Below are 57,671 nucleotides of genomic sequence, written 5' to 3' on the forward strand. Positions count from 1 at the left end.
GGATGCCGGAATTCAGCGCATTGGACAGCGCGAAATCGATGATGCGAGTCTTGCCGCCGAAATAGACAGCCGGCTTGGCCCTGCGGTCGGTCAATTCCTTGAGCCGGCTGCCGCGGCCGCCGGCCAGCACATAGGCCATGGCATCGCGCGCCAGCGGCTGGGTTCTCTTCAAGTCTGCCATTTTTACCCTCCCAAATTACCAGTCTGGAGCATCGCCCGGTCCGCAACGAGTCGACGGACCTAATCCGAAACGAGTTGACGGACCTAGTCCGCAACGAGTTCAAGCATGATCGTCGACAGCGGCGGCAAAAGCATCGTTGCCGAAATGCCTCCTCCTTCCGCCCCGGCTTCGACCACACCGCCATTGCCCTTGCCCGAACCACCGTAGTCCGAAGCGTCGGTGTTGATGATTTCGCGCCATTTGCCGACCTTGGGCAATGGCACGCGATAATTGTCGCGCGGCACTGGCGTGAAGTTGGAAATGACGGCGATCGGGTTGCCGCCGGGCGCGCTGCGCAGCCAGGCGAAGACCGAATTTTCCTTGTCGTCGACGATCAGCCAGGAGAAGCCGTCCGGCTCGCAGTCGCGCGCATGCAGCGCCGGGCGCGAGCGGTAGAGATAGTTGAGGTCGCGCACCGTCTGCCAGACGCCGCGATGCGGGTGGAAGTCGAGCAGGTTCCAGTCGAGCGCGCGCGCCTCGCTCCACTCGCGGCGCTGGGCGAATTCCTGGCCCATGAACAACAGCTTCTTGCCGGGATACCCCCACATGAAGGCGTAAAAGGCGCGCAAAGTCGCGAACTTCTGCCAGTCGTCGCCGGCCATCTTGCCGAGCAGCGTGCCCTTGCCGTGCACGACCTCGTCATGGGACAGCGGCAGCACGAAATTCTCGGAGAAAGCGTAGGTCAATCCGAACGTCAGGTCGTTGTGGTGGTGCTTGCGGAAGATCGGCTCCCTGGCGAAATACTCCAGCGTGTCGTGCATGAAGCCCATGTTCCATTTGAAGCCGAAGCCAAGCCCGCCTTCATGCACCGGCGCCGAGACCTTCGGCCATGAGGTCGATTCCTCGGCGATGGTCATCACGCCGGGATGGTGGCCGTAGACCTCCTTGTTCATCTTCTGCAGGAAGGACACGGCTTCGAGGTTTTCGCGGCCGCCCTTCTCGTTGGGGATCCACTCGCCGGCCTTGCGCGAATAATCGAGGTAGAGCATCGAGGCCACCGCATCGACGCGCAAACCGTCGACATGGTATTTCTCGGCCCAGAACAGCGCATTGTTGACCAGGAACGACACCACCTCGCGGCGGCCGAAATTGTAGATCGCGGTGTTCCAGTCGGGATGAAAACCCTTGCGCGGATCGGCATGCTCGTAGAGTGCGGTGCCGTCGAAATTGGCGAGGCCATGCGCATCGACTGGGAAATGCGCCGGCACCCAGTCGAGGATGACGCCGACGCCGGCGCGGTGCGCACCGTCGACGAAACGGGCGAAGCCGTCGGGGTCGCCGAAGCGCGCCGAGGGGGCATAAAGTCCGGTTGTCTGATAACCCCATGACGGGTCATAGGGATGTTCGGAGATCGGCAGGAACTCGACGTGGGTGAAGCCGGTCTCGACAGCATAGGGGATCAGCTGGTTGGCGAGTTCGTCCCATGACAGGAAGCTGCCATCATCGTGCTGCTGCCACGAACCGGCATGGACCTCGTAGATCGATATGGCTTCGCGCCGGGGATCGGCCTTTCGCCAGTAATTGCGATGCGCCTCGTCGCCCCATTCATGCGCCGGCGGCACCGCCGTCACTGAGGCTGTGGCCGGGCGCAATTCCGACTTGAAGGCGAACGGATCGGCCTTGAGCGGCAGGCGCACGCCGTCGGGGGCAATGATCTCGTATTTGTAGGGGTGGCCGGCGCCGATATCGGGAATGAACAGCTCCCAGATGCCGGTGTCGCGGCGGTCGCGCATCGTATGGCGGCGGCCGTCCCATTCGTTGAAGTCGCCGACCACGGAGACGCGCCTTGCATTGGGCGCCCAGACGGCGAAATGGACGCCCGACGCGCCTTCATGGTCGAGGAGGTGGGCGCCGAGCTTGTCGAACAGCCTGAGGTGCGACCCTTGCGCGATATAGTAGTCGTCCATCGGGCCGAGCACCGGGCCGAAGGAATAGGGATCGGTCAGCCACCAGTCGCCGCCGGCATTTTTGGCGTGATAGCGCAGCGGCTGACGCTTCTTGATCGACAGTCTGCCTTCGAAGAAACCGGCGTCGTCGCGCCGCGTGAGTTCGCCGGCGTTCTTGCCGGCCAGCGTGTATGCGGTGACGAACTCGGCATTGGGGACGAAGCAGCGGGCAACCAGGCTCTTGCCGGCATCATGCACGCCCAGGATTGCAAAAGGATCGCCATGCGTGCCTGCAACAATTGCGGCGACATCGCCGGCTGACGCCAGCCCGTCCGACCCGCTCGTCGTCGCGGTCGCGCGCGGTTTCTTCATCAGGCGGCGTCCCTCCCTGGGAACCAGTTCTTGTGCACAAGACCCATTGTCGTGGCCTCATGCAATCATATCAGGCGGGCACGTTCCAGATTTCTTTCGCATATTGGCGGATCGTGCGATCGGAAGAGAACCAGCCGACCCGGGCAACGTTGCGGATAGCGCGCGCGTACCAATCGGGGCTGTTGCGCCAGACGGCGTCGACATCGCGCTGGGCGGCGGCATAGGCGTCGAAATCCGCCGCCACCATGAACCAGTCGCTGTTGTAGAGACCGTCGACCAGCTCGCGGTAGCGATCCGGCTGGTCGGGCGAGAACACGCCCGACGATACCGCGGCGACAGCCTGCGCCAATTCAGGGGAGCCCTCGATCACGGCGCGCGGGTTGTAGCCATTGCTGCGCCGCTCGGCGACTTCCGCCGTGCTCAGGCCGAAGATGAAGATGTTGTCGTCGCCAACGCATTCCTTGATCTCGACATTGGCGCCGTCGAGCGTACCGATGGTCAAGGCGCCGTTCAGCGCGAACTTCATGTTGCCGGTGCCCGACGCCTCCATGCCGGCAGTCGAAATCTGCTCGGACAGGTCGGCGGCCGGCATCATCACCTCGGCCAGGCTGACATTGTAGTTCGGCACGAACACCACTTTCAGCAGCCCGCGCACCGACGGGTCGCTGTTGATGACCTTGGCGACGTCGTTGGCCAGTTTGATGATCAGCTTGGCATTGTGGTAGCTGGGCGCCGCTTTGCCGCCGAAGAATTTGACGCGCGGCATCCAGTCCTGCTCGGGATGCGAGCGGATCTGGTCGTAGAGCGCGATCGCTTCCAGGATGTTGAGCAGCTGGCGCTTGTATTCGTGGATGCGCTTGACTTGGATGTCGAACAGCGCCGACGGGTCGAGCTTGATGCCGAGCCGGTCTGCGACCAGATTGGCGAGCTTGACCTTGTTGGAGCGCTTGACGGCGGCGAACTTGTCGCGGAAGGCGGCGTCGCCGGCAAAGGCTTCGAGCCCCTTGATGGCGTCGATGTCGTCGAGGAAACGGTCCCCGATCGCCGCGCGGGCGAGCGCGGTGAGGCCTGGATTGCACTGGATCAGCCAGCGCCGTGGCGTGATGCCGTTGGTCTTGTTGTTGATGCGGTCGGGATAGAGCTTGTGGAGATCGGCAAACACCGTCTCCTTCATCAGCTCGGTGTGCAACGCCGACACGCCATTGATCGAGTGCGAGCCGACAAAGGCCAGGTTACCCATGCGCACGCGGCGGTCGCCATTTTCCTGGATCAGCGAGATGCGGCTGATCTGCTCGTTTGAGAACTGGTTGGTGGCGCGCGCCTCAAGCAGCACCTGCGCATTGATGGCGTAGACGATCTGCATGTGGCGCGGCAAAAGCCGTTCGAACAGCGGCACCGGCCAGCTTTCCAGCGCTTCGGGCAGCAGCGTGTGGTTGGTGTAGCCGAAGGTGCGCTTGGTGATGTCCCAGGCCTGGTCGAAATCCAGGCCATGGACGTCCATCAGCAGGCGCATCAGCTCTGGCACGGCGATCGCCGGATGGGTGTCATTGAGGTGGATCGCCGCCTTGTCGGGCAGCGAGGCCAGATCGCCATACTGGCTGAGATGGCGCTGGACGATGTCCTGCAGCGACGCGGTGGAGAAGAAATATTCCTGCCGCAGCCGCAGTTCCTGGCCGGCCTTGTGGGAATCGGCGGGGTAAAGCACGCGCGACAAGGCATCGGCCTTGTTGCTTTCGGCCAGCGCGCCGATGTGGTCGCCGGCGTTGAACTTGTCGAGCAGGATCGGATCGACCGGCATGCCGGACCAAAGCCGCAGCGTGTTGACGCGGTTGGCGCGCCAGCCGACCACCGGCGTGTCGTAGGCGACGGCCTGGACATGCTCGGTCGGCTTCCAGACGTGACGCTCGAGCCGGCCATCCTTGGAGGTGATCGATTCCACCGAGCCGCCGAAGCCGACCTCGAAGGCACGCTCCCGCCGCTCGAACTCCCAGGGGTTGCCGTGGTCGAGCCAGGTTTCGGGCAGTTCGACCTGCCAGCCGTCATGGATCTCCTGGCGGAACATACCGTTGGCGTAGCGAATGCCGTAGCCGTGGGCCGGAATGTCGACGGTCGCCATGCTTTCCATGAAGCAGGCGGCGAGCCGGCCAAGACCGCCATTGCCGAGCGCCGCATCCGGTTCGAGCCCGGCGATGAGGTCCAGGTCGACGCCCAGCGACTTGAGCGCTTCTCGCATATTGTCCATCAGGCCGAGATTGGAGAAGGCATCGCGCATAAGCCGGCCGATGAGGAATTCGAGCGACAGGTAATAAACGCGCTTTTCCTGCTGGGCGTAGGCCTCCTGCGTCGCCTGCATCCAGTGATCGACGATGCGGTCGCGCACGACCTTGATCGAGGCGGTCAGCCAATCATATTGCGTAGCAACGGACGTGCCTTTGCCGACCCGGTATTTGAGAGCCAGCAAGACTTCGTCGGCCAGCGTCTTGGGATCGGGTATTTCGAGATCGGGGGCTTTGGCTGTCATTGTTCGCGTCATACTGCCTCTCGTGATCGTGCTGCGATCATACCGGCTTTCGCTCTCAGTCCCAGCCTATCCTAGTGCATCGCAACATACGTTCAATCGATTTAGACCAGCATGCCGCCAGTTCCCCTGCGGCAATTTATCCGTCGAGCGGATCAGGCAGCGAGTGCAGCCTCCGGCGGAACCTTCGCTCCCGTCATGAAGGCGACGGCGTCGGACATGGTATATTGCTTGGGATCGATGACGCAGAGGCGGCGGCCGAGCCGATGGATATGGATGCGGTCGGCAACCTCGAAGACATGCGGCATGTTGTGCGAGATCAGCACGATCGGCAGGCCTCGCTTCTTGACGTCGAGGATCAGTTCCAGCACGCGGCGGCTCTCCTTGACGCCGAGTGCCGCGGTCGGCTCATCCATGATCACCACACGGCTGCCGAAAGCGGCGGCGCGCGCCACCGCCACGCCCTGACGCTGGCCACCCGACAGCGTTTCCACCGCCTGGCTGATGTTCTGGATGGTCATCAGCCCAAGCTCGGTCAGCTTGTCGCGGGCGCGCTTTTCCATTGCCGGCCGGTCCAGCATGCGAAGCCAGTCGCCGAGGAAGCCGGGTTTGCGGATCTCGCGGCCGAGGAACATGTTGTCGGCGATCGACAGGGCCGGCGACAAAGCCAGGTTCTGGTAGACCGTCTCGATGCCCGCCTCGCGCGCCTCCATGGGCGATTTGAAAGCGACAGCCTTGCCTTGAAGACGGATCTCGCCTTCGTCGGGCACGGCGGCGCCGGAAATCGCCTTGATCAGCGATGATTTGCCGGCGCCATTGTCTCCGATGACGGCCAGGATTTCGCCGGGGTAGAGGTCGAAGTCGGCATTGTCGAGGGCGGTGACACGGCCATAGCGCTTGATCAGGCCGCGCGCGGTGAGGATGGGTTCCACGGTCATGCCGAAACCTTTCTGATCCATTGGTCGATCGCCACGGCGCCGATGATCAGCACACCGGTGAGCAGCACCTTCCATTGCGGATCGGCGCCCAGCATGTTGAGGCCCATCGAGACGACACCGACGATCATCGCGCCGAAAAGCGTGCCCAGAATTGAGCCGCGCCCGCCGAACAGTGAAATGCCGCCGATCACCGTCGCAGTTATCGCCTGCAGGTTGTAGTCGGTGACGGCGGCTGACGGTGAGATCGAGCCGTTGCGGCCGATGGAAACCCAGGCAGCAAAAGCTGCGATCAACCCGGCAAGGGTGTAGACCGTCATCAACACCTTCTTGGTCTGGATGCCAGACAGCTTCGCCGCCTCCTGATCATCACCAACGGCGTAGACGTGGCGGCCCCAGGCGGTGTGATTGAGCACGTACCAGAGGATCAAAACGAGCACGACCGTGGCGATGACGCCCAGTGTCAGCACCGCCGTGCCGATCTTGAAACTCAGGGCAAAGAGATGCAGCAGCGGCGCCTGGGCGTCGACGTCGGTATCGCGGATCGTCTCGTTGGCCGAATAGATGAAGTTGGTCGCCATGACGATGTTCCAGGTGCCGAGCGTGACGATGAACGGCGGCAGCTTCATGTAGGCGACCAGCAAACCGTTGAGCAGGCCGCAGGCTGCGCCGGCGGCAAGCCCGATGGGCACTGCGAGCACGGCCGGCATGCCGTAGCTGACCGCGCAATTGCCCATGATCACGGCCGAAATCACCATGATCACGCCGATCGACAGGTCGATGCCGGCGGTCAGGATGACCAGTGTCTGCGCGGCACCGAGGATGCCGACGATGGCGATCTGCTGCAGGATCAGCGTCAGCGTATAGGATGAGAAGAAACGCCCGCCAATGGCGATGCCGAAAATTACGATCGACAGGACCAGCACAATCAGCGGCACCGCCGCCGGCGTGGAGTGCAGGAAATGCTGGATGCGCTTGACGGCCGATTTGTGCTCGTCAAAGGCGGCAACGCTTGTGTCGCTGCTCGAGAGAACCTTCTCGAATTCCTGTGCTTGAGCCATGTTTTCCTCCCCTGGGCTTCAGCTCCATGCCGATACCCGCTCGCGCCTGTCCGGTCTGCTGCCGGGATTATTCGCGTGACGCATCGTCCACCCGAAGCGGCCGGGGATCAAGCCCCCGGCCGTCAGCTTGCCGCTGGCTGTCAGGCAGCCATCAGCCCCAGCACTTGGCGAGGCCTTCCTTGGTGTCGATCGACTTCACGCCATTGGCCGGCTTGTCGGTGACGAGGTTGACGCCGGTGTCGAAGAAGTTCTTGCCTTCGGTCGGCTTCGGCTTGGCGCCGTCCTTGGCGAAGGCGGCGATCGCCTCGATGCCGAGTGCCGCCATCTGCAGCGGGTATTGCTGCGAGGTGGCGCCAATGACGCCTTCGGTCACCGACTTCACGCCGGGGCAGCCGCCATCGACCGAGACGATCAGCACCTGGCTTTCGAGACCGACCGCCTTGAGCGCCTGGTAGGCGCCGACAGCGGCGGGCTCGTTGATGGTGTGGATGACGGTGATGGAGTTGTCCTTCTGCAGAAGGTTTTCCATCGCCTTGCGGCCGCCTTCTTCATTGCCGTTGGTGACGTCGTGGCCGACGATGCGGGCATCGTCCTCATCGCCGATCTTGTTGGGATCCTTCACGTCGATGCCGAAGCCCATCATGAAGCCCTGGTCGCGCAGCACATCCACGGTCGGCTGTGAGGGGGTCAGGTCGAGGAAGCCGATCTTGGCGTCCTTGGCCTTGTCGCCGAGGGTCGCGGCTGCCCAGGCGCCGATCAGCTTGCCGGCTTCCAGATTGTCCGTCGCGAAGGTCGCGTCGGCGGCATCGATCGGGTCCAGCGGGGTATCGAGCGCGATCACCAGCAGGCCGGCGTCACGCGCCTTCTTCACCGTCGGCACAATGCCCTTGGTGTCGGACGCGGTGATCAGGATGCCCTTGGCGCCGTCGGCGATGCAGCTTTCGATCGCCGCCACCTGGCTCTCGCTATCGCCGTCGATCTTGCCGGCATAGGTCTTGAGGTCGACGCCAAGTTCCTTGGCCTTGGCGGTCGCGCCCTCCTTCATCTTGACGAAGAAGGGGTTGGTGTCGGTCTTGGTGATCAGGCAGGCGCCGACGCCGGCGGCCGATGCTGTCGAAGCAAACGCCATCAGGCCGAGGCCCGCCGCGGCGAACACGGTGGACTTCAATAAAGCTTTGGTCACGATCTTCCTCCCATGGAACCATGCGGATGCCGCGCATCTCGAGCGCATCCACTGAAGTTCTCCCAGTGTGGACGCGCCCTCAAATGACACCAGCGGGAGCCGACTGTCAATAATTAAATCACTCTTATTTATTATTGACAGCTTTGCGCGGTTCACTCATTCTGCCGCAAAAGCAGTAAGAATAAACCAAGGGAAGGAACAAGGGTGGAGACCGGCATTGCGAGGCACGGTTCGCCCGAGGCGGCCGCCAGCCGTCTCCACCGTGGCACCAATCAGAGCGGCATGCGCGACCACAATGAGCGGCTGGTGCTGTCGTTGGTTCGCCAGCACGGCAGCTTGGCCAAATCAGACATTGCGCGCATGACCGGGCTTTCAGCGCAGACCGTCTCGGTCATCATGCGCGAACTGGAGGAAGACAGCCTGCTGCTGCGCCAGGCGCCGTTGCGCGGCAAGATCGGCCAGCCCTCCATCCCGATGGCGCTGAACCCCGAAGGCGCCTTCTTCATCGGCCTCAAGATCGGCCGCCGCAGCGCCGAACTGGTGCTGATCGATTTCCTCGGAACTGTGCGTTCCATGCTGCAGCACTCCTACCGCTATCCGGCGCCGCGCGAGACGGTTGAGTTCGTCACCGAAGGCATGAAGACGATGCGCGCCGAACTGACACCTGCGCAGGACAAGCGCATTGCCGGGCTCGGCATCGCCATGCCGTTCGAACTGTGGAACTGGGCCGACACCGCCGGCGCGCCGCGCGACATCATGGACGAATGGCGCCATCGCGACATCCGTGCCGACATCCAGGCGCAGTGCGAATTCCCGGTCTATCTGCAGAATGACGCCACCTCCGCCTGCGGCGCCGAACTGGTGTTCGGCCAGACCGGCGGGGCGCGCGACTTCGTCTATTTCTATATCGGCGCCTTTGCCGGCGGCGGCATCGTGCTCAACGGCCGGCTGTTCGGCGGGCCAACCGGAAATGCCGGGGCGCTGGGTTCGATGCCGGTGCCGGGACCAGACGGCAAGCCGACGCAGCTCATCGACGTCGCCTCGATCGCCATGCTGGAAAAGGCGCTTAACGCACGCGGCATTGACGGCTCCTATCTCTGGACCTCGCCGCAGGAATGGGGCGAGATCGGCGCCGATCTGGACGACTGGATTGCCACCGCCTCGCAGGCGCTTGCCTACGCCATTGTCGCGGCGTCCTCGGTGATCGATTTCGAGGCCGCGGTGATCGACGGCTGGATGCCGCTCGCTGTCCGGCGCCGGCTCGTCGATGCGATCAGGCAGGCGATCGGTACGATCGATGGCGAAGGGCTGAAGCTTCCGGTGGTGCGCGAAGGCACCGTCGGCATCCATGCCCGCGCGCTGGGCGGCGCCAGCCTGCCGCTGTCCGAACGCTTCCTCATCGGTTCGACCACGATTTCCAGGAGCATCTGAATGCTGATCGGTATTCCGTCGCTGCTCGGTCCGGAGCTTCTGGCGACATTGCGCGCCATGGGCCACGGCGACGAGATCGCGCTCGTCGACGGCAACTATCCGGCGGAAGAACAGGCAAACCGGCTGATCCGCGCCGACGGTCTTCACCTCATACCGGTGCTTGACGCCATTTTGAGCGTGCTGCCGGTGGACGACTTCGTGCCGGAAGCGCTGTTTCGTGCCTCGGTAAAAGGCGATCCCTCGGTCGCCGATCCGGTCCACCATGAAATCGAAACGATCTGCACCAGGCGCGCGCCGGGCCGCAAGGTGGTTGCGCTGGCGGGCGCCGACTTCTATGCACGCGTCCGGTCGGCATATGCGATCGTCGGGACCAGCGAACCCCGGCTCTACGCCAACATCATCATCCGCAAGGGCGTGATCTATCCGCCGGAGAACAAGAAATCATGATCCTCTGCTGCGGCGAAGCCCTGATCGACATGCTGCCGCGCACCACGACACAGGGCGAGCCGGCCTTTGCGCCCTATGTCGGCGGCGCGGTGTTCAACACGGCGATCGCGCTTGGCCGCCTCGGCGCGCCCGCCGGCTTCTTTTCCGGCCTGTCGTCGGATCTGTTCGGCGGCCAGTTCCGCGAGGCGCTCGGCGCAAGCAAGGTCAGCTCCACCTATGCGCACACCTCCCCTCGCCCGACCACGCTCGCCTTCGTGCGGCTCACCAACGGCCAGGCGACCTACACTTTCTACGACGAAAACACCGCCGGGCGCATGCTGACGACAGAGGATCTGCCGAAACTGGGCGCCGAGATCGAAGCCATGCTGTTTGGCGCCATCAGCCTGATTTCGGACCCGGCGGGTGCTGCCTACGAAGAATTCATGAAACGCGAGCACGAACGCCGCGTCATGATGCTCGACCCCAACATCCGGCCGAACTTCATCCCCGACAAAGCCAAGCACCTCCGGCGCATCCGCTCGATGATGGCGATGGCCGACATCGTGAAGCTATCGGATGAGGATCTGCACTGGTTCGGCGAGGCCGGCTCGCATGAGGACGTCATCCGCAATTGGCTGGATCGCGGCCCGAAGCTGATCGTCGTTACCCACGGCAGCGAAGGTGCCGTCGGCTACAGCAGGGAACACAAGGTCACGGTGATGCCGCATAAGGTGGAGGTGGTCGACACGGTCGGCGCCGGCGACACTTTCAATGCCGGCATTCTGGCCTCGCTGCACGAGCAAGGCCTGCTCACCAAGGCCGGGATCGGCGGCCTTTCGGAGGACGCCATCCGTCAGGCGCTGGCGCTCGGCGCCAAAGCGGCGGCGGTGACCGTGTCGCGGGCCGGCGCCAACCCGCCCTGGCGGCACGAAATCGCCTGATCCACGCTTAGTCCGCCGCCAGCCGCTGCAAGCAGCCGATCACTTTATGTTTCCGCGAGCCGGAAAGACGCACTGAATTAGCCGGATTAATAGGCGGCGAAGCCCGGATTTCCTGCATCTTGCGGCAATGCAGGGAAAGCCTGAAGTAACAGGCTGCGACACCTAGACAACCCGTCCCGCGGCCGGTCCGGCTTTCTAGACCGGCCCAACTCTGGTACCAGCGGCCCGGTTAAGTTGTTGTTTCTGTGCGTGTCATTGTCCCCGGGGCAGCCCGCACCACACCGTTTTTGAGGCCGACATGCAGTTCATCGATCTTGGCGCGCAGCGCGAACGTATCCGCGACCGGCTGAAGGCCGCGATCGACAATGTCGTCGAGGAAGGCCGCTATATCCTCGGACCGCAAGTCACCGAATTCGAAAACAAGCTCGCAGCCTATATCGGCACCAAGCATGTCGTGGCCTGCGCCAACGGCACCGACGCGCTGCTGTTGCCGCTGTTTGCCGCCGGTATCGGCCCCGGCGACGCGGTGTTCGTGCCGAGCTTCACCTTTGCCGCGACGGCGGAAGTGGTGGCGCTTGCCAAGGCCGAACCGGTTTTCGTCGATGTCGACGCCGAGACCTACAACATCGACATCGCCAGCCTCGAGGCGGCGATCGCCATGATCAAGAAGGAAGGCCGGCTGAAGCCGAAGGCGATTGTTCCCGTCGACCTGTTCGGGCTTGCCGCCGACTACGAGGCGATCATGGCGATTGCCAAGCGCGAAGGGCTGCTGGTGATCGAGGATGCGGCGCAGTCGATCGGCGGTTCGGCCGACGGCACAATGTGCGGCGCCTTCGGCCATGTCGGCTCGACCAGCTTCTATCCGGCCAAGCCGCTGGGCTGCTACGGCGATGGCGGCGCGATGTTCACCAATGACGACGCGCTGGCCGACCAGCTGCGCTCGTTTGCGTTCCACGGTAAGGGCGAGACGCAGTATGACAATGTCCGCGTCGGCATCAATTCACGCCTCGACACGATCCAGGCGGCGATCCTGATCGAGAAACTCGCCATCCTCGAAGACGAGATGGTCGCCCGCCAGGTGGTGGCCAAGCGCTACGCCGAAGGTCTCGGCGACATCGTCAAGACGTCACGCAATCTGGGCGGTGGCCGCTCGGCCTGGGCGCAATACGCCGTCGAGACGCCGAAGCGCGACGGGTTGAGGGCGCATCTCGGCGAAAAGGGCATCCCTTCGGTGATCTATTATGTGAAGCCGCTGCACGAGCAGGTCGCCTATCGCGACTATCCGCGCACGCCGACCGGGCTTGCGGTTTCGGAGGAACTGCCGAAGCGCATCCTGTGCCTGCCGATGCATCCCTATCTCAGCGAAGCCGACCAGGACCGCATCATCGAGACGATCCGCAACTACATTGGCTCGAACCGGCGCATGTAGCGGCGGCGTAAGTTACGCCGCGTCCGCCGCCTTCCCGCTCGCAATAAAATGCGGGTTGGCGAAATCCTCGTCGTCGCTCTGTTTGCGCTTGCCATAGGTGAGCGGCTCGCCGTCCAGCGTGCGCGTCATGCCGCCGGCGGCGCGCAGTACGGCGTCGCCGGCCGCCGTGTCCCATTCCATGGTGCGGCCGAAGCGCGGATAGATGTCGGCTTCGGCTGCGGCGAGCAGGCAGAATTTCAGCGATGAGCCGACCGAGACGATCTCGGCGGCGCCGAGATCCTTGATGAAGGCTTCGGTCTCCGGGGTGTTGTGCGAGCGGCTGGCAACGACCGCCAGCGGCGTGACCGCCCTCCTAACCGAAATCCGCCGGCGGCCGACGATACGGAAGTCGCCATCGACCTCGATTGCTTCGGCCCAGCCCGGCCGTCCAGAGAAGAACCGCCCGCTGCACGGTGCGAAGACGACGCCGATCTCCGGCACGCCGTGCCGGACAAGCGCGATGTTGACGGTGAAATCGGTCCGGCGGTTGACGAATTCCTTCGTTCCATCGAGCGGATCGATCAGGAAGAAGGCGCCATCCAGATCGGGCGGCACAATGCCTTCGGCGACCTCTTCCTCGGCCACGCAGGGAATATCGGGATAGGCCGCACGCAGGCCGGCGAGGATGATCGTCTCGCTCTCGCGGTCGGCTTCCGTGACCGGCGAGGAGTCCGACTTGCTGTCGACCGCGCAGCCGGCCTTGAAGACCCGCATCACCTCGCGTCCGGCTTCGAGCGCCAGGCGCTCGAACACGTCGAGCATCACTTCGTCGTCAGATGCCGCCGCCGCTGTCATATTGGTCTTCGGCAATGTCGCGCTCATTCAGCCAGTGTTCCAGAGCCTCTACCATCTCCTCGGCCGTCTTGCCGAGTGTCTTGAGATGGATTTCGGGATTTTCGGGAGCTTCATACGGGGAATCGACGCCGGTGAAGTTCTTGATCTCGCCATTCAGCGCCCGTGCGTAAAGGCCTTTCGGGTCGCGGCGGGCGCATTCCTCGAACGGCGTATCGACGAACACTTCGACGAACTCGCCGTCGGCCATCAACTCCCTGGCCATGCGCCGCTCGGCGCTGAAGGGCGAGATGAAGGAGACGATGACGATCAGCCCGGCATCGGCCATCAGCTTGGCCACCTCGGCGACCCGGCGGATGTTTTCGACCCGGTCGGCGTCGGTGAAGCCGAGATCGCGGTTGAGGCCGTGGCGGACATTGTCGCCGTCGAGAATGTAGGTGTGGCGCCCCGAAGCGAACAGCTTCTTCTCAAGCAGATTGGCGATGGTCGACTTGCCCGAACCGGAAAGGCCGGTGAACCAGAACACGGCGGGACGCTGGCTCTTCAAGTCGGAACGACCGCGCTTGCCGACATCGAGCGACTGCCAGTGGATGTTTTCGGCGCGGCGCAAGGAATGCAGGATCATGCCGGCGCCGACCGTGGCATTGGTGATGCGGTCGATCAGGATGAAGGCGCCGGTATCGCGGTTGTCGGCGAAGGTGTCGAAGGCGATCGGCGCCCGGGTCGAGATATTGCAGATGCCGACTTCGTTCATCTCGAGCGACTTCGCCGCCTCGCGAGCGAAGTCGTTGACGTTGACGCGGTATTTCAGGTCGGTGACGGTGGCGCTGGTCTGGTCGGTCTCGGTGCGCAGTATATAGGAGCGTCCCGGCAGCAGCGCTGCCTCGTCGAACCAGACGATGTTGGCGGCGAACTGGTCGGCGACCTGCGGCCGTGCCGCCGGCGACACCAGCATGTTGCCTCTGGAGACCTCGACCTCGTCATCGAGCACAAGGGTGATGGCCTGGCCGGCCACCGCCTGGGCAAGATCGCCGCCTTGCGCGACGATGCGCTTGACCCGCGAGGCCTTGCCGGATTTGGCGACCACCACCTCGTCGCCCTGCGCGACGGAGCCGGACGCGATGGTGCCGGCAAAGCCGCGGAAGTCGAGATTGGGCCGGTTGACGTACTGCACCGGAAACCGGAACGGCAGTTCGACCGCGGCCTCGTCGACCGATATGGTTTCGAGATGCTCGATCAGCGACGGGCCGGAATACCACGCCGTCTTGCCGGAGCGGCTGGTGACATTGTCGCCATAGCGGGCCGACATCGGGATCGGCACGATCGTCTGGAAGCCGAGCTCGTGCGAGAACTGCCGGTAATCCTCGACGATACGGTCGAACACCGCCTGGTCGAAATCGACGAGGTCGATCTTGTTGACGGCAAGCACGATATGGCGGATGCCGAGCAGCGAAGCGATGATCGAGTGGCGCCGGGTCTGGCGCAGCACACCCTGGCGCGCATCGATCAGCACGATGGCGAGATCGGCAGTCGATGCGCCGGTCGCCATGTTGCGGGTGTACTGTTCATGGCCGGGGGTGTCGGCGACGATGAACTTGCGCTTGGGCGTGGCGAAGAAGCGGTAGGCGACGTCGATGGTGATGCCTTGCTCGCGCTCGGCCTCGAGGCCGTCGACCAGAAGCGCGAAGTCGATGTCGTCGCCAGTGGTGCCGTGCTTGCGGGAATCGCGCTCGAGTGCGGCGAGCTGGTCCTCGAAGATCTGCTTTGTGTCGGACAGAAGACGGCCGATCAGCGTCGACTTGCCGTCGTCGACCGAGCCGCAGGTGAGGAAGCGCAGCAGCGACTTCTTCTCCTGCGCCGCCATGTATTCGCGCACGCCGTCGGTGGGAGCGAGGCTCTTGGCCAGGATATGGCGCATGCTCAGAAATATCCCTCGCGCTTCTTCTTTTCCATCGAGCCGGCTTCATCGCGGTCGATGAGGCGGCCCTGGCGCTCGGAGGTGCGCGCCGTCAGCATCTCGCCGACGATGGCTTCGAGCGTGTCGGCGTCGGATTCGATGGCGCCGGTCAGCGGATAACAGCCGAGCGTGCGGAAACGCACCAGACGGTTCTCCATCGTCTCACCGGGGCGCAATTGCATGCGATCGTCATCCTTCATGATCAGCATGCCGTCGCGTTCGACCACCGGCCGCTCCTTGGCGAAATAGAGCGGCACGATCGGGATGTTTTCCTGCAGAATGTACTGCCAGATATCGAGCTCGGTCCAGTTCGACAGCGGAAACACGCGGATCGATTCGCCCGGCGCGATGCGGGTGTTGAAGATCTTCCACATCTCCGGCCGCTGGTTCTTCGGGTCCCAGACATGCTGGGCGTTGCGGAAGGAAAAGATGCGCTCCTTGGCGCGCGACTTCTCCTCGTCGCGCCGAGCCCCGCCGAAGGCAGCGTCAAAGCCGTATTTGTCGAGCGCCTGGCGCAGCGCCACCGTCTTCATCACATGGGTGTGGGTGTTCGAGCCATGGTCAAAGGGGTTGATGCCGTCGCGCACGCCGTCTTCATTGACGTGGACCAGCAGGTCGAAGCCGAGTTTCTGCGCCATCTGGTCGCGAAAGGCGATCATCTCGCGGAACTTCCAGGTGGTGTCGACATGCAGGAAGGGGAAAGGCGGCTTGGCCGGATAGAAGGCCTTCATCGCCAGATGCATCAGCACGGAGGAATCCTTGCCGACGGAATAGAGCATCACCGGCTTGGAGAAGGAGGCTGCAACCTCACGGAAGATGTGGATGGATTCGGCCTCGAGCCGCTGCAGGTGCGTAAGCGCGATGTTCATGGACTGTGAGCGTTCTCTCGTGCAATCCAGACCTTGCATCAGATGGATCGGGCGTCCTTTTCAGGCGCCCGGTTCAAGCTTCACTGCTGGACACTATCGGTTCGTGCCGGCGTTCTAGCAGATCGCCACCTGATATAACAACGCTGGAAAGGCCGGCGGCCACACCGATCGGGAACGAATTTTCCATGAAAAGCCCAGAATCCGGAAATTCCTGCCCGACGGAGCGATAGCCTTCAAAGGCCGGGAAAAATCTTGCCTGGACCGAAAGAAACGCCGGCCCGACCTCGTCGCACTTTCGAAAACCGCACCCAGCCGCTATACCGGCTCCTGAACCTGCGCCGGGCGGCATGCCGCAAATGCCGCGCCAAACATTGTCCGGCGCCACGCGACCCAGCGCATTGTGAACCAGAGCATTGACCCCGATCTCCGCCATCAAGCAGCACATTTCGCCGTCACGGATCAACATCACCTTCTCCATTCTGTGCTTCTTTTTCCCGCCGGTGCTGGGATCGGCGGTCAGCTTTTTGTTCAATGGTGGCGGCCTGTGGTCGGTGCTTCTGCTTGCGTTGAAAAGACGGCGTTTCAACATCGACCGGCCGATGACCGCGATGACGGTGGCCATCTATGCCTATTGCGCAGCCAGCGTGCTCGCCTCCATCGTCAACAATTCGATCGCCAGGGATGCGCCGCATCTGGCAGGGCTGATCACCTTCCTGTTTTTCCCAGTCTCATACGCGACCTGGAGCATCACCGAGAAAACCACGCTGACGCGCATCGTCGTGCTGGCGAGCGCCGCCGCCTGTTTTGGCGCCGTGCTGCTGGCGGTCGTGCAATATCACGGGCTGGGCATACGGGCCGAAGGCGGCGCCGGCAATCCGATCGTGTTCGCGACCGTCTGCTGCCTCAGCATGATGATGTGCCTGGCAGGCGCCTTATCGGGTGTCGAAAAGAACAGGGCGTTGCTGGCCTGCGCGACACTGGCCGGCGCGGTCGCCATTGTCTATTCGGGGTCGCGGATCATCTGGCTGGCGATGCTGGTGGCCGGCATCGCGGTCCTGCTGATCAACCGTCGCAAGCTCAACAACAGAAACGCCATTCGGCTTTTGCTGATTGCGGGCGCGATCGGCATCGTCATCGCGGTCATTGGTCTCCCCATCATTTCCGAGCGCGCGGCCTTCCTGTTCAGCGACTGGGATGCGCTCGCCACGAAGGGCGACCACACGACCGCGCTCGGCTTGCGCGCCGCACTTTGGCAGATTGGGCTGAGCGCCTTCCACGACATGCCGATTTTCGGCCACGGCATTGCCGCAAGCCGCGAGCTGATAAAGGATGGGTTCCACAATCAGTTCAACATGCCGTCGACGGGCTTCAGCCATTTTCACAACGGCTTCCTGACCGCATTGGTGGAGGCCGGGCTGCTTGGAGCCGTAACGCTCGCGGCTGTGTTCTTCGTTGCCGCGAGAAACGCGGCCATCGTGCTGCGCACCAGCACGGACGCGGTCGAGCGGTTCGGCGCCACGATGATTGTCGTCACTGCGATCACCTACCTCATCGGCGGCCTGACCGGCATCCTGGTCGGCCACGACATCCTCGATGCCACACTGATGGTGTTCCTGGTGTCCGGGACATATCTTGCATCGGGCCGGCAACAAATGCTGCCGGAACAACAGGCACCGGCCCCGGCGCCCCAGGCAAGCCGGCCGTGAAAGTGCTGGTCACAGGCGCGACGGGTTTCATCGGCAGGCAGGTCGTCAACCAGCTGCGCGAAGCCGGGTTCGGGGTGCGCATGGCATCGCGCCACCCGGAACGGCTCGATCCCATGAGCGATGCGGTTTTGTTGCCGGACTTCGACGCACCGGCCCAGGCATACCAGGCGCTGATGCGAGATATCACCCATGTCGTCCACTGTGCGGCGCTCAACAATGACCGCAAGGCGAGCGAAGCCGACTTCATGGCAGCCAACGCGACACTGACCGCGCAGCTGGCGCGCGCGGCCGCCTCGCGGACAAGCGGGCGCTTCATCTATCTGTCGTCGATCCGGGCAGTAGCCGGTCCCGGTTTCAGCGGAACGATCAGCGAGGCGACGCTCCCTGCCCCGCAATGCGCCTACGGGCGCTCGAAACGCGAAGGCGAGATCAAGACACTGGAAGCCTATGCGTCCAGGCCCTCCGATGCCACGGCGCTGCGCCTGCCGCCGGTCTATGGCGAAGGCATGAAGGGAAACCTGCGTGGAATGATGCGGGCTGCCGCCATTGCCTTACCATTGCCCTTAGGCGCTTTCACCGCAGTTCGTTCGCTGATATCGCGCGACGCGGTGGCTGGCGCCGTGGCGCATCTTTTGACTCGTCCCACGCCACCGCGCCCGACCTATGTCCTGGGCGATGCTTCCCCCGTTGCGATGTTCGAAATCTTGACTGCATTCAGGCACGGATACGACGTTCCGACCCGGCTCGTTCCTGTGCCGGCCTGGCCATTCAGGCTGTTCGCCACACTGCTTGGCAGAAAAGCAGCGTACGACGCTTCCATGGCGACACAGATTTGCGACCCGTCACTGCTGATCTCGGAAGGCTGGATGCCGGAAACCGACACGCTCGGCCGGATTGAGGAACTTGCACGACAGGCCCGTCAGGTCCGGTAGATTGTGCCAAGCAGGATTTTGACGTCGAGTCCGATCGAGGCTCCCCTGAGATATTCGGCATCGGTTTCGGCGCAGAGTTTCGGATCCGACATGTCGATGCCTCTCATCTGCGCAAGCCCGGTAATGCCTGGAAGTGCGGCAAGCACACCCAATTGCCTGCGGCGGTCGACCAACTCGGTTTGCGTGGGCAGGCATGGACGCGGCCCGACCAGGCTCATCTCGCCCTTCAGCACGTTCCAGAGCTGCGGCAGCTCGTCGATCTTGAATTTTCGCAGCACCTTACCGGCGGCGGTGACGGAGTTTGCCGGCGCCTGATGCGAGGGCAGAGATGGCGTTCCCACAACCATCGTCCTCAACTTGTGGCAGCGAAACAGCACCCCGTGCTGGCCGACGCGAGTTTGGGAGAGGAGTGCCGGTCCGGGCGACGACAGCCTGATTGCCAGTATGGCAAGCAGGGTGACGGGCGAGGTCAGCGGCAACAGAACCGCCGCCGCGACGAGATCGAAAGCTCGCTTGGGTCCCCTCATGGCCATCTCAGCATGCTCTAGATCCGCCGCCAGATGAAGGCCACATAGAGCCCAAGCGTCCCAGCCAGCGTCTGCCGGTAGACGCCGCTTTTCCTGAGAAGGCGCAGGCGTCGCAAGATACCGCCCTTTCGCGCCCTGATGAACAGGCCGAGACAGGCGGCGGCATCCCTCGTGAGGATGTCGCGATTGACGGCCAGGCCGCTCAGATTGTGATCGGTCCAGACGGCGAACTCGCCCCTGAAGAGGCGCCCCAGCCGCGACAGCCTCGCCTTCCACGACACGTTGGCGCCGACCAGGTTTGCCTCATGCTGGCGGTAGCGCACCAGCGGTCGCGGGTCATAGCGGACAATGCCGCCGGCAGCCGTGACGATCAGATAGGTCCACCAGTCATGGCTGACGAACTCGGTCCTTGCCGATGCCTTTGCCAGCAACTTTCGCGCGGCGCGGTTGATCATCATCGTGTTGCCGCCGGCAATGCTTTGCACAAGCGCATTGCGAAATGCGGGTGGATGCTGGAACAGCGGCGAATACCCTTGCGCTGCTCCGGTTTCGGACATGGTCGCGGTTCTGGAGCAAAACAGCAGCGGCGTTCCGGCGTCGTGCCCTTGCATCCAGGCAATGGCGCTCTCCAGCCTGTCCGGCTCCCAGATGTCGTCCTGGTCGCAGAAGGCGTAGTAGTCGGCCTCGATGCGCGGATCGATGATCATCGCGCGGAAATTGGCGGCAAAGCCTTGGCGAGGACCATTCGACAGGGTCAACCGGCCCTTGGACCAGCGGCTCTGCCAGGCGCCGATAATGGCCGAAGTGCCGTCTGTCGAACCGTCGTCGGAAACCCAGAGGTCGACAACAGGATGCGATTGCGCAGCCAGCGACGCGAGCTGCTCGTCAAGGAAAGCCGCGCCATCTTTCGTGCCCAGCAGCACGGCCACGCGCTGATCTTGTCTGCTCACTGGTTCAAAATCATCTGCAAACGCCTGGGAACGGCCATCGGATCGGTTTCAATAGCCAATCCCGGTCGATCAGGACAGGCTCTTTGTTTTGACGCAATCCCGGACGGAAAACCGCTCCACACTTTTCCTGGAATTGCTCTAACCAGCTTGCCCGACTGTTTTCGCAACGGTTTCCCGGCGTGCGTCACTTGGAGGCTCTTCCGCCTGATAGAGGCCGGCCATGACGGCGAGCGCCGAGGCCTTGTCCTGATCGCGCATGGCCGCCTGCAGCGATGTCAGCGCCGCCTGGACCTTGGGCCATCCCACGACATCGGTTCTGAGGCCGAAGATCTTGGGGATATCCAGCGCGACGATCTCCTCATTGCCGCCATGCAGCACCTCGTGAAGCTTCTCGCCCGGCCTGATCCCGGTGAAACGGATCGGAATGTCGGTGTAGGGGCTTTTGCCGGCCATGCGGATCATGGTTTCAGCGACTTCGAGGATCGGCACCGGCTTGCCCATGTCGAGCATGTAGATGGCGTAGTCGTCCTTGCCCTGGCGCCGCTCGGCGTCGGCCGCCGACATGATGACGAGGTCGACGGCTTCGGCCACCGTCATGAAGTAGCGGGTCATGCGGCGATCGGTGATGGTGACCGGACCGCCGGCCTCGATCTGCGCCTGGAAGATGGTGGCGACCGAGCCATTGGAGCCGAAGACATTGCCGAACCGCACGGCGATGAACTTGGTGCCGGAGCGACGGCCGCTGGGCCCGGTGGCGTGCGTTTCGTGCAGCGAAGAGACGATCTGCTCGGCGGCGCGTTTCGTCATGCCGAGCACCGAGGTCGGATCGACCGCCTTGTCGCTGGAAATCAGCAGGAACTGCGGCACCCCGCATTTGGCGGCGACCTCGGCGCAGACGAGGGTGCCCAAAATATTGGTCTGGATCGCCGATTCCCAATTTTCCTCGAGCAGCGGCACATGTTTGAGCGCGGCGGCATGGAAGATGATGTCGGGCTTGAAATCGCTGACGACGCGGGTGATCTGGCGCCGGTCTGTGACATCGACGATGCGGCTCTTGAGCCGGACATGGTCCTTTTCGTCAACCTGCTGGTCGAGCTGGAAAATACCGAACTCCGAGATATCGGCGACCAGAACCGCCTCGGCGCCAAGTTCCAGCGACCGCTTGACCAGGATGCGACCGATTGAGCCGGCGCCGCCGGTGACCAGGACGCGCTTGCCACCGATAAAGCCGCCGATCCGCTCAATATCGGAAGCAACTGTGGAGCGGCGCAGGATGGTTTCCATCTCGACAGCGTCGAGTACCAGCTTTCCGCCTTGGCCGAGCTCCGAAACTCCGGAGAATTGGACGACGGCGATACCGCTGTGACGGGCGACACGGACCAGTTCCGAATATTCCTCGATCTCGCGTTCGGTGCCATTGCCGAAAATCAGCATGTCGAGGCTTTTGGTGCCTCTTGCATATTCTTCGAGGACCTCGACAAGGCGGGGCCGCACGGCCACCACCGGAACGCCCTGTATCTGCGTGCCCAACGGCGCGCCGTTCTCGATGGCCATGATGCCGGCGATGGAATATTCGGCCGGCTCGGCCGTGCGTGTGAAGCGGATGATGACGTCTGCTTCGCCAAGCCTGCCGACGAACAGCGCTTGTTTGATCGCCGCATTGTTTGGGTTGCGGCTTAGGATTCGCCAGCTCGCCCCGTCGCGCAGGAACCGGTAATAGAGCCGAGGCGCCGATATGATGGTGAAGGAGACGAGGAAAAAGACGATGAACTGGCGCTCGTTGAGGCCGGTCACCGGCTGAAACGATCGAACCGCCAGCGAGACGACATAGAGCGTGACGGTCAGGATGGCGCAGCTCTTCAGGATGTTGAAGAAGTCCGGCGTGGAGGCGAAACGCCACACGGTGTTGTAGAGGCCGCAATAGCGAAACAGCATATGGCTGAGAAAAACAATACTTGCCCAGCACGCCAGGCCGGCCGTGGAGAGCGCGTCGAATGAAAGTCTCGACTGAGAAAGCCCCAGACTCAGCGCCACCGCGACCAGGACCATGACCAGATCCTGGATCATTATAATGGCGCGCCGCATCTTCGGCCGAAGTCCGGACACGACCTCTACATAGGATGTCATTGGGTAGTACTGAACTCCAGGCGCAAGGACATGGACACTAACGTGGTGCAAGAGCGACGGAAACCCGTCACCGATCACCTGTTTAGAGTGCCAATCCCCAGCCCCGCCGCTTTGTATCGCATAGCGTGGAGTCGGGGACGCCGCCAGATATTTTTTTCGTCTGTCGCACTCTCGCGCAAAGCTGTGGTGCATGACACGGCTCTCGCATTGTGGAAGAGTCGATCGGGGCAATGCACACAGCATATGGGTGGAGAATGAATGCCGCCGTTAGGGCGGGCTAAAGTGGAGAGCTATTGATGCAGGATGCCGACTACGGGAAACGTGTTACAGGAAAACCATATCTTGGTTTTTTGGAAGACATCCACAAACAGCTGAAACCCAATACATATTTTGAGATCGGCGTTCAATTTGGCGATACTATTAAATTGGCAAGTTGTTCGACCGTTGGCGTTGATCCATTTTTCTCTTGTCAGACCAACATCATTGGCAAGAAGCCAACCTGCCAGCTATTTCAACAAACCAGCGATGCCTTTTTTGCTGAACGCGACCTCTCTCGCATCTTTGGGAAATCCGTCGATCTTGCCTTTCTGGATGGCATGCATCGGTTCGAATTCCTGCTCCGAGATTTCATAAATACAGAAAAGCATTGCGCTCCCGAATCGATCGTCGCCATGCACGACTGTTTGCCGCCGGGATTCTATATGACGTCGCGGGATATCGCCGACGCCAAACATCCTCGCTCCGCATTTCCAGGCTGGTGGGCCGGCGACGTATGGAAGATTGTGCCCACCCTCAAACACTACCGGCCGGAACTCTCAATTACGGTTACCGACAGCGCACCAACCGGCCTTGTGCTGATTACCGGACTCGACCCTGAAAATGATGCTCTCTGGGCAAACTACGAGAAGATCATTGCCGGTTTTCAGCCGATGGACCGCAGTGAGTTCGCTCACTACTGGTCCTCAGTTTCAGTGGTCTCAACCGACTCCGTGGACCTGGGAAGGTTCCGACCTTTCAGCTAGCCCTATTGCCTCTTGAGATCGACTTGTGAAGGGAGTAGGCACGGCCACCCTTTGGCGGGCGTCCCACGAGATGTTCAATGGCTATGTATCGATTGAAGCAGCCGTAGGCATTCTTGGGGCGCGGTGCGTTTAAACCAGGACGGAGAGCCTGTACCCTCCGATGCATCGCTTGTTACCGATCGCACCGAGGCAATTTGAACCTTGCCCTCACAGCGACGTTTTCCAAGCCCGCAACATATGAGAGAAAGGTGTGATGTTTCGGATCAAGCTGCCTTTTCAGACACGTGACAGAGGGGCCGTCGACGGCATGAAGCGATTGTTGAACCATAAGGTTCATGAGCTTGCCGTCAGCCTTGTCATCGGAGTAGCTCCGGCGATTCCGGTGGGACGGAAGGATGATCTCGCGGAACATTTAGATATGGTGAGACAGGAGTTCGTGGGCCGAACCGAAATCGAATATACGCATGCGGCGCTGATCGTGCTTTTACGTCGCGGCATTGCTGAAAAACGAAGTTGGAAGCGCTTCCAACAAGTGTGGGAGGAGTGCGGGCCCTTTCTGCTGCAGCGGCTCAACACCCGATGGCTGATCTCAGCCTGCGATACCATCGCCGACTTCTCTCCCGATCGAGCCGAACGCGCGCTGGCACTTGCGGGTTCGCTCTTGATGAACACAATCAAGCTCTATGAAACCGAGATTTGGATGAAGGCCACCGAAGCTAAAGAATATGAACGCATTCCGCAGGGAGGCATGACGCTCTTTGACGGCGTGACACCCTTTATGGTTGGCGCCGGCGACATGATCGCAAATCTAAATACCAGAGTACAGTCTCTGTGCGAGAAACAAACCATAGCTTCGAATATTCTCCAAGAGATATTTCGTAGGATTCATGTCAACCCAACAGTATTCCAGCGATTTCAGGCGCTGCACACCTCAGATCTCACCAAGTGGAGCGCATAAACAAAGTCAACGGCGAAGAAGCGAGTAGGCTCGCCATACCTCTAGTTCCCTTCGTCTGCGGTGAATGTTCGACTGGTCCAACGGATCGATCTCTCGAAAAAGACCAGCGGCGACCAAGCGTTCAGCATAGCTGATGTTGGTCTGTCTAAATGCCAGCTTGGTTTCGGTTGGCGATGCAAGGCAGGAGAACAATTCACCATTTAATACGCGCTTTATTGCTCCCGACAGTCCAGCGGCATCACCCCTTTGATAGTGGGTAACATCAGCAGGAAGTTCCAAGAGGTCGAAAAGGCTGGTGAACTTGGAAGAGTATCCTATCAACCCGACTTGTCGACCCGACAGGAGCCCCCAATAGGCGACATGATATGAATTTGTTACGATCTTTCCGGTCAAAGCGAACTTGGACCGAAATTCAGGTTCCGACATAGAATTAGTGCCAACTATCGCATTCGGCTCGATAGTCGAAAGGACATCCAAGACCGCCTGCCCGCTTGCGGCCGGATTCTGGTTGAGGAAAACGCCCAGCGCCGTCCCTGGCAAGATATCGACGATATCTCCCATCACGCTGGCACAGGGTACGAGTGTAGAATTGGATACCGCCAGAGCACGATCGCGAGAGCCAAAAAAAGAAAAATCCGTTGGAATTGAGGAAGAGAGTTCTCCGAACCCGTTCAAGGGTTGGATACTCTGGCCAACCCCCCAAGCGACTTTTCGGTCCGACTCAACCAAGGAGCTTGCATAAGCTCCGAAATCATTGAACGCGCCACCACCCAGAATGAGAATTCGAGAGAACCCGCTTTCTGAAGGTGAGTGACATTTGAAGTCGAAATAGTGGCGCGGGCTAGAAAGATAGTCGCCGATATTAAACGTCGAAGGCCACGCATGCACAAACGACAGCGTCGCTCCCCCGCAATGCATTGAAATGGCCGGAAATTGAGCCTGGATCCCCTCCGAAGACATGGACGCGCCTAGCTCATCGGTCAACAGTGACCACCATAGAGAGATCTACGAGCCCTGCCGCCAATGTTTCGTCCTCCTCTACCACTCTGAAAGCGATGGCGTCGATAATTCGGTGGAGAGGCACCTCATCAACCTCTGGCAATCCGCGGACCTGGCACGTGACAAAATAGTGACCAGGAAGCAGTAGGCTAGTGAACTCAAATCTTGATCTTAGAGATGAACCAGCCTGCGCCAGTTCGACCCGAGACGCCCTGCATTTGGCACCTGCGACATGGAACCCGGTTGTGGTTGTTATGCCGATGCCGAACCCCACCCGAGTAGCGTCGGTTGAAAAATCGGTCCAATATTCTATGAAGTATCTTCTGCCGAGCCTCAGCACATTCACCTGCTCGCCGCTCACAGTGAGTATGCGAACGTCGCGAATGCGTGCGCCTCTCTCTTCTTGATAGGCAGTTGACTTGGAAACGAGTGAAGGATCGAAGCCATCCGCACATTCCAATTGTTTGGAGAGCGCTTCGCTGTGCTTAATTTCGTTTGTGGGCGCCTGTGAATTTTCGACAACAACTTCATCTTCGGATTCTGATCTCAGCCAAGGCAATTCGATTGGGATGGTGGGAGATATCGTTGCATCCCTCATAGCCACAATTTGCGCCCGGATTTCCGCCGCGCCCTCCGCACTGGCATTTACCAGCCGCTGATATTGGCCTGTCACCGTCTTTGGGCGGCCGGTCAACATTATTTCACCCGCGTCGAGCAATACGGCGCGATCACAAAGTTGGACGATGGTCTGAGCGGCGTGGCTGACGAACAGAATCGTACCGCCACGTTCCCTGATCTGCTCGATTCGCGCGAAACATTTACGGGAGAACGCCTCGTCACCCACCGACAGCGCCTCATCGACCACCAGAATATCCGGATCGACATTAATGGCGACGGCGAACGCCAACCGAACATACATACCCGAAGAATAGGTCTTTACAGGTTGCTCGATAAAGTCTCCGATATCGGCAAAGGAGGCGATGGAGTCAAAGCGATTGTCCATCTCGGCACGGCTGAGGCCAAGGATGGATGCGTTGAGATAGGCATTTTCGCGACCGGTGAAATCGGGGTTGAACCCCGCGCCCAGTTCCAGCAACGCCGCTACGCGGCCATTGACGGTAACCGAACCACTGGTGGGCTGCAGTGTTCCGCAGATAATCTGCAGAAGCGTCGATTTTCCCGAACCGTTGCGTCCGATGATGCCGACGGTCTCGCCTCGCCGGACGTCCAAAGAAATATTGGTCAATGCAGCGAAGTCACGGAAGTAGCGCCGAGGCAGTTGCCTCACCAGCCGCTGCAGTCGCGGCACCACCATCTGTTTCAGCCGGTCTTCAGGCCGGTTGAACATCAGATGGTGCTTGGATACAGCCTTCACCGAGATGGCGATTTCAGAGGACATCTGCGAAGCCCTTGCGCGTGGCTCGGAAGAACAAAAACCCAAGGCCGGCAATGACCGCTGCCGTCACGGTATAAAAAGCCAACGCGTGCAAGTTCGGCAGTTCACCAAAAATCAGGACCCTGCGGGCCTGTTCAACGGGAGTCGAGATGGGATTCAATACCAGCCACGGTCGCACGGCCGCAGGCAGCGCCTCAGCCGGCACAAAAATCGGAGACAGGAACATGAGCGCGCTGACGATCGGGTTCAGTACCTGGCCGATATCGCGAAAATACACACCAACAGCGGCGAGGAACCACGACAAACCAAGGAGGAGGAGGATAAATGGAGCCACAACGACCGGCAGAAGCGGCGCCGTCAAGGGAATCGACCCCTGCGAAATCACAAGGAAGATGAGCATGACCAGAAAACTGACCATCATGTGAAACAACGCCGCTGCAAGCGCCACTACCGGTAGCACTTCAAGCGGGAAAACAATCTTCTTCACGTAGCTAACATTCGCCAGCACAAGCGTAGGAGCCCTCGTCAGCACCTCGGAGAAGGTTTGAAAGAAGATCAGGCCAACGAACAATATGATCGCGAACTGGGCCGTCGGCTGCCCCTCGCCTCCCCCTGCCCAACGCATCCGCAGAACCGTACCGAACATGAATGTGTAAACTGCGAGCATAAGCAGCGGGGTCAATAGCGACCACAAGATGCCAAGCATCGACCCTCGGTATCGTCCAGTCACTTCCCGACGCGTAAGGCTGATGATCACGTCAAGATAGTTAACAGTCACAGTTCGACAACCTTAAGAAGGGCGCGGACACGTTGAACCAAAGTGTCTGTGTCGACTTGGGACGTTACATGACGCTGGGTCAAATGAGGCTGGCCCGGAAATGGGCTTTCAACCATCTGCGAACGGCAGACCACCACTTCGTAGTCGAGCGAAAATAGCGTGCACGTGCGCGATAGCCACATCTCGGTGATGCCGAGATCGTTCCAGTAGCCGACCCAATCGTCGGGCGTCAAATCGACCAGCTTGGTGCCGGGTCGGCACCAGATTATGTTGGCGAAAGCTGACCCATGCGCGCCAACAATCACCTTGGCGTTTCGAAACAATTCCATTTGATCGACATATGGTAGTTTCGATGGGTCGATTGCAGTGAAGCCCAAAGCCTCCAGCGCCGAGATTACCTCGGGTTCGTTGTCAATGAACCGGTTGGAATAGGTGTTGGCCCGATCCCGTGCAAGGTAGATCAACTGTGGGGTTTCGGAAGCGGTCGGCAACGCCGGTTGCAGAGCATACTGTGCCAGGGAGTCCGGGTTGGGGTAATATGTTGTCCCAGTCGTGAGACTATTGCAGACCATGGCAGAGCGGAATCGAAATGGCGTATGCGGCAGAATTAGAAAATGATGGGGTAGAAAACCCCAAGTCGCCAAGATACCGCGCACCCACAATGGTGCATCATTTGGCAGCACCACCTTAAGGCGATTCTCCTTGATTTCGTTCTCCCAGAACAAAATCTGCGGAATAGCGTCGAATATGACGTGACCAAACGCAAAACTGGAGTGAAGCGGGAGCAACACATCTTCATCAATGAATTTGAATTCATTGAATAGCAATATATACTTCCCGTCCTCTTCATCCAGATAATCCAGAAGATTGAGGTCTTGATAGACATATCGGTAGACGATAATTGACTCTTCAATAATCGCTCCACCTTGCGTAATAACGCCGATGGCACGGGAGTGCGCTACGCAATTTAGAAAGCGTCCAAATTGAAATGGTACGGCGTCAAAAGATTTCTCTGCAAAAAGTTCCTTTAGTCGATCCAGCTTAGTGGCTCCGCAACCCGCAGTAACCTCGACGCTTTTGCTCGTGACGGCCCTACCTGGATAGGCCGTTAAAATAGCGTCGTTCTTCGACGCAAACAACTCGCCCCTCGTTTGAACTTGTCGGGCCGCTCGAGCAAGGGCGACGCTCTGCAAGACCAATGGAAATGTGGCAGTGGGCGCCGAGGAGCTGTTGTTCAGAAACGGCGATCGACGCCACAGTGATCGGATTGGTCGGGCGGCGGCGCGAGCAGCCCGGAAGCCACATCTGGCAACCCAGTATGCCACCGGCGCGTTAGCCAGCATCCCTTGAATCTTTAACTTGGTCGCAGCGAAGCGCTGTACCGGCGAATCTGCTTTCCATATCGCACCGCTTGAAACCGCAAGGGAAGTTCCTGCGTCCGTCCGGAAAGGATGCCGGTCAAAAACATCGTCAAGAACGGACTTGCTTTCCTTGACCCGCAGAGTCGCATCCAGGAAGGCACGCCCGAACTTCCTATCCGGCTCTAGGTGACAGCCCTCGGCCCATTCGTTCCATGCATTTATAAAAACAAGCCGTTCGTTTGGAGCGCGCTCGACCATAGTACGGGACGTCGCCGCCCTCAACCAACGCTCATAGTTATCAGGGGTGGCAGCAAGCATTGCGACCGCGCGGTCGCGAATTCGGGCAGTGTTGTCCCATGAAGGGACTACGGTCCGATAAATTTTCTTATCGCGATAATCCCGACCGAGATAGTTGCCGGCCACATCTGCATAATCCACGAACATACCTCTGAAGGAATCAAAGGTCGTCACTTCACGGTTGATGTTTTGGACCACCATATTGTGTGGGGGGAACTCCACTCCAGCATCGAACCCGAGTGACTCATAATCGAGATTGCCATGCGTTAACGCGGCAACAAGGTGGATTTCTCCGATCCCGATCTTCCGGCAATGCTCACGCCATATTTCTAGAGCTTGGGCGGGGTTCGGAAGCTGCTGCGGCCTGTAGACAAGCAAGATTGGTCGCCCGTCCACGCGAAGATATCGGTCATCTCGGAAGAAGGGGACCACGCTTTCGATAAAGCTGATTTCATAACCCGGCTCATAATTCTGCGAAATCAGCATATGCTGCTCCGCACCATCCCAGCGCCGTGTCCAGTTCTCGTTTGCCCAAGATAAGCAGAAGGGCATACGAGCGGACTTATCGGCAAGGTAGGCATCGACCGGCTTGTCCAACAGCCGCTTACCGCTGAACCAATAATAGTGAAAACAGAACGCATCGACACCATACTGCTGGGCAAGTGCTATCTGCTCGTGTTGCGTTTCCCGTACCCGAAGATCATAGAATCCAAGTTCCGTGGGGAGATGCGGCTGATAGTGACCGTCAAACAATGGCGTCGCCTTGGTAACATTGGTCCATTCTGTAAAACCCTTGCCCCACCAGGCATCATTCTCTGGGAAAGGATAAAACTGCGGCAGGTAGAACGCCAGATATGTCGGTTTCATAAAGGAAATTCCAAGCATTTATATCCACAGTCATTCTCGCACCGAAATCGAAGCTATTCGGCTAAAATTCCGGTCACGGGCAACCCAGGCACTAACTATTTCGATTTAATTTTTAACCCGCATCCTAAAGAAATATCGAATCTTAGATGTTATTTTATATAAACTCCAAAAAAAGCTTTTGTGAACTCTCTCCAAACCGATAGAATTATCTGAAATACCTTGTTGCTTTTCTCCTAGTTCCTTTACCACTCTAAGCAAATATTCTTTAGTCTTTATTATCTCCTCTTCTTTTTCTGCGACTTTATCTCGACTTAGCGCAAGGGCGATTTCCAGCTGTTGCCGTTCATGCTCGACTACAGATTGAGCCGAAACACTTGCTGCTCGCTCTCTGAGATACTTCTCATTCGCGGCAATTAACACCTGAGCCTGTTCCTCTTTTGTAGAGAGCGCTTTTTCCAACGCCTTGGCAGCTTCGGTAGACTCAACCTCTAACCTCTTAGACTCAGATAAATTTTCTTGGAGCGTGACGAGCTCTTCCTGGACCTTAGCTCTTTCCGCAGCCCAACCTGACCTTTCATTACGAAACTCCTGCAATATAATCTCACAACTATCTATTATCCTTTTCAGTTCTTCGTCTTTTTTTTCCAATATCTCCCTAAGGCTTCTTTCTATAAACCTGAATTCGTCAGTTTTCCTTTTCAATTCTGGGAAAACGGCCTCACCGAAAAGAACGGTCTCCGCGTCGAATTCAACTCTGATACTATCGAGGACCGCCATCGCTTGGTTATCGGCTGGATCGGCTTCCAGCGCTCGAAGGGCTTTGTAGGCCTCTTTGACCCAAGGAAGGACCCGTTCGTCGGCAGAAAGCCGGTCATCGTTTATCGCGTGATGTCTGTGATCCGAGGACAGATAAGCATCAATCTCCGGCCCGGCGTCTTCGAACGGCCTTGACCAACCCGGTCGCACGGCGGTGACGACTTTCGTCAGCTCCGAGCGCCAATCGACCATCATGGCGTCATATGAGACGAAGACCCGCGACATACCCCGCGTTGCGCGCTCGGCTTCAAGTTGATGTCGTAGCCAAAGCAGCGAGCCTGTTGCGAAAGTCGAACCGTCGCGTTTGCCAAGAGACGCGATGACCTCCAGCGGATTGCGGTTTGCCAGCACGTAGTGCAGTTGAAAATTTTTCGCCTTTAGAACAGCGGCATAAAGCTGCGCAAAGCGGGAAATTCGTGGTTCCTTGAGAACGATCGCAGAAGCATTTTCGTACTCTTCGTCGACAATTCGGGAAATTTCCGCTTTGTAGAACCCGATGCGCGAAGCTCCCAGATCTCCTGGGTCGAAGCTGCGCCAGTCATCCCAGCGGCTGCCGGCCTCAGCCAGCATCTTCTCATTGAGATGATTGAGGCTCGTCGGCTCCCAATAGCCGCTGGCATTGCTGTCGTCCGGATCAATAACCTGGTGCGGAAGCGCCGCGCCCAAAAGGCTGATGACCCTGGTCAGCGCGCTCGTGCCCGAGCGGTGCATGCCCAGCACCATGATGCAGATACGCTTCGCTGGCTTGGCAGCCTTGGCGCGCTTCTTCGGCGCCGGTTGATCGATCCCCTTAGGGTCGGGCGTCGCGTCATGCAATTGCTCGGGTAACGGATGCTTGTTCATGCAGTCAATGCCTGTTTTGTCTTGCTCCCCGCCAGCCTGCGCACCACCTTTTCCGCCGACTCGTGCCACACCGGGGCCGTGCATTCAAACGCCGACGCGAACTTTTCGCTCGACAGCCGGGAACTGGCGGGCCGCTTTGCCCTAGTCGGATAGTCGCTGGTCGCGATGTCGCGCACCCGCGCGGTAGGCCCGCCGTGCCGCGCGCTTGTGTCGAGAACATGACGGGCAAAGCCGCTCCAGCTGGTCTCGCCGGTGCCGGCAAGATGATAAATGCCGTAGCCGTCAAAGTCGCCGCGCAACACCGCCGCCGCATGCAGGATCGCGTCGGCAATATCAAGTGCGGATGTCGGATTTCCCCATTGGTCGGCGACCACGGCGATCTCGTCGCGGTCGCCGGCCAGCCGCAGCATGGTTTTCACGAAATTCTTGCCGAACGGGCTGTAGACCCAGGCGGTGCGCAGGATCAGATGGCGCGGATTGACGGCGGCCACGGCCAGCTCGCCGGCAAGCTTGGAGGCGCCGTAGACGCCGAGCGGTGCGGTGGCGTCGGTCTCGACATAGGCGCCGTCCTTGGTGCCATCGAAGACGTAGTCGGTCGACAGATGGATTACGGGCACGCCGAGCTTCGCGGCCGCCTCGGCGACCTTGCCGGCGCCGACGGCGTTCACAGCGAAGGCAAGATCGGGCTCGTCCTCGGCCTGGTCGACCGCGGTGTAGGCGGCAGCCGACACCACGATATCCGGCCGCGCTGCCGCGAGTGCGTCGAATACCGTATCGGGCCGCGCCAGATCGAGCACTGGGCGGCCGAGGGTGACGACCTCGATGCCATCGCGCCTCTGCCCGGCCTCCAGCAGGCTGGCAGCGACCTGACCGTCGCGTCCGGTGACAACCAGCCTCACGCCGCGCCCTTCCTGCCTTCAACCTGGCCGCGCGACCGGACTTGCCCCAGCCGCTCGCCGGCGTAGCGCTGCTCGCGGATCGGTCCCCACCACCATTTGTTGTCGAGGAACCAGTCGACGGTCCTTGCAAGGCCGCTGTCGAAACTCTCCGCCGGCGCCCAACCGAGATCCCGGCCGATCTTGGAGGCATCGATTGCATAGCGGCGGTCGTGGCCGGGCCGATCGGTGACGAAGCTGATCAAATCGCGGTAGCTCCTGCCGCCGCTGCGCGGACGCCTGATGTCGAGCAGGCCGCAGATCGTCTCGACGACGCCAAGGTTGGTACGCTCGGAATTGCCGCCGACATTGTAACTTTCGCCCGGCTGGCCCTTGGTGGCGACCAGCTCCAGGGCGCGGGCATGATCCTCGACGAACAGCCAGTCGCGCACATTGGCGCCGGCGCCGTAGACCGGCAGCGCCTTTTCGTCGAGCGCGTTGAGGATGACCAGCGGGATCAGCTTTTCGGGAAAGTGATACGGACCGTAATTGTTCGAACAGTTGGAGAGCACGACCGGCAGGCCGTACGTCTCGTGCCAGGCCCGCACCAGATGGTCGGATGCGGCCTTGGAGGCGGAATAGGGCGAGGATGGCGCGTAAGGCGTCTCCTCCACGAACATGCCGCCATCGAAGGGCAGATCGCCGAACACCTCGTCGGTCGAGACATGGTGGAAGCGGAAGCGCGCCTTCCTGTCCTCGTCAAGGCCGCGCCAATATTCGAGCGCCGAATTCAGCACCCGGTAGGTGCCGACGATGTTGGTCTCGATGAAGGCGCCGGGTCCGTCGATCGAGCGGTCGACATGGCTTTCGGCGGCGAGGTTCATGACGACGTCGATCTCGTCGCGGTGGAGGATGTCGAGAACCGCCCGCTCGTCACAGATGTCGACCTGCGCAAATTTGTAGTTGTGTGCATTCTCGATGGTGCGCAGCGAGGCCAGATTGCCGGCATAGGTGAGCTTGTCGAGATTGGTCACATGGTAGGCCGGATTGGCGCACAAATGCCGGCACACGGCCGAGCCGATGAAGCCGGCACCGCCTGTCACCAGAAAATTCATGGCGCTCTCCTCACATCGTCGCGCGTCATGCGAACACCTCGGCCTCAGCAAGCGCCGACGCCTTGAGGTCCTTGGCCGAGAGCTCGAAGGCGCCGGCCGGCGACGGCCAATCGATGCCGATATCAGGATCGTCGAAACGGATCGATCGATCATGCGCCGGCGAATAGGTGTCGGTGACCTTATACAGAACCTCGGTGTCCGGCACGAGCGTGACGAAACCGTGCGCGAAACCCTTCGGCACCAGGATCTGGTTGCCTCTCTCGGCCGATATTTCGAGCGCGACCCATTTTCCGAAGGTTTTCGAGCTGCGGCGGATGTCGACCGCCACGTCGAGAATCTTGCCTCGGATCACACGCAGCAACTTGTCCTGCGCGCGTGGAGGCAGTTGATAGTGAAGCCCCCGCACGACACCTGCGGCAGCCGAATAGGAATGATTGTCCTGGACGAAACGCAGATCGATGCCGGTCTCGGCAAAGGCCTCGGCATTCCAGGTTTCGATGAAATAACCGCGCGCATCGCCGTGCCGCTTCGGCACGATTTCCAGCACGCCGTCCAAACCGAGCTGCCTGACTTCCAGCACTCTATGTCTCCGTCAGCTCGGCGACACGCCGGCGCAGATAGGCGGCGTATTCGTTCTTGCCCAGGCGCGTGGCGCGCTCAAGCACCTTGTCGGCGGTCAGCCAGCCCTGCTCGAAAGCGATTTCTTCAGGACAGGCGACCTTGATCCCCTGGCGGTGCTCGATCGTGCGCACGAAGGAAGAGGCTTCATGCAGGCTGTCATGCGTGCCGGTGTCGAGCCAGGCATAGCCGCGGCCGAGCTGATGCACGTGCAATTTCCCGCGCTCGAGATAGACGTTGTTGACCGCCGTGATCTCGAGTTCGCCACGCGCCGAGGGCTTGATCGTCGACGCGATGTCGACGACCTCATTGTCGTAGAAATAGAGGCCGGTGACCGCCCAGTTGGACTTCGGCTCCCGCGGCTTCTCCTCGATCGTCAAAGCCGTGCCGCTGAGCTTGTCGAACGACACCACGCCGTAGCGCTGCGGGTCCTCGACATGGTAGGCGAACACCGACGCGCCGCTTTGGCGCTGCGCAGCAGTGCGGCAGAGCTGCGACAGGCCCTCGCCGAAATAGATGTTGTCGCCGAGAATCATCGACACATTATCCTTGCCGATGAAGTCGCGGCCGATGATGAAGGCCTCGGCAAGCCCGTTGGGCTGCGCCTGCTCGGCATAGGAGAATTCGACCCCAAATTCCGAACCGTCGCCCAGCAACTCCCGAAACACCGGCAAGTCGCGAGGTGTCGAAATGATCAAAATCTGGCGGATACCGGCGAGCATCAAGACGCTCAGCGGATAAAAAATCATCGGCTTGTCGTATATCGGCAGAATCTGCTTAGAGATCGCTAATGTAAGGGGATACAGACGCGTCCCGCTGCCTCCTGCAAGGATTATTCCCTTCAACAAGCTCTCCTTGAATTACCGGCCCCCGCCTCGAAATCAAGTTGCCCGTGCTTAGGTTTCGCGCAATGGCTTGTCAATTCAATCTCGGCCGTGGATCGGCGCCAGAATTGCTCTGGATCTGCCGCCTCGCGGCAATTTGACCGACCAGCACAGGCTGACGATGCAAATGGGCGTGGCGATTTGGCAACCGGCTTGCACCATCGGCTGGCGGACGCGTGACAACAAAAAGCCGGCGGGCCCTGGGCCCGCCGGCTCATTCATTTGTCCGGTTTCAGGGCTGCTTGGGCAGCAGCGACCATACCGCCGGCACCAGGCTGGCGGCGAGCGCAACCTTGATCAGGTCGCCGAGGACGAACGGCAAAACGCCGAACTGCCACGCCTTTTCCGCGCCGATGAGGGTGGCCAGCCAGGCAAAGCCCATGGCCATCATGACGATTTCGGCGACCAGCATGGCGTTGAACAACTTGATCGGGTGGCGGTCCCAGCCGCGGTCGGCGGCCCAGCCGACAATGGCCGCCATGACGACGAAGCCGGCGAGATAACCGCCGGTGCCGCCGATCATGTAGGCGATGCCGATGCCCTTTTCAGGCGTGCTTTGGAAGACCGGGAAGCCCATGGCGCCTTCGGCCATGTAGAGAAGCAGGGTAGCGACGCCAAGCCGCAGGCCAAATGCAGTGGCGATCAGCAGGACGGCCAGCGTCTGCAGCGAGATGTCGACCGGCCCGAGCACGACTTTCGTCTTGGCCGACAGGGTCAAAAGCAGCGTTCCGGCGATCGCCAGCAAAAGCTGGGTTGCCAGGCGCTGCGCGCCCTCCTGGGGCAAAGCGAGAGAAACAAGCGGGCGCATCGTCGTTGCAAGTGCCATGGTCTTCCCCAATCCGGATTGCCGCAGATCGCGGCCTTGCGTTTTTCTATATTGGCTTCCGTGTTATGCGGCAATCAGTTTTGCCGTCTTCCTGAACAGAGATTCAACGACACCGCCATGGCGCTCAAATTCGACACCAGCTTCGATCCGGCCTATGGCGAGGGCGTCACCGTTGCGCCGGACGTCTTGCGCGTCACCGCCAAAAACCCCAGCCCGTTCACCTTTCACGGCACCAACAGCTACATCGTCGGGCGCGATACGCTGGCGGTGATCGACCCGGGTCCGGATGATGAAGCGCATTTCCAGACGTTGCTGAAGGTGATCGCAAACCGGCCGGTCAGCCATATCTTCGTCAGTCACACGCATCGCGACCATTCTCCCCTGGCCGCCCGGCTGAAAGCGCGCACCGGTGCCGCCGTGCTGGCCGAAGGCCCGCACCGCCCGGCAAGGCCGCTGCGGATCGCCGAGATCAATCCGCTCGACGCCAGCGCCGACACCGGTTTCGTGCCGGATGTCACTTTGCCCGACGATACGCTGGTCGAGGGCGATGGCTGGACGATCCGGACGGTGCTGACGCCGGGCCACACCGCCAATCACGCGGCATTTGCGCTCGAAGGCACCGGCATCCTGTTTTCGGCCGACCATGTGATGGCGTGGGCGACGTCGATCGTGGCGCCGCCGGACGGCGCGATGGCCGACTACATGGCCTCGCTGGATAAATTGATCGCGCGCGGCGACCGCCTGCTGCTGCCCGGCCATGGCGGCCCCGTGAATGCGCCGCGCAGCTTCATGCGCGGGCTGAAGACTCACCGCAAGATGCGCGAACGGGCGATCCTCGAACGGATCCGGGGCGGCGACCGGACAATCCCGGACATGGTCAAGGCGATCTACAGGGACACCGACCCGCGCCTGCATGGCGCCGCCGGCCTGTCGGTGCTTGCCCATCTCGAGGACCTGGTGGCGCGCGGCCTGGTTGCTACCCAGGGTGACCCGGCCATCGACGGCGTTTTTGTGCCGGTGGGGTAGAACTACTCAGCCGGCGCCGCACCCACCTGGCCCGCAACTTCCTGATCAAGTTCGGCGAGGAACCCGACGATACGGGCGGCATTGTCGCCGAGGTCGTAGCGGCCGTAGCGGGAGGCCGAGCGCATGTCGACGACGATGGTGTCGCCATCATTGCTGACCCGGATGGCGACGTCGGCGGGCAGGCCGACGACGAAGCTCCGGGCCACGGCCGATATCGTCACCTCGTCTTGACCGTCGGTCACTGGGTATGGCGCGGTAAGTTGCCAATCGCGGCGGTCGAGCACGGTTTCAACGGCGTCGACGACGGTTTCGAAAGGCAGATTGTAGCTATGCCCGGTGACCAGCGGATAGGCGTCGGCCTGCAGGCGCGCTTCGCCCGGCGTTGGCAGCGCGAGCACGTTCATGTCCTTGGTGCGGTCGCTGGTGTCGAGCACTGGCGGATTGTCGAGGTCCGTCGTGATGTCCCTCAGGGGCGGCGTGGTCGCCGCCAAATAGGTGGCAAAGCCGTAGGGCGTCAGCACCAGCAGCGCCAGCAGGGCGCCGACCGAGAGGTCACGGCCGCCACGGTCACCGAAATGCCACAGCCTGGACAGAGCGAGACCGGCAAACAGCAAAGCGAATGCGGCAAGCAGGGCGACGATCGCCAGCACCCACAGGAAGGCCGGCGTTTCCACCAGTTCGAAATGATGGCCGGCCAGCACGGTGAGCAGCAGGACCAGGGCAAAAGCGCCCGTGCGCCGCGACCAGCCGGCCGCCTTCGATGTCTGCCGCTCGTCAATTTCCATTGTCTTCAGCACCGCCCCAACCCGCACAGACGCTTAGAGCAAAGGATGCTCAAATTGAACATCCCCTGCCCTAACGTTTTTGCGGCCGGTAGCTTGAAGGTCAAGGAAACGCACGGTCCCGGTCAATCCGTCGGCAGGCGGTAGTCGCTGAACTGCTTGCGCAAGGTGATCTTCTGGATCTTGCCGGTGGCGGTGTGCGGGATTTCGCTGATGAAAGCGACGTCGTCGGGTATCCACCATTTCGGCACCTTGCCGTCCATGAACGCCAGTATATCGGCCTTGCTCGGCTCCTTGCCGGGCTTGGCGACCACGACCAGCAAGGGCCGCTCGCCCCATTTCGAATGATGGACGCCGATCGCCGCGGCCTCGGCGACATCGGGATGGCCGACGGCGAGGTTCTCCAGGTCGATGGTCGATATCCACTCGCCGCCCGACTTGATGACGTCCTTGGCGCGATCGGTGATCTGCATGTAGCCGCCGGAATCGATATGGGCGACATCGCCAGTGTCGAACCAGCCGTCCTTGTCGAACTGCTCGGCTCCGACGCCGCCATAATAGGCGCTGGCGACGGCTGGACCGCGCACCTTCAGCCGGCCGAAGGTCTTGCCGTCCCAAGGCAGTTCCTTGTCGTCGTCATCCGTCACCTTCATCTCGACCCCGAAGGGCGGGTAGCCCTGCTTGCCCTGGATATCGAGCCGGTCCTCGCCCTCGAGCGCTTGATACTGCGGCTTCATGGTGCACAGCGTGCCGAGCGGTGACATTTCGGTCATGCCCCAGGCATGGATGACTTCGACACCGTAATTGTCCTGGAATTTCCTGAGGATGGCGCGCGGGCAGGACGAGCCGCCGATGACGACTTTGCTGAGATAGGGAAGCTTCTTGCCGGTGTCTTCCAGATGCTGCAGCAGCATCATCCAGACGGTCGGCACGGCGGCGCTGAAGGTCACCTTCTCGGTGTCGAGCAGCTCGTAGATCGAGGCGCCGTCCATCTTGCAACCGGGCATGACCAGCTTGGCGCCGATCATCGGCGCGCTCTGGCCAAGGCCCCAGGCATTGGCATGAAACATCGGCACGACGGGGAGGATCGTGTCCCGCGCGGAGAGGCCCATGGCGTCGGGCATGGCAGCAATCATGGCATGCAGCACATTCGAGCGGTGGCTGTAGAGCACGCCTTTGGGATCGCCCGTCGTGCCGGAGGTGTAGCACATGCCGGCTGCGGTGTTTTCGCCGAAAACCTTCCAGGCGAAGTCGCCATCGGCCTCGTTCAACCAGTCCTCATAGGCAACCACATTCGGCAGCGTCGTTTCAGGCAGATGCGCCTTGTCGGTCAGGACGATCACCTTTTTCAGCGATTTGACCGCGCCGGCGATCTTTTCCAGCAGCGGCATGAAGGTCAGGTCGACGAAGATCCCTCTATCCTGCGCATTGTTCATGATCCAGACGATCTGCTCGGGGAACAAACGCGGGTTGAGCGTATGGTAGATGGCGCCGATGCCCATGATGCCGTACCAGGCCTCTATGTGGCGCGCCGTGTTCCAGGCCAGGGTCGCGATGCGGTCGCCGAGCACAAAGCCATCGCGCTCCAACCGTTGAGCGACCTTGAGCGCGCGGCGATTAACTTCAGCATAGGTGGTGCGAACGACAGGACCTTCGATCGAGCGCGAGACGATCTCGCGCGTCCCGTGCTGCCGCTCGGCATTGTCGATCAGCTTGTGGCAGAGCAGCGGCCATTCCTGCATCAGTCCGAGCATCTGGTTCCTCCCATTGCTTCCTCGTTTTTCCCGTCTTTTGTTCCATTGTGGGACGAACGGACGGATTGTCCAGCCATGACGTCTCCAACCGTTAACGGCTGAAGCAAGCAGTGATCGAAAGGCGGGGAAAACCGCCACAATCCGGCCATCGTCGACGTTAAGGTTCGTTAACGGGGTAGGGGTGCGGATTGGCGACTGAAAGAGGTTCGCATGGACACGCAGCTCGACGGCAAGCAGATCGACGACAGGCAGATCGACGACAGGCAGCTGGATGACAGCGGGGCCGAAGACGTGCAGTTGGACGATATTCAACTCGACGACAAAGAGCTTGAAGACACGCTTGCCGCAAGTCTGGCCGATCTCGTGCCGGAGGCCAAAAAGGTCTCCGAAGACGAATTTGTCGAGGTGGTCGGCGGCGCCCTTGAAGCGGTCGGCGGCACGCTGCTGTTCAAAATGTGCGTCCAGAACGAAGGCGAAGGCCAGCATGTCGCCGCCGCATCGATCGGCGATGGCGGCAATCGCCAGTTCCTGCTGCTCACCTTGCCGACAGGCGGCGGCCCACTGAAGGTCGAGACGACGTCAAGAAGCACCAACCCGGTAGCCGGTATTGCCGCGGCCTATGCCGGCCTCATGGACGTGTTCAAGACCGCAGCCTGAGCATTCCACGCGGGATCGTTTTTAGTGATCGGAAGGCCAGCTCTGGGCTACTGGCGAAGGCTTGCGCAACGGGTTCTCCAGACACATTTTAGAGACATGGGAAGCATCCCGCACGCTCTCAATCGGACTGTGCTCCCAATCGAACAAGGAGAACCCCGCATGGACCAGATCGCCAACCCCGCCCCCGGCTTTCAGAGCAATCCCGGCAAGGTCATCACCGTCGAACCCTATCGCGGTACCGTGGTAGTGCGTGCCGGCGATACGGTGATCGCCTCATCGACGCGGGCGAAGCTTCTGTCCGAACCGCCCTACCGCCAGGCATTCTACATCCCCTTCGAAGACATCGACTTCACCCAGCTCGGCAAAACCACCCTGTCGACCCACTGCCCCTACAAGGGCGACGCCAGCTACTGGAGCGTGCTGCCGGCCGGCGAGACCGGCAAGGACGCAATGTGGGGCTATGAGCAGCCGTTCGACGAAATGGCTGAGATTCGCGACCACGGCGCCTTCTATCCCGACAGGGTGACGATCGAAGCAGCACCGGCCTGAGCAAGCGACTCAAGCCGCCGTTGCTCGCTTCGTCATCCCAGGGTCTTCGCGACGGAGCTTCGCTCCCGTTTCATCCTGGGATGACGAAGCTCAGAGGCCTCGGCTAATCTCAAACGTCGGCGACGTCAGTCCAAAGGCGGTGAAACTGCCTGCCGCCGCCTGATCCTAATCAGTCGTCCCGTCGTTGCCGACACCGTCGGCGTCATCCAGCCGCACGAACGTCAGCCCCTTGGCCTTCAGCGCGAGCAGACCTTGCACGACGCCCTCGCCGGCGGCGTGGGTCGGCTGGTTGATGTGGGCGATGATGACATCGCCATCCTTGGCGGCGGCGATGCGCCGGGCAGTTTCTGTTGCGCCGAGCAACGAGCCGCCATCGCCGTTGATCGAAAAGCCGGCGACCTTGAAGCCAAGCTTGCGGATCATGGCGATAGCCGACGGGCTGTATTCGGCGGTCGCGCCGCGAAACCATTTCGGCGCCGGCTCGCCGGTGCCAGCGAGAGCGGCAGCGCCCGATTCGACTTCGGCCTGCACCGCTTCCGGGCTGCCGGCGCTGCGGATGCCATAGATCTTGCGCGGCGTGTCGACGGCCGGGATGTGATGGCCGCCATGGTTTTCCAGTTCGAACAGGTCCGGATGCGCGCGCATGATCTCGACGGCGGCGGCGTTGCGCTTCAGCCAGATACCGGTGACGAAGATCGTCGCCGGAATCCGGTTCTCCACCAGCGCCGACAGGATCCTCGTATCGGTCTGGCCGCCGCAGGCGTCGAGCGTAAGCGCGACGCGGCCGACACTGCTACCGTCCTCAGCCTTCAGATGCAGCGCCGGCTCGACAAGCGGCGCGGCCTGGGCCGAGGACACGGCCACGATAGATAGCGCCAAGGCGCAAAACAGCTTTTGCAAGGGATGCCTGTCTTGTCTGAGAATCGGCGCTGTCATAGCCGCATCCCAGGACCCGCAACAAGGCGGAAATCGGGATAGTGGCCGTGAGAAAGCTGATATCCCGACAATGTGACCGCCGCGCACCGTCAGACGGCGTGTTCCAGTTCCACATGCGTGCGTGACAGGACTTCGCGCACGGCCGCGACGACCGGTTCGACCTCGAGGCGCCAGACACAGCAGGCCTTGCTGGGATCGAGCGGATTGCACAGGCTGCCCGCCACGCAATTGCACGGCATGGATGGCTGCAAGGCGAGACTGGGCACGCCGACCGGTCCCCAGACGGTCGGGCTGGTCAGGCCGAACAGGCCGACAACCGGCGTTCCGGCCGCTGCTGCCATGTGCATGGGGCCGCTCTCATTGCCGACAAACAGCCGCGCCTGCTGCAACACCGCCAGCAGCGTTTCCAGCGACAGCGCGCCGACGAGGTTGATGATCGACGCGGCACTGGCGAGGATCTGCTCGGCCGGCTTGCGCTCGTCAGGGCCGCCGACGAGTACGAAATCCAGTCCGGTTTCGCGCGAAATCGTGTCGATCACGGCGGCAAAGCGTTCATGCTGCCAGCGCCGGCCGTGAAAACTTGCGCCGGCATGCACCGCGATAAAGCCGTTTGGCCGCAAATGGTGTTTGTCCAGCAATGCCTGGGCCCTCGCCGTCTCCATCGGCAATGGCCGAATCGACGGCACCCGCACGCGCAGGCCGACGCCGAGCGGCTCGAGCGGCGAAAGGTAGCGGTAGAGATAGTGACGTTCGCCAAAACCGAACGGCTCGGCAAAGACATTGGCGGGCTGGCGCTCATGCCAGCGCAGCGGCCTTTCCGGAGGATTGTAGCCGATGCGGGTGCTGGCGTTGAGGAACCTGACGATGAGCCGCGATGTCTTTGAATCGGTGAGGTCGATGGTCAGGTCGAAACGGAATTGGCGCAGCTGGCTGATCATCGAATAGAGTTCGCGTCCACGCTCCAGCGGGGTGCCGCGCATGGCGGCGCGGCGGAAGGTCACGACTTCCGAGGCGATGCCGTGGGCGGTCACGAAACTGGCGAGGCTCGCCTCGCAGAGGAAGACGATCCTGACACCGGGATATTCGAGCTGCAGGTTCTTGGCGAGCGTGGAGGACAGAACAACATCGCCGATGAACTTGGTCTGGATAATCAGGATCGAGCGGAAGGGTCTGGGCGAAATCTGTAACATCTTTTTCTCGGCACCGGGCGGGTTGGGGGGCCGTGAAATTGGGCAGAAACGATGTCGGGATTGCGTGTTGGGGCGCGCACATCAGCGTGAATTTGCTTACAAAATCGTAAGCTTAGCGCTAAACGGCCACCCAGGGGTGGCCGTTTCATCGATACCGAAAGGACTGTGTCGAAATCAGGATGCCGCGGCGCTCTTTTTGGGGCGCGGCACTGCTGTTTTGGCAATCTGCACCGCGGCTTGGGCTGCGGCCAATCTTGCGATCGGCACCCGGTAGGGAGAGCACGATACATAGTCGAGGCCGACCTCTTCGCAGAAGCGGATCGAGGCCGGATCGCCGCCATGTTCGCCGCATATGCCGAGCTTGATGTCGGGCCGCGTCGCCCTGCCTTTTTGCGCAGCCATGCGCACCAGTTCGCCGACACCCTCGATGTCGAGCGAGACGAACGGGTCCTGCTCGATGATTCCTTTCTGCCGATAGGTCTCGAGGAAGGACGCCGCATCGTCGCGCGAGATGCCGAAGGTGGTCTGGGTGAGATCGTTGGTGCCGAAGGAGAAGAACTCGGCCGTAGCGGCGATGACGTGGGCGCGGATCGCCGCGCGCGGAAGCTCGATCATCGTGCCGGTGAGATAGTCGATCTTGACGCCGGTCTCGTCCATGACAGCCTTGGCGACCGCATCGATGCGCGCCTTGACGTAGTCGAGCTCCTTCACCAGGCCGACCAGCGGCACCATGATCTCGGGAACGACCAGCGCGCCGGCTTTCTTGCCGGCCTCGACGGCTGCCTCGAAAATGGCGCGCGCCTGCATCTCGGCAATCTCGGGATAGGAGACGGCGAGACGGCAGCCGCGATGGCCGAGCATCGGGTTGAACTCGTGCAGGGCTTCTGTGCGCTGCCTGAGCTTGTCGAGCGAGACGTTCATGGCGGCGGCGACCTCCGCCACCTCCGCTTCCGTCTTGGGCAGGAATTCGTGCAGCGGCGGATCGAGCAGCCGGATCGTCACCGGCAGGCCGGCCATGATCTCGAACAGTTCGAGGAAATCCGAGCGCTGCATCGGCAACAGCTTGGCAAGCGCGGTGCGGCGGTCCTTCTCGGTATCGGCCAGGATCATCTCGCGCATAGCGACGATACGCTCGCCGTCGAAGAACATGTGCTCGGTGCGGCAGAGGCCGATGCCTTCGGCGCCGAAGGAGCGCGCCATGCGCGCATCGAGCGGCGTCTCGGCATTGGTGCGCACCTTCATGCGGCGCACCGCATCGGCCCATTCCATGATGGCGGCGAAATCGCCCGACAGTTCCGGCTGCAGCATCGACACGGCGCCCTTCAGCACCTGGCCGTTGCTGCCATCGATGGTGATGATGTCGCCCTTGCGGAAGGTCTGGCCCATCGACATCAGCGTGCCGGCCTTGTAGTCGACACGCAGCGAGCCGGCGCCCGAAACGCAAGGCTTGCCCATGCCGCGCGCGACCACGGCGGCGTGGCTGGTCATGCCGCCGCGCGTGGTCAGGATGCCTTCCGAAGCATGCATGCCGTGAATGTCTTCGGGGCTGGTTTCGATGCGCACCAGGATTGCCTTGCGACCTTGCGTCTTCAGATCCTCGGCATCGCCCGAGGAGAAAACAATCTCGCCGGTCGCCGCGCCCGGAGAAGCCGGCAGGCCGACGCCGATGACATCGCGCGCGGCCTTGGGGTCGATGGTCGGATGCAACAGCTGATCGAGCGAGGCCGGATCGATGCGGGCGACCGCCTCCTCCGTCGTGATCAGCTTGTCGCGCGCCATTTCGACGGCGATCTTCAGCGCCGCCTTGGCGGTGCGTTTGCCGGAACGCGTCTGCAGCATCCACAATTTGCCGCGCTCGATGGTGAATTCGAGGTCCTGCATATCGCGGTAGTGCTGTTCCAGGCGGTCGGAGATGTCGACGAAGGAGCGAAACGCGTCCGGCATCAGTTTCTGCAGCGACGGCTTGTCGGAGCCAGCGGCGATGCGCGCCGCCTCGGTGATGTTCTGCGGCGTGCGGATGCCGGCCACGACATCCTCGCCCTGCGCGTTCACCAGGAACTCGCCGTAGAGCATCTTTTCGCCGGTCGAGGGGTTGCGCGTGAAGGCGACGCCGGTGGCTGACGTCTCGCCCATATTGCCGAACACCATGGCCTGGACATTGACCGCCGTGCCCCAGCTTTCCGGGATGTCGTGTAGGCGCCGGTAGGTGATGGCGCGGTTGTTCATCCAGCTGGAAAACACCGCGCCGATCGCCCCCCACAGCTGCTCGTGCGGGTCCTGCGGAAACGGCTTGTCGAGTTCCTCCTCGACCTTGGCCTTGTAAAGGGCGATGACGCTCTGCCATTCCTGCGCTGTCAGTTCGGTGTCGAGCTCGTGGCCGAGGCTCGCCTTCTGGTCCTCCAGGATTTCCTCGAACACTTCGTGGTCGAGACCCATGACGACATCGGAATACATCTGAATGAAGCGGCGGTAGCTGTCATAGGCAAAGCGGGCATCGCCGGAATCGGCTGCCAACGCCTCGACCGTCTCGTCATTGAGGCCGAGATTGAGCACGGTGTCCATCATGCCCGGCATCGAGGCCCTGGCCCCGGAGCGGACCGAGACCAGAAGCAGCTTCGACGGATCGCCGAAACGGCGCCCCGTCAGCTGCCCGATATGGTCCAGCGCCTTGACGACATCGGCCTGCAACGCGGCCGGATAGCTGTTGCCGTTGGCGTAATAGGCGTTGCAGACTTCGGTGGTGAGGGTGAAGCCCGGCGGCACGGGCAGGCCAAGACTGCACATCTCGGCCAGATTGGCGCCTTTGCCGCCGAGAAGGTTGCGGTCGCCCGCACGTCCCTCCGCGGCGCCATCGCCGAAGGTGTAGACCCATTTGGTCATGCTCGCCCTCCAAGTCCTCGGAAGATAGAACACCGGGGCCAAGACCCGGTTCCCCCGCGTTCCGACCCGAGCGTTATTATGCTGCAGTGCGAAAGGCAAGGTGTGGCAGCGAAGCCCGGCGACTACAATCGATTAAGCAAAAGCTGCGTCGAAAAGACTTGCCGGATCGCTGCCCAGGATATAGAACATATAGGGAACAAGTTGGGAGCAGCGTGATGAAACTCAACGGAAAACTCGACTATCTCGAACTGCCCGCGACCGGCGCGACGCTGGACAGCGTCAAGGCTTTCTACAGCGCCGCCTTCTCGTGGTCGTTCACCGATTACGGGCCGACCTATTCGGCCTTCGGCGAAGGGCTCGATGGCGGCTTCCAGGCCGATGCAGCGGAGGCGCCGGCGAAACCATTGCCGGTGCTCTATTCGCAGGATCTGGAAGCAACGCTCGACGTTGTCGAAAGCGCCGGCGGCACGATCGTCAAGCCGATATTCTCGTTCCCGGGCGGCAGGCGGTTCCATTTCACCGATCCCGCTGGCAACGAGTTGGCGGTCTGGGGCGAATAGCGCGTCCCCGCGCCAAGCGGTGGATCAGTTTTGCACAGTGGCCAACTCGGCATTGAGCTTTCGTGCCGCTCGTCCTATAAGGCCGCGCGCAACGGGCAAAGCTCGCTTGCTGGGGCGTCGCCAAGTGGTAAGGCATCGGTTTTTGGTACCGACATTCCCAGGTTCGAATCCTGGCGCCCCAGCCAAATCACATGCCTTTGGAATCAATGATTTACCGACCTTATCGATGGCTGCCGTCAGGAGCTATCTGACTCCCACGCGACCCCGACTCCGTTGACAGAGCCGGGGCCGTGCGGAGAGGATCAGTAATCGTTGTCGTCCTGGATGACGACGGGATGATGCCGATGATGTCGATAATAGCGATGATGGCTGCGCTCGATCGAGCCGGTCACGATGACCGTATCCCGGCGATGATGTCTGCGGCCGTGGTCGTAGAAGGCAACCGTGCCGTGTCTGCGGTGATGAAGGCGTTGACCCTGGTCATTGATGACCTTTACGCTCCTGTGATGATGTCGATGGTGGGTCGTGATGACCACGTCAGCTTCGGCTGCCGGAGCTATCGTCGGCATGGCAATGAACAGCGCCAAGGCGCTCACGATCATTGTTTTCATTGTAATATCTCCACCTGCTAATTATCCCTTCGCGGGGATAACCGCGTCCCATCCCTTTGGTTCCGAGTAGCGTCGTCGGTCCACGGGCGCGATCAGTGACGGCTGCTCCCGTGCAACACGGCGTATCGAAAGAAGAAGTTGCGACAGCAGCTCCTGTTGGCAACTTCTGGTAAAGGCGCTCTTTCAAGCCGACCACCAGGGTTACGCCACTCGACAAAGGAGCGCTGCACAGGACCCTTCTATGTCGTCGCGTTCGATCTCCTGATCTGTGACGGGAAACACCCGTCTTGCGAGGAAGACCGTCGGCACAATTTGTGAGATTTACGAGACCAATCAGGCCATCTTAGATCGCCTAAGTCGGGCCGTCTCAGATCCCGTAAGAAAGTGCAAGGTAAACCACCGGCGCCAAGATCAGCAGAACCGCGATTCCGATAACCACTGCGATTGCCAGGCGCTCTGTTCGCCTGACAAGCTCAGCGACCTTGTCGTCGTCAGCCGATGGTATGAGGTCAAGAACGGAAGAAACCTCCGCAGGACTGTCGTTGTCGTTTGCGGGTCGGGTTGCGCCGTCACGCACAGATCTCTGGACAAAGGTCACTGTTAGCCTCGCTATTGAAACGCACGCCGTTGGCGGTGTCACGACAATCGGGTGCCCGCTAACCTCTCAGGAATGGCGGGCACCCGATTGACCACCGATGAAGGGACTCATGCTCGGCAGCCCGGTTCCAATGTATCGGGAGGGCATAGGTTGCCCGCCTTCAGGCCTATGGCTCCGACGTCAGGACTTCAGTCATACCCTGTTCGGACCTTGGTCTGGCAATCGACGAAGCGATGGCCGCCATTTTGTTTCGACGCAGAAAATGCGGGAACATTAGTAGGCTCTTACGAGTTCACTCCCAGCAACTAGTTCGGGAGAGATACGGTGAACAACATAATCTGGCTCATCGGAGCAGTCGTTATCGTGATTGCGATACTGAGCTTCCTGGGCTTCCGATAAACGTGGCAGCTGAATTGCGGTCGGAGCCTATTGCCATCTGCGCCTTGTAGGCATCGCTTTCGCGTTGGCCGGGCGCTTTGCATGTGGGCTTTGGCGTTCGCTCTCAGGTGGCGCTTAAATTCCTTCTCTTCGAACCTTACAGAATGCGCGTCGCAAGCAGGTCGCAAGGGCGACGGTCCTATTGCAACAGTCGGATCGACGCCATCGCCGACGAAATCAACAAAGCATGCTGCGTCAGCTCGCCTCGCGCATCGCCTCGGCGGCCTGCAGATCGACCGAGACCAGTTGGCTGACGCCCTGCTCGGCCATGGTCACGCCGAACAGGCGGTTCATGCGCGCCATCGTGATCGGGTTGTGGGTGATGATGACGAAGCGCGTCTCGGTGGTCGCGGCCATTTCGTCCATCAAATTGCAGAAGCGCTCGACATTGTGATCGTCGAGCGGCGCGTCGACTTCGTCGAGCACGCAGATCGGCGCCGGATTGGTCAGGAACACCGCAAAGATAAGCGACATCGCCGTCAGCGCCTGCTCGCCGCCGGACAGCAGCGTCATGGTCTGCGGCTTCTTGCCGGGCGGACGGGCCAGGATTTCGAGCCCGGCTTCGAGCGGGTCGTCGGATTCGATCAGCTGCAATTCGGCCGTGCCGCCACCGAACAGATGCGAGAACAGCCGCTGGAAATGGCCGTTGACCACCTCGAAAGCGGCAAGCAGCCGTTCGCGGCCTTCGCGGTTCAGGCTCTGGATCGCTTGCCTGAGCTTGCGGATCGCCTCGATGATGTCCTCGCGCTCGGAAACGATGGCCTCCAGCCGGTCCGACAGTTCCTTCTGCTCTTCCTCGGCGCGTAGATTGACGGCGCCGAGCCGCTCGCGCTCAACCTTCAGCCGGTCGAGCTGGCGCTCGATGTCGGCCATTTCCGGCATCGGGCTGTCGGCTTCCAGGCCGGTATGGCGGATGACCAAATGCGGCGGCGTGTTCAGCGTTTCCTGGATGCGCGCCTCGACCTCGAGCCGGCGCTCGTCGGCGGCGGTCAATCGCTCTTCGGCGCGGACGCGGGTTTCGCGGGAATCGGCCAGCGACTGGATCGCCGCGGTGGCGGCCTTGTCCAGCTCGGCCTGCTTGGTCTCGGCCTCCTGCAAGCGGTCGGCGGCCGCCTTGCGCAAGGTCTCTGCCTCGGTCAGCTGCGACAGCAGCGCGCGGCGCCTGGCGTCGATCTCGTCGGGGGCGTCGGCCAGCGTTTCGCGCTCGGCCTCGGCCTCGGCCCTGCGCTCGCCCAGCGAGGCAATCTGCGTCGAGGCGTTTTCGGCCCGCTGCAACCAGTTGCTGCGCTCGGCGCCGATGGCGTCGAGCCGGCGCGTGCGCGCCTCGGCTTCGCGGCGCAGGCCTTCATGGACGGCGCGCGCGTCGGCCAAGGTTGCGCGATCGCGGCTGACATTGGCGGCGGATTGTTCAAGCTGCAATTGCAGGTCGCCGAGATCGGGGGCGTCCTGCAGCAGCATTTCGGCCTCGGCGAAGGCGGCGGCCGTTTCTTCATGGCTGTCGACGATTCGCGCGCGCGCCTCGTCCAGGGCGGCGCGGCGGCTTGCCAGCTCGCCACCGGCCTTTTCGGCCTCGGCCAGCGCGCTGCGGGCGGCGTCCAGGCCGTGCTGGGCATCGCGCCCGGCCTGGCGGGCGTTGCGTTCGGCCTCGCTCGCCTCACGCAGCGCCTGTTCGGCCTGGGCAAGGGCAGCCTCTGCCTCACGCATCATCTGCGTCGCCTGCACCGCCTCGGCATCGAGCTCGGCCAGCCGGTTCTTCTGCGCCAGCCTCTGCGCGGCCGCGGTCGGTGCATCGGCGCTGGCGGTCAAGCCATCCCAACGCCACAGCGCGCCGTCACGGCTGACCAGCCGCTGGCCGGGGGCAAGCAGCGTCTGCAGGCGTTTGCCGTCCGCCGCATCGACGATGCCGATCTGCGCCAACCGGCGGGCAAGCTGCGAAGGCGCGCGCACCACGCTGGCGAGGCTCTTGAGGCCTTCCGGCAAAGCCGCATCGCCTGGTTCAACCTGGCTTTCGCCCCAATGCACCGGCGCGCTGCGGTCGAGCGGCACGTCGAGATCCTCGCCAAGCGCAGCACCGAGGGCCGTCTCATAGCCGCGTTCGACGCTGAGTTGCTCCAGTACCGACGGGAAAAGATCGCCGCTGGCGGCATTGAGGATCTTGGCCAGCGTGCGGGCTTCGGTCTCGATGCCGGCGAGTTCGGCCCTGGCATCCTGCAGCGGCGGACGGGCGGCACTCTCGGTGGCGCGCGCCTCGGCGACCGCCTGTTCGGCAGCAATGGCGCCGGCCTCGGCTTCCTCCAACCGGGCGAGCGCGTCCTCGACCAAAGCGCGCTTCTCGGCGGGATCGGGCAGGCCGGCGACTTTCGAGACGATCTCCGATAGCTCGCGGTCGACATCGGCCAGCTGGCGGGCAAAGCGATCGCGGCGTTCGGCGGTGTCGCGCAGCGTGCGCTCGATCTGGTTGCGCGAGGCGGCGGCCTCTGCTCGTTCGGCGGTCAGCGCCGCGAGCTTTGCTTCGCTTGTTATAAGCGTTGCGCCGGCCTGCTCGAAAGCGGCCCGCGTCGTGGCTTCGCGCTCGGCGGCGCCGGCATTGTCTGAGTTGAGCGTGGCTTCTTCCTCGCGCAGGCGCTCAAGAATATCCGCATTGTCGCGGACCATGCGCTCCTCGCGGGCGATGTCGCCGTCGAGCTGCTGCAGCCGGCGCTCGAGTTCGGCCTGGCGGGCGCGGATGCGGCCTGCCTCCTCCTCGATCTGCGCCTTGGCGATCGACAGGCGCTGGAAGGCGGCAGCCGCGGCGGCCTCGGCATCGCGCAGATCGGGCAGCCGGTGGGCACCGATGCCTTGCTCACGGGCGGCAGCCATCTGGGCGGCGGCGCGGTCGCCGACCAGAGCTGTGGCAACCGCCAATGCCGACCGCGCATCGCCCTCCTGGGTTTTGGCCAAGGTCCAGCGCAGATGCAAGAGCGTGGCTTCCGCCTTGCGGATATCGGCCGACAGGTTCTTGAAGCGCGATGCCTGGCGCGCCTGGCGCTTCAGGCTTTCGATCTGGCTTTCCAGTTCGCCGACGACGTCGTCCAGCCGTTCCAGATTCTGTTCGGCCGCCTTCAGCCGAAGCTCGGCCTCGTGACGGCGGGTGTGCAGGCCGGAAATGCCGGCGGCTTCTTCGAGCAGCGCGCGGCGCGCCTGCGGCTTGGCCTGGATCAGTTCGCCGATGCGGCCCTGTCCGACCATGGATGGCGAGCGCGCGCCGGTCGACTGGTCGGCGAACAGAAGCTGCACGTCCTTGGCGCGGGCTTCCTTGCCGTTGATGCGGTAGAGCGAGCCGGCTTCGCGCTCGATTCGGCGCGACACTTGCAATTCATCGGCGTCGTTGAAGGCGGCGGGCGCGGTCCGGTCGCTATTGTCGAGGAACAGCGTGACTTCGGCGGTGTTGCGGGCCGGGCGCGTTCCCGAGCCGGAAAAGATCACGTCGTCCATGCCGGACGCGCGCATGTTCTTGTATGAGCTTTCGCCCATCACCCAGCGCATCGCCTCGACAAGGTTCGACTTGCCGCAGCCATTCGGCCCGACAATGCCGGTCAGGCCGCGTTCGATGACGAACTCGCCGGGTTCGACGAAGGACTTGAAGCCGAGGAGGCGAAGGCGCGAAAACTTCATTCGCGCCTGCCTGGAAGGCACAAAGGTGCGCTGACGCCAAAGCGCAGTCGCTCCGGCGCCGCCTGGACGTCAGAGCAGAGGGTCGATGATGGCCGATATTTCCTCAATCGACATCGCACCTTTGTAGGTTTTCCCGTTGATGAAGAAGGTCGGTGTCGAGTCGACCTTGAATTCATCGGCGCCGCGCTTCTGGACCGATCTCACATCGTCCAGAAGTTTCTGGTCCGTCAAGCAGGCCTCGAAGGACTCCTGTGTAAAACCGGCGAGCTTGGAGATCTGCAGCAGCGCATCCTTGGTATTGTTGACGCCGACCCAGTTGGCCTGCTGCTTGAACAGCACGTCGACCATCGGGAAATAATTGTCCTTCGAACAGCGCGCCAGCATGAAACCGGCCTCGGCGCTCGGATCGAACGGGAATTCGCGCAGGATGTAACGCGCCTTGCCGGTGTCGATGTATTTGGTCTTCAACTCAGGGAAGGTGGTCGCCGCGAAATGCGCACAATGCGGGCAGGTCATCGAAGCATATTCGACGATGGTGACCTTGGCGTCATCCTTGCCGAGCTGCTTGTCGGGCAAAGCGCCGGGCTTCAGCAGTTCGGCCATGTCGACATTGCCGGAAGACTCCGGGACCTTGACGGCGGCCGGAGTGGCAGGCGTCGAAGCAGGCACCGCGGGAGCCGCAGGCTTCACATCCGCTGCTTTGGCATCCTCGCCTGAATCGCTGCATGCGGCGAGCATAGCCACTGCCGGAATGACGGCCAGCGAAGACAGGAGGTTTCTGCGGGACAAGCTACGGTTCATGCGAATCACCTGACTGTGGTTTGATTTTGCAACGCAAAGGCTAGAAAAGGCGAGAGTTGGCGGGAATTAAGGCATCGCCGTCCCCATTCCAATCGCCAAACTCTACATGCAGGATCACGAATGCGCGAGATAGATGACGCGTTCATGACCGACTGATTGCCGGTTGATTACCTTGGCCGCTTCCTTTGGCCAAGAATTGTGGCGCCAAGACGCTCCAGCGAGGCGCGCAAGCCTTCATCCTCGATCTTGCCGACGGTATCGGACAATTTGGCCTTTTCGACAGAAGTCAGTGCTCTCGGCGTCGGTTTCGGCCGGGCTTTGTCCCTCAGCACCGGCTTTTGCACGATCCGGATCCTGCCGATCGCGTTGAAGCCGAGAAAGGCATTGACGCGGTTGATGATCTCGCCGGTCTCGTGCTGTAGGTGCAGCGCGGCCATGCCCTCGCAGGCGATGACCAGCACCGCCGGCTCGAACGGATCGTCCTCATGCATGCGGCGCGGCCACTGGATTTTTTCGGGGCGCGAATGGCCGGCGAGCCTGGGGCCGGCGATCTCTTCCCATGACTGCACCAGCCCGATCGAAATGCCGGCCCGCTTGCGCAGCACGGGGTCGAGGATCGCGGTCGCGAGATCGCTCACCGGAACGGGATTGCCGTAAGGCGTTCTCCCTGCCATGTACGTTCTCCAGCCACGCTCCTCACCAGCCTAGAGCCAGCCCGCGATCAATGGCACTGCACGAACAGACCCGCAAGGCCGCATCCGAACCAACTCTATCAGGAGAGATCGCCGCGCGTCTGCTTGCCTGGTATGACGCGCACCATCGCGAACTGCCGTGGCGGATCACGCCGCACGCGGCGGCCGGCGGTGCACGGCCGGACCCCTATCGCATCTGGCTGTCGGAAGTGATGCTGCAGCAGACCACGGTCGAAGCGGTAAAATCCTATTTTCGCGCCTTTGTCGAGAAATGGCCTGATGTGAAGGCGCTGGCGGCTGCGCCGGCCGAGGATGTGATGAAGGCCTGGGCCGGGCTCGGCTATTATTCACGGGCGCGCAACCTCAAGGCCTGCGCCGATCTGGTTGCGAGCCAGGGCGGCCGTTTTCCCGACAAAGAAACGGGATTGAGGGAATTGCCGGGGATCGGCGCCTATACGGCGGCGGCGATCGCGGCGATCGCCTTCGACCGTCCGGCGGCGGTCGTCGACGGCAATGTCGAACGTGTCATCTCGCGGCTCTATTCGATCGCAACGCCGCTCAGCGAGGCAAAGCCCGAGATCCGCGCGCTCGTCGAAAGACTGGTTCCGCAGACAAGGCCGGGCGACTTCGCCCAGGCAATGATGGACCTTGGCGCCACGATCTGCACGCCAAGACGGCCGCGCTGCATGCTGTGCCCGGTGCGCGAGGATTGCAGCGCCATCCTGTCCGGCGACCCCGAGCGCTTTCCGGTCCGCCTGCCCAAGGTCGACAAACCACTCAGGCGGGGTGCCGCCTTCGTCGTCGAGCGAGGCGACGGCGCCATCCTGCTGCGCAAGCGGCCTGACAAGGGCCTGCTCGGCGGCATGACCGAGGTGCCGACCACAGGTTGGACAGCCCGGATAGACGGCGCAACCACTTCGGAGGCAGCGCCCTTCGCTGCGGACTGGCGGCGCGCCGGAGAGATCGCGCATGTCTTCACCCATTTCGCGCTCGAGCTCGAAGTTTTTCACGCTCAAGTGAAAAGTGATGCGCCGGAAGGGCATTTCTGGTCGCTGGCCCATGACATTTCCGGTGAAGCGCTGCCGACGGTCATGAAAAAGGTCATCGAAGCAGCGATACCGGGCGCAACCAAAAAACACCGCCCAATTGACTAGCATTCGCTTTGAAAGGCCAGAAATGACTGAAATCCGCCATATCGTGTTCGACATCGGCCGCGTCTTGCTCCACTACGATCCAAACATTCCGTTCAGCCGCCTCATTCCCGATGCCGAAGAGCGCAAGTGGTTCTTCGACAATGTCTGCACGCATGACTGGAACATCGAGCAGGACCGTGGCCGGACGTGGGAAGAGGCGGAAGCGCTGCTGATCGCGGATTACCCGGATCATGCTGAAAATATTCGCAATTTCCGTCGCTATTGGAATGACATGGTGCCGCATGCCTATGACGACAGCGTCGCCATCATGCTCGGTCTGATCGAGAGCGGCCGCGACGTGACCATGCTGACGAATTTCGCCGCCGACACGCTTGCCGAGGCGAGGCTGCGCTTCGATTTCCTCAGCCGCCCGCGCGGCGTGACCGTGTCGGCCGATATCCGTGAGATCAAGCCCGACCGCGCCATCTACGACCATCACGTCGCCGCGTTCGGTCTCGAACCGTCAGCCACGCTGTTCATCGACGACAGCCCCAGGAATGTCGATGGAGCCAGGGCGGCTGGCTGGAATGCTGTGCTGTTCACAGATGCAAAAACGCTCAAGGCGGACCTTGAGCGGTATGGCATCGCGACCTGAGCTACGCAGAGGGGTCGAAGGTAGCGCTTTATGGCGCCCCCCTCTGCCCTGCCGGGCATCTCCCCCCAAGGGGGAGATCAGCAGCCGCTGCGGCCGTTCTCACCTTGCAAGATCAAAAATTGGCGAAAGCGTTGATGACAGCAATCTCCCCCCTTGAGGGGAGATGCCCGGCAGGGCAGAGGGGGGCCGTCGTAGAGCGCCGAATTTAAACCTTGAATCTCAGGCCCCTGCGCGCTCCATACCGAGCCTGGCGATGCGGCGCAGTTCGTCGATCGGGGTCAGGCCGCCCGAGCGCTCATAGTGCCAGAAGGTCCAGCCATTGCAGGCGTCCAGGCCCTGCACTTCGGCGCCGATCTTGTGGATCGAGCCGGCGCTGTCACCGATGGCAACCGTGCCGTCGGCGCGTACCTTGGCCGACCAGCGCTTCTTGGCATCGTAAAGCGTGGCGCCGGGCTGCATAAGCCCGGTATCGATGAGGCTGACAAAGGCGACGCGCGGCTCGGCGCGCTTGCCGGTGAGCACGGCGAGATCGGCGCTTTCCAGCGGCCGCACGGCATCGATGCGCTCATTGGCGGCGTCGATATAGGCCTGTTCGCGCTCGATGCCGACGAAATGGCGGCCGAGGCGCTTGGCCACGGCACCGGTGGTGCCGGAACCGAAAAACGGGTCGAGCACGATGTCGCCCGGCTTGGTCGAGGCCATCATGATGCGGGCGAGCAGCGCTTCCGGCTTCTGCGTCGGATGCAGCTTGTCGCCATTGTCGTTCTTCAGCCGCTCGCCGCCAGTGCAGATCGGGAACAGCCAGTCGGAGCGCATCTGGATGTCGTCGTTCGATGCCTTCATCGCTTCGTAATTGAAGGTATAGCCCTTGCCCTTCTGGTCGCGCGAGGCCCAGATCATGGTCTCATGCGCGTTCTGGAAGCGGCGACCGCGGAAATTCGGCATAGGGTTGGTCTTGCGCCAGACGACATCGTTGAGAATCCAGAAGCCGAGATCCTGCATCTTGGCGCCGACGCGGAAGATGTTGTGGTAGGAGCCGATGACCCAGATGGTGCCATTCGGCTTCAGCACGCGGCGTGCCGCCAGGAGCCAGGCGCGGGTGAAGGCGTCATAGGCCTCGAAGCTCTCGAACTGGTCCCAGTCATCGTCGACGGCGTCGACCTTGGACTGGTCGGGCCGGTGCAAATCGCCGTCGAGTTGCAGATTGTAAGGCGGATCGGCGAAGATGACGTCGATGGATTTTTCCGGCAGCCGGTCGAGCGCGGCGACACAATCGCCCTTGAGGATCGTGTCCAGCCACTCGGATTGCTGGGGGGCGTGGGAGAGGTCGGCGACAAGACGCACGGCAGACATTTTTACACCCAAGGCACGCGTTACTGTTTACTCCCCGTTATGGTTACCGATCAGCGTAAATATTCGGTGAAGGACGCAACGGTCCAGGCAGCCCTGACGTCGTCAATTTGCGCAGCCCGGCCCGTTGGTGTATGTCGCGCCGCTTGAGCCTTGCCGGGCCTCCATCACCCTCCCTCGTTCGGATTGCCATGCCCCAGCCAGATCTTGTCATCTTCGATTGCGACGGCGTGCTCGTCGATTCCGAAATCATCGCAGCCCGCGTCGAGGCCGAATTGCTGACCTTGGCCGGATATGAAATCTCGGCTGAGGAATACGCCGAAACCTATGCCGGACTGACCTTCAAGGACATCATGATGCGGGTCGAGCAAAAATCCGCCATCCCGTTCCAGGCCTCGATGATCGACCGGGCCGAAGAGCTGGTCGACCGCAAACTGCGCAGCGACGTGCGCGCCATCGACGGCGTGCGCGAGGCGGTCGCCGCAGTCACCGCGCCGCGCTGCGTCTGCTCGAACTCACGCTTGGAGCGGATCGAGTTCATGCTCGAGAAAGTGGGCCTGCTGCCGTTCTTCGCCGGCCGGATTTTTTCAGCGCTGGAAATACCAAGCAAGAAAACCAAGCCCGCGCCGGATGTGTTCCTGATCGCGGCGCAGCAACTCAACGCCAATCCGGCAAACACCTTCGTCATCGAGGATTCGGTGCACGGCGTCACCGGCGCCAGGGCCGCTGGCATGCGCGTGATCGGCTTCACCGGCGCCGCGCACAGCTATCCCGGCCATGCCGATGTGCTGACCGAAGCCGGCGCCGAAACCGTCATCCGCCGATGGGCCGAACTGAAAAGTGTGATTGCCGCTCTGTCGGAGTGGTCGGACGCCTGAACCGATCAGTCCTTGGCTTTGGCCGACTTAGCCGGTTTCTTCTTAGCCATGTTGTAGGCAATCGCGGCGCGGACGAGCGCTTTCAGCGCATCCGCATCGATCTCGTCGCCCTCCGACACATCGATGGCGCGCCACACCTTGCCGTTGAGCCCGTTGTTGAACAGCCTGTAGGGATCCGGCAGGCTGGCACCGTGACAAAAGGTCAGCTTCACCTTGTCCTTGTGAGCGTTGCCGACGGCGATCATGCCGTCGCGTGACCATACCGGGCTGCCCATCCACTTCCACTCCTCGATGATTTCCGGGTCGGCGTCGAGGATGGTCTTGCGCAGGCTGGCCAACGTCTTGCCCCGCCAATCGTCCAGCTCCCGGATTCGGGCATCTATCCGCTCGGAGGCAGAGGCGCCTCCCTCGTCCTTGCTCGACATGCTGATCTTCATGGTCTGCCTCCGTTCACATCTTATCGCCGGGCAATCGGCTGGCCTGCTTCACCCAGGAGGCGAAGCGGGCTTCGTCGATCTCTTCGCCTTCATGGATGTCGAGATAGCGCACTTCCTTTTGCCTGGAACCGCCG

The 57,671-nt window shown here is 61.6% G+C and carries 50 protein-coding genes and 1 tRNA gene (2 of these 51 only partly in view); 16 read left to right on the top strand and 35 right to left on the bottom strand.

From position 1 onward, the window contains the following. The 6 genes from glgC to NLY42_RS28475 form a co-directional block, all read right to left on the bottom strand. Positions 1–181 carry the 5' end (the start) of a glucose-1-phosphate adenylyltransferase gene (gene glgC / locus NLY42_RS28450; protein WP_023670729.1) on the bottom strand. Its footprint begins 1,085 nt before the window's first position, so 181 of the gene's 1,266 nt are visible here — the first part of the coding sequence; the start codon lies at positions 179–181; its stop codon lies beyond the left edge, outside the window. Between the two features lie 83 nt (positions 182–264). Then, a complete protein-coding gene (gene glgB, locus NLY42_RS28455) occupies positions 265–2,478 on the bottom strand; it encodes a 1,4-alpha-glucan branching protein GlgB (protein WP_023754829.1) in 2,214 nt (737 codons plus the stop codon). A gap of 70 nt (positions 2,479–2,548) precedes the next feature. Further along, positions 2,549–5,011: a glycogen/starch/alpha-glucan phosphorylase gene (locus NLY42_RS28460; protein ID WP_023742687.1), complete on the bottom strand. Its 2,463-nt coding sequence runs from the start codon at positions 5,009–5,011 to the stop codon at positions 2,549–2,551. A 140-nt stretch (positions 5,012–5,151) separates the two neighbouring features. Continuing rightward, positions 5,152–5,934, bottom strand: a complete 783-nt coding sequence (locus NLY42_RS28465; RefSeq protein WP_023754830.1) for an ATP-binding cassette domain-containing protein — start codon at positions 5,932–5,934, stop codon at positions 5,152–5,154. After that, a complete protein-coding gene (locus NLY42_RS28470) occupies positions 5,931–6,992 on the bottom strand; it encodes an ABC transporter permease (RefSeq protein ID WP_023670725.1) in 1,062 nt (353 codons plus the stop codon). Before NLY42_RS28470 ends, NLY42_RS28465 begins: the two co-directional genes overlap by 4 nt. Positions 6,993–7,143: 151 nt before the next feature. Then, positions 7,144–8,121, bottom strand: coding sequence for a sugar ABC transporter substrate-binding protein (locus NLY42_RS28475; protein WP_081725578.1), 978 nt, complete (start codon positions 8,119–8,121; stop codon positions 7,144–7,146). A 258-nt stretch (positions 8,122–8,379) separates the two neighbouring features. On the opposite strand from NLY42_RS28475, the gene NLY42_RS28480 reads away from it, so the two are divergent. The 4 genes from NLY42_RS28480 to NLY42_RS28495 all read left to right on the top strand — a co-directional run bounded on the left by NLY42_RS28480 (position 8,380) and on the right by NLY42_RS28495 (position 12,402). After that, positions 8,380–9,606: an ROK family transcriptional regulator gene (locus NLY42_RS28480; protein ID WP_023692756.1), complete on the top strand. Its 1,227-nt coding sequence runs from the start codon at positions 8,380–8,382 to the stop codon at positions 9,604–9,606. Beyond that, positions 9,607–10,053, top strand: a complete 447-nt coding sequence (locus NLY42_RS28485; protein WP_023684581.1) for an RbsD/FucU family protein — start codon at positions 9,607–9,609, stop codon at positions 10,051–10,053. Continuing rightward, complete coding sequence (locus NLY42_RS28490; protein WP_023684582.1) at positions 10,050–10,973, top strand: carbohydrate kinase family protein; 924 nt, start codon at positions 10,050–10,052, stop codon at positions 10,971–10,973. Before NLY42_RS28485 ends, NLY42_RS28490 begins: the two co-directional genes overlap by 4 nt. Before the next feature lie 298 nt (positions 10,974–11,271). Then, on the top strand, positions 11,272–12,402 hold the full coding sequence (locus tag NLY42_RS28495) for a DegT/DnrJ/EryC1/StrS family aminotransferase (RefSeq protein ID WP_023754831.1): 1,131 nt from the start codon (positions 11,272–11,274) through the stop codon (positions 12,400–12,402). Between the two features lie 12 nt (positions 12,403–12,414). Here the strand turns inward: NLY42_RS28495 and cysQ are convergent, their stop codons facing one another. The 4 genes from cysQ to NLY42_RS28515 form a co-directional block, all read right to left on the bottom strand. Continuing rightward, positions 12,415–13,203, bottom strand: coding sequence for a 3'(2'),5'-bisphosphate nucleotidase CysQ (gene cysQ / locus NLY42_RS28500; RefSeq protein ID WP_031196090.1), 789 nt, complete (start codon positions 13,201–13,203; stop codon positions 12,415–12,417). Positions 13,204–13,213: 10 nt separating this feature from the next. Next, positions 13,214–15,151 (bottom strand): sulfate adenylyltransferase subunit CysN, encoded by a 1,938-nt coding sequence (cysN, locus tag NLY42_RS28505; RefSeq protein ID WP_023670718.1) that lies wholly within the window; start codon positions 15,149–15,151, stop codon positions 13,214–13,216. 2 nt (positions 15,152–15,153) lie between these two features. Further along, positions 15,154–16,059, bottom strand: a complete 906-nt coding sequence (gene cysD, locus NLY42_RS28510; protein WP_023670717.1) for a sulfate adenylyltransferase subunit CysD — start codon at positions 16,057–16,059, stop codon at positions 15,154–15,156. A gap of 73 nt (positions 16,060–16,132) precedes the next feature. Further along, positions 16,133–16,681 carry a hypothetical protein gene (locus NLY42_RS28515; RefSeq protein ID WP_245263557.1) on the bottom strand — a complete coding sequence of 183 codons (549 nt, stop codon included), beginning with the start codon at positions 16,679–16,681 and terminating at the stop codon, positions 16,133–16,135. Here NLY42_RS28515 and NLY42_RS28520 point away from each other — a divergent pair. Together NLY42_RS28520 and NLY42_RS28525 are read left to right on the top strand one after the other, a co-directional pair. Beyond that, on the top strand, positions 16,659–17,765 hold the full coding sequence (locus NLY42_RS28520) for an O-antigen ligase family protein (RefSeq protein ID WP_245263558.1): 1,107 nt from the start codon (positions 16,659–16,661) through the stop codon (positions 17,763–17,765). The two genes, NLY42_RS28515 and NLY42_RS28520, sit on opposite strands and share 23 nt — an antisense overlap. Further along, positions 17,762–18,697, top strand: coding sequence for an NAD-dependent epimerase/dehydratase family protein (locus tag NLY42_RS28525; RefSeq protein ID WP_023754834.1), 936 nt, complete (start codon positions 17,762–17,764; stop codon positions 18,695–18,697). Before NLY42_RS28520 ends, NLY42_RS28525 begins: the two co-directional genes overlap by 4 nt. On the opposite strand, the gene NLY42_RS28530 is transcribed toward NLY42_RS28525, so the two are convergent. From NLY42_RS28530 to NLY42_RS28540, 3 genes are all read right to left on the bottom strand, one after another. Continuing rightward, positions 18,685–19,224: a sugar transferase gene (locus tag NLY42_RS28530; protein ID WP_023684586.1), complete on the bottom strand. Its 540-nt coding sequence runs from the start codon at positions 19,222–19,224 to the stop codon at positions 18,685–18,687. The genes NLY42_RS28525 and NLY42_RS28530 overlap by 13 nt on opposite strands. Positions 19,225–19,241: 17 nt before the next feature. Further along, positions 19,242–20,174, bottom strand: coding sequence for a glycosyltransferase family 2 protein (locus NLY42_RS28535; protein WP_023732070.1), 933 nt, complete (start codon positions 20,172–20,174; stop codon positions 19,242–19,244). Between the two features lie 138 nt (positions 20,175–20,312). Further along, entirely contained in the window at positions 20,313–22,301 is a 1,989-nt protein-coding gene (locus tag NLY42_RS28540; protein WP_031244570.1) for a UDP-N-acetylglucosamine 4,6-dehydratase, read from the bottom strand. A gap of 296 nt (positions 22,302–22,597) precedes the next feature. Between NLY42_RS28540 and NLY42_RS28545 the strand changes: the two genes are divergently transcribed. Then, positions 22,598–23,323 carry a class I SAM-dependent methyltransferase gene (locus NLY42_RS28545; protein ID WP_023754836.1) on the top strand — a complete coding sequence of 242 codons (726 nt, stop codon included), beginning with the start codon at positions 22,598–22,600 and terminating at the stop codon, positions 23,321–23,323. Positions 23,324–23,576: 253 nt separating this feature from the next. After that, the gene (locus NLY42_RS28550; RefSeq protein WP_023754837.1) at positions 23,577–24,281 is read left to right on the top strand and encodes a hypothetical protein; all 705 of its coding nucleotides are present in this window, start codon (positions 23,577–23,579) and stop codon (positions 24,279–24,281) included. A 6-nt stretch (positions 24,282–24,287) separates the two neighbouring features. Here the strand turns inward: NLY42_RS28550 and NLY42_RS28555 are convergent, their stop codons facing one another. The 10 genes from NLY42_RS28555 to NLY42_RS28600 form a co-directional block, all read right to left on the bottom strand. Further along, complete coding sequence (locus NLY42_RS28555; protein ID WP_155922470.1) at positions 24,288–25,265, bottom strand: hypothetical protein; 978 nt, start codon at positions 25,263–25,265, stop codon at positions 24,288–24,290. Further along, entirely contained in the window at positions 25,255–26,679 is a 1,425-nt protein-coding gene (locus tag NLY42_RS28560; protein WP_023754839.1) for an ABC transporter ATP-binding protein, read from the bottom strand. The genes NLY42_RS28555 and NLY42_RS28560 overlap by 11 nt, the downstream gene beginning before the upstream one ends. Beyond that, on the bottom strand, positions 26,669–27,382 hold the full coding sequence (locus NLY42_RS28565) for an ABC transporter permease (protein ID WP_245261383.1): 714 nt from the start codon (positions 27,380–27,382) through the stop codon (positions 26,669–26,671). The genes NLY42_RS28560 and NLY42_RS28565 overlap by 11 nt, the downstream gene beginning before the upstream one ends. Before the next feature lie 68 nt (positions 27,383–27,450). Next, positions 27,451–29,979 (bottom strand): glycoside hydrolase family 99-like domain-containing protein, encoded by a 2,529-nt coding sequence (locus NLY42_RS28570; protein ID WP_196813853.1) that lies wholly within the window; start codon positions 29,977–29,979, stop codon positions 27,451–27,453. 105 nt (positions 29,980–30,084) lie between these two features. Beyond that, positions 30,085–31,638 (bottom strand): sulfotransferase family protein, encoded by a 1,554-nt coding sequence (locus NLY42_RS28575; protein WP_050588133.1) that lies wholly within the window; start codon positions 31,636–31,638, stop codon positions 30,085–30,087. Continuing rightward, entirely contained in the window at positions 31,635–32,537 is a 903-nt protein-coding gene (gene rfbD / locus NLY42_RS28580) for a dTDP-4-dehydrorhamnose reductase (RefSeq protein WP_023754843.1), read from the bottom strand. Before rfbD ends, NLY42_RS28575 begins: the two co-directional genes overlap by 4 nt. Then, positions 32,534–33,628, bottom strand: coding sequence for a dTDP-glucose 4,6-dehydratase (gene rfbB / locus NLY42_RS28585; RefSeq protein WP_023754844.1), 1,095 nt, complete (start codon positions 33,626–33,628; stop codon positions 32,534–32,536). Before rfbB ends, rfbD begins: the two co-directional genes overlap by 4 nt. Before the next feature lie 25 nt (positions 33,629–33,653). Further along, entirely contained in the window at positions 33,654–34,208 is a 555-nt protein-coding gene (rfbC, locus tag NLY42_RS28590) for a dTDP-4-dehydrorhamnose 3,5-epimerase (RefSeq protein ID WP_023754845.1), read from the bottom strand. A gap of 1 nt (position 34,209) precedes the next feature. Further along, positions 34,210–35,091: a glucose-1-phosphate thymidylyltransferase RfbA gene (gene rfbA, locus NLY42_RS28595; protein ID WP_023687178.1), complete on the bottom strand. Its 882-nt coding sequence runs from the start codon at positions 35,089–35,091 to the stop codon at positions 34,210–34,212. Between the two features lie 271 nt (positions 35,092–35,362). Continuing rightward, complete coding sequence (locus tag NLY42_RS28600) at positions 35,363–35,956, bottom strand: biotin transporter BioY (RefSeq protein ID WP_023703207.1); 594 nt, start codon at positions 35,954–35,956, stop codon at positions 35,363–35,365. A gap of 117 nt (positions 35,957–36,073) precedes the next feature. On the opposite strand from NLY42_RS28600, the gene NLY42_RS28605 reads away from it, so the two are divergent. Beyond that, a complete protein-coding gene (locus NLY42_RS28605) occupies positions 36,074–36,982 on the top strand; it encodes an MBL fold metallo-hydrolase (RefSeq protein WP_023754846.1) in 909 nt (302 codons plus the stop codon). A gap of 2 nt (positions 36,983–36,984) precedes the next feature. Here NLY42_RS28605 and NLY42_RS28610 read toward each other — a convergent pair whose 3' ends face one another. Both NLY42_RS28610 and NLY42_RS28615 read right to left on the bottom strand, forming a co-directional pair. Beyond that, complete coding sequence (locus tag NLY42_RS28610; protein ID WP_023684603.1) at positions 36,985–37,767, bottom strand: DUF1499 domain-containing protein; 783 nt, start codon at positions 37,765–37,767, stop codon at positions 36,985–36,987. A 122-nt stretch (positions 37,768–37,889) separates the two neighbouring features. Further along, positions 37,890–39,518 (bottom strand): fatty-acid--CoA ligase, encoded by a 1,629-nt coding sequence (locus tag NLY42_RS28615; RefSeq protein WP_023754847.1) that lies wholly within the window; start codon positions 39,516–39,518, stop codon positions 37,890–37,892. Positions 39,519–39,815: 297 nt separating this feature from the next. Between NLY42_RS28615 and NLY42_RS28620 the strand changes: the two genes are divergently transcribed. Together NLY42_RS28620 and NLY42_RS28625 are read left to right on the top strand one after the other, a co-directional pair. Beyond that, positions 39,816–40,175, top strand: a complete 360-nt coding sequence (locus NLY42_RS28620) for a hypothetical protein (RefSeq protein WP_023670697.1) — start codon at positions 39,816–39,818, stop codon at positions 40,173–40,175. A 159-nt stretch (positions 40,176–40,334) separates the two neighbouring features. Beyond that, complete coding sequence (locus NLY42_RS28625) at positions 40,335–40,724, top strand: DUF427 domain-containing protein (RefSeq protein WP_023731365.1); 390 nt, start codon at positions 40,335–40,337, stop codon at positions 40,722–40,724. A gap of 165 nt (positions 40,725–40,889) precedes the next feature. Here NLY42_RS28625 and NLY42_RS28630 read toward each other — a convergent pair whose 3' ends face one another. From NLY42_RS28630 to ppdK, 3 genes are all read right to left on the bottom strand, one after another. Continuing rightward, a complete protein-coding gene (locus tag NLY42_RS28630; RefSeq protein WP_050588131.1) occupies positions 40,890–41,660 on the bottom strand; it encodes a polysaccharide deacetylase family protein in 771 nt (256 codons plus the stop codon). 89 nt (positions 41,661–41,749) lie between these two features. After that, the gene (locus NLY42_RS28635; RefSeq protein ID WP_023742710.1) at positions 41,750–42,850 is read right to left on the bottom strand and encodes a glycosyltransferase family 9 protein; all 1,101 of its coding nucleotides are present in this window, start codon (positions 42,848–42,850) and stop codon (positions 41,750–41,752) included. A gap of 174 nt (positions 42,851–43,024) precedes the next feature. Beyond that, positions 43,025–45,730 carry a pyruvate, phosphate dikinase gene (gene ppdK / locus NLY42_RS28640; protein WP_023754848.1) on the bottom strand — a complete coding sequence of 902 codons (2,706 nt, stop codon included), beginning with the start codon at positions 45,728–45,730 and terminating at the stop codon, positions 43,025–43,027. A gap of 215 nt (positions 45,731–45,945) precedes the next feature. Between ppdK and NLY42_RS28645 the strand changes: the two genes are divergently transcribed. Next, positions 45,946–46,290 carry a VOC family protein gene (locus tag NLY42_RS28645; protein ID WP_023670692.1) on the top strand — a complete coding sequence of 115 codons (345 nt, stop codon included), beginning with the start codon at positions 45,946–45,948 and terminating at the stop codon, positions 46,288–46,290. Positions 46,291–46,400: 110 nt separating this feature from the next. Beyond that, positions 46,401–46,475, top strand: a tRNA-Gln gene (locus NLY42_RS28650). 117 nt (positions 46,476–46,592) lie between these two features. Here NLY42_RS28650 and NLY42_RS28655 read toward each other — a convergent pair. From NLY42_RS28655 to NLY42_RS28670, 4 genes are all read right to left on the bottom strand, one after another. After that, complete coding sequence (locus tag NLY42_RS28655; protein WP_023670691.1) at positions 46,593–46,901, bottom strand: hypothetical protein; 309 nt, start codon at positions 46,899–46,901, stop codon at positions 46,593–46,595. A gap of 1,231 nt (positions 46,902–48,132) precedes the next feature. Next, the gene (gene smc / locus NLY42_RS28660) at positions 48,133–51,591 is read right to left on the bottom strand and encodes a chromosome segregation protein SMC (protein WP_286488913.1); all 3,459 of its coding nucleotides are present in this window, start codon (positions 51,589–51,591) and stop codon (positions 48,133–48,135) included. A gap of 69 nt (positions 51,592–51,660) precedes the next feature. After that, positions 51,661–52,392 carry a DsbA family protein gene (locus NLY42_RS28665; protein ID WP_023687169.1) on the bottom strand — a complete coding sequence of 244 codons (732 nt, stop codon included), beginning with the start codon at positions 52,390–52,392 and terminating at the stop codon, positions 51,661–51,663. 167 nt (positions 52,393–52,559) lie between these two features. Beyond that, positions 52,560–53,066, bottom strand: a complete 507-nt coding sequence (locus NLY42_RS28670; RefSeq protein ID WP_023687168.1) for a DUF721 domain-containing protein — start codon at positions 53,064–53,066, stop codon at positions 52,560–52,562. 50 nt (positions 53,067–53,116) lie between these two features. Between NLY42_RS28670 and mutY the strand changes: the two genes are divergently transcribed. Together mutY and NLY42_RS28680 are read left to right on the top strand one after the other, a co-directional pair. Continuing rightward, a complete protein-coding gene (gene mutY / locus NLY42_RS28675) occupies positions 53,117–54,238 on the top strand; it encodes an A/G-specific adenine glycosylase (RefSeq protein WP_023727471.1) in 1,122 nt (373 codons plus the stop codon). A 22-nt stretch (positions 54,239–54,260) separates the two neighbouring features. Continuing rightward, entirely contained in the window at positions 54,261–54,872 is a 612-nt protein-coding gene (locus tag NLY42_RS28680) for an HAD family hydrolase (protein ID WP_023754849.1), read from the top strand. Between the two features lie 219 nt (positions 54,873–55,091). Here the strand turns inward: NLY42_RS28680 and NLY42_RS28685 are convergent, their stop codons facing one another. After that, complete coding sequence (locus tag NLY42_RS28685) at positions 55,092–56,225, bottom strand: site-specific DNA-methyltransferase (RefSeq protein ID WP_023727472.1); 1,134 nt, start codon at positions 56,223–56,225, stop codon at positions 55,092–55,094. Positions 56,226–56,413: 188 nt separating this feature from the next. Between NLY42_RS28685 and NLY42_RS28690 the strand changes: the two genes are divergently transcribed. Next, complete coding sequence (locus NLY42_RS28690; RefSeq protein ID WP_023698533.1) at positions 56,414–57,100, top strand: HAD family hydrolase; 687 nt, start codon at positions 56,414–56,416, stop codon at positions 57,098–57,100. A gap of 5 nt (positions 57,101–57,105) precedes the next feature. Here the strand turns inward: NLY42_RS28690 and NLY42_RS28695 are convergent, their stop codons facing one another. Continuing rightward, a complete protein-coding gene (locus tag NLY42_RS28695) occupies positions 57,106–57,537 on the bottom strand; it encodes a DUF1801 domain-containing protein (RefSeq protein ID WP_245263559.1) in 432 nt (143 codons plus the stop codon). 13 nt (positions 57,538–57,550) lie between these two features. Continuing rightward, a protein-coding gene (locus NLY42_RS28700; protein ID WP_023735570.1) for a DUF1801 domain-containing protein crosses the window boundary here: on the bottom strand, positions 57,551–57,671 show its final stretch. Its footprint extends 338 nt past the window's final position; only the last 121 of its 459 coding nucleotides appear in the window; its start codon lies off the right edge, out of view — the gene reads right to left on this strand; the stop codon is at positions 57,551–57,553.

The sequence above is a fragment of the Mesorhizobium sp. C372A genome (assembly GCF_030323245.1).
Lineage (GTDB): Bacteria > Pseudomonadota > Alphaproteobacteria > Rhizobiales > Rhizobiaceae > Mesorhizobium.

Excerpts from the sequence above, each read along its gene's own strand:
- ppdK (WP_023754848.1), bottom strand. The coding sequence starts at position 45,730 with ATGACCAAATGGGTCTACACCTTCGGCGATGGCGCCGCGGAGGGACGT.
- NLY42_RS28550 (WP_023754837.1), top strand. The coding sequence starts at position 23,577 with ATGTTTCGGATCAAGCTGCCTTTTCAGACACGTGACAGAGGGGCCGTC.
- NLY42_RS28655 (WP_023670691.1), bottom strand. The coding sequence starts at position 46,901 with ATGAAAACAATGATCGTGAGCGCCTTGGCGCTGTTCATTGCCATGCCG.
- NLY42_RS28465 (WP_023754830.1), bottom strand. The coding sequence starts at position 5,934 with ATGACCGTGGAACCCATCCTCACCGCGCGCGGCCTGATCAAGCGCTAT.
- NLY42_RS28545 (WP_023754836.1), top strand. The coding sequence starts at position 22,598 with ATGCAGGATGCCGACTACGGGAAACGTGTTACAGGAAAACCATATCTT.
- cysQ (WP_031196090.1), bottom strand. The coding sequence starts at position 13,203 with ATGCTCGACGTGTTCGAGCGCCTGGCGCTCGAAGCCGGACGCGAGGTG.
- NLY42_RS28530 (WP_023684586.1), bottom strand. The coding sequence starts at position 19,224 with ATGAGGGGACCCAAGCGAGCTTTCGATCTCGTCGCGGCGGCGGTTCTG.
- NLY42_RS28485 (WP_023684581.1), top strand. The coding sequence starts at position 9,607 with ATGCTGATCGGTATTCCGTCGCTGCTCGGTCCGGAGCTTCTGGCGACA.
- glgB (WP_023754829.1), bottom strand. The coding sequence starts at position 2,478 with ATGAAGAAACCGCGCGCGACCGCGACGACGAGCGGGTCGGACGGGCTG.
- NLY42_RS28520 (WP_245263558.1), top strand. The coding sequence starts at position 16,659 with ATGACCGCGATGACGGTGGCCATCTATGCCTATTGCGCAGCCAGCGTG.
- NLY42_RS28540 (WP_031244570.1), bottom strand. The coding sequence starts at position 22,301 with ATGACATCCTATGTAGAGGTCGTGTCCGGACTTCGGCCGAAGATGCGG.
- cysN (WP_023670718.1), bottom strand. The coding sequence starts at position 15,151 with ATGCGCCATATCCTGGCCAAGAGCCTCGCTCCCACCGACGGCGTGCGC.
- NLY42_RS28460 (WP_023742687.1), bottom strand. The coding sequence starts at position 5,011 with ATGACGCGAACAATGACAGCCAAAGCCCCCGATCTCGAAATACCCGAT.
- NLY42_RS28565 (WP_245261383.1), bottom strand. The coding sequence starts at position 27,382 with ATGCTTGGCATCTTGTGGTCGCTATTGACCCCGCTGCTTATGCTCGCA.
- NLY42_RS28680 (WP_023754849.1), top strand. The coding sequence starts at position 54,261 with ATGACTGAAATCCGCCATATCGTGTTCGACATCGGCCGCGTCTTGCTC.
- NLY42_RS28625 (WP_023731365.1), top strand. The coding sequence starts at position 40,335 with ATGGACCAGATCGCCAACCCCGCCCCCGGCTTTCAGAGCAATCCCGGC.
- cysD (WP_023670717.1), bottom strand. The coding sequence starts at position 16,059 with ATGAACATCGCGCTTACGCACCTGCAGCGGCTCGAGGCCGAATCCATC.
- NLY42_RS28470 (WP_023670725.1), bottom strand. The coding sequence starts at position 6,992 with ATGGCTCAAGCACAGGAATTCGAGAAGGTTCTCTCGAGCAGCGACACA.
- NLY42_RS28560 (WP_023754839.1), bottom strand. The coding sequence starts at position 26,679 with ATGTCCTCTGAAATCGCCATCTCGGTGAAGGCTGTATCCAAGCACCAT.
- NLY42_RS28515 (WP_245263557.1), bottom strand. The coding sequence starts at position 16,681 with ATGGCCACCGTCATCGCGGTCATCGGCCGGTCGATGTTGAAACGCCGT.
- NLY42_RS28475 (WP_081725578.1), bottom strand. The coding sequence starts at position 8,121 with ATGGCGTTTGCTTCGACAGCATCGGCCGCCGGCGTCGGCGCCTGCCTG.
- NLY42_RS28695 (WP_245263559.1), bottom strand. The coding sequence starts at position 57,537 with ATGAAGATCAGCATGTCGAGCAAGGACGAGGGAGGCGCCTCTGCCTCC.
- rfbB (WP_023754844.1), bottom strand. The coding sequence starts at position 33,628 with ATGAATTTTCTGGTGACAGGCGGTGCCGGCTTCATCGGCTCGGCCGTG.
- NLY42_RS28615 (WP_023754847.1), bottom strand. The coding sequence starts at position 39,518 with ATGCTCGGACTGATGCAGGAATGGCCGCTGCTCTGCCACAAGCTGATC.
- NLY42_RS28630 (WP_050588131.1), bottom strand. The coding sequence starts at position 41,660 with ATGACAGCGCCGATTCTCAGACAAGACAGGCATCCCTTGCAAAAGCTG.
- NLY42_RS28635 (WP_023742710.1), bottom strand. The coding sequence starts at position 42,850 with ATGTTACAGATTTCGCCCAGACCCTTCCGCTCGATCCTGATTATCCAG.
- NLY42_RS28570 (WP_196813853.1), bottom strand. The coding sequence starts at position 29,979 with ATGAAACCGACATATCTGGCGTTCTACCTGCCGCAGTTTTATCCTTTC.
- NLY42_RS28690 (WP_023698533.1), top strand. The coding sequence starts at position 56,414 with ATGCCCCAGCCAGATCTTGTCATCTTCGATTGCGACGGCGTGCTCGTC.
- NLY42_RS28575 (WP_050588133.1), bottom strand. The coding sequence starts at position 31,638 with ATGAACAAGCATCCGTTACCCGAGCAATTGCATGACGCGACGCCCGAC.
- NLY42_RS28685 (WP_023727472.1), bottom strand. The coding sequence starts at position 56,225 with ATGTCTGCCGTGCGTCTTGTCGCCGACCTCTCCCACGCCCCCCAGCAA.
- NLY42_RS28645 (WP_023670692.1), top strand. The coding sequence starts at position 45,946 with ATGAAACTCAACGGAAAACTCGACTATCTCGAACTGCCCGCGACCGGC.
- NLY42_RS28495 (WP_023754831.1), top strand. The coding sequence starts at position 11,272 with ATGCAGTTCATCGATCTTGGCGCGCAGCGCGAACGTATCCGCGACCGG.
- NLY42_RS28610 (WP_023684603.1), bottom strand. The coding sequence starts at position 37,767 with ATGGAAATTGACGAGCGGCAGACATCGAAGGCGGCCGGCTGGTCGCGG.
- NLY42_RS28670 (WP_023687168.1), bottom strand. The coding sequence starts at position 53,066 with ATGGCAGGGAGAACGCCTTACGGCAATCCCGTTCCGGTGAGCGATCTC.
- smc (WP_286488913.1), bottom strand. The coding sequence starts at position 51,591 with ATGAAGTTTTCGCGCCTTCGCCTCCTCGGCTTCAAGTCCTTCGTCGAA.
- NLY42_RS28490 (WP_023684582.1), top strand. The coding sequence starts at position 10,050 with ATGATCCTCTGCTGCGGCGAAGCCCTGATCGACATGCTGCCGCGCACC.
- NLY42_RS28600 (WP_023703207.1), bottom strand. The coding sequence starts at position 35,956 with ATGGCACTTGCAACGACGATGCGCCCGCTTGTTTCTCTCGCTTTGCCC.
- mutY (WP_023727471.1), top strand. The coding sequence starts at position 53,117 with ATGGCACTGCACGAACAGACCCGCAAGGCCGCATCCGAACCAACTCTA.
- NLY42_RS28605 (WP_023754846.1), top strand. The coding sequence starts at position 36,074 with ATGGCGCTCAAATTCGACACCAGCTTCGATCCGGCCTATGGCGAGGGC.
- NLY42_RS28665 (WP_023687169.1), bottom strand. The coding sequence starts at position 52,392 with ATGAACCGTAGCTTGTCCCGCAGAAACCTCCTGTCTTCGCTGGCCGTC.